The organism is Sphingomonas elodea ATCC 31461 (assembly GCF_000226955.1).
GTDB classification, from domain to species: domain Bacteria; phylum Pseudomonadota; class Alphaproteobacteria; order Sphingomonadales; family Sphingomonadaceae; genus Sphingomonas; species Sphingomonas elodea.
Genome location: NZ_AGFU01000052.1, coordinates 1 through 46365, shown reverse-complemented (window position 1 = coordinate 46365; position 46365 = coordinate 1). Strand labels below are relative to the sequence as shown.

51 protein-coding genes are annotated in these 46365 nt (G+C 68.3%); 18 read left to right on the top strand and 33 right to left on the bottom strand.

Going from position 1 to position 46365, the window contains the following annotated elements; genetic code table 11:
• Positions 1–63: 63 nt before the first annotated feature.
• The 4 genes from KK7_RS0114625 to KK7_RS0114610 form a co-directional block, all read right to left on the bottom strand.
• Positions 64–1350: an MFS transporter gene (locus KK7_RS0114625; RefSeq protein WP_010545392.1), complete on the bottom strand. Its 1287-nt coding sequence runs from the start codon at positions 1348–1350 to the stop codon at positions 64–66.
• A gap of 94 nt (positions 1351–1444) precedes the next feature.
• Entirely contained in the window at positions 1445–2353 is a 909-nt protein-coding gene (locus KK7_RS0114620; protein WP_010545391.1) for a dioxygenase family protein, read from the bottom strand.
• Positions 2354–2429: 76 nt separating this feature from the next.
• Entirely contained in the window at positions 2430–3677 is a 1248-nt protein-coding gene (locus KK7_RS0114615) for a sensor histidine kinase (protein WP_040598712.1), read from the bottom strand.
• A 29-nt stretch (positions 3678–3706) separates the two neighbouring features.
• Positions 3707–4444, bottom strand: a complete 738-nt coding sequence (locus KK7_RS0114610) for a response regulator (protein WP_010545389.1) — start codon at positions 4442–4444, stop codon at positions 3707–3709.
• A 221-nt stretch (positions 4445–4665) separates the two neighbouring features.
• On the opposite strand from KK7_RS0114610, the gene rpsU reads away from it, so the two are divergent.
• On the top strand, positions 4666–4872 hold the full coding sequence (gene rpsU / locus KK7_RS0114605) for a 30S ribosomal protein S21 (RefSeq protein ID WP_010545388.1): 207 nt from the start codon (positions 4666–4668) through the stop codon (positions 4870–4872).
• A gap of 84 nt (positions 4873–4956) precedes the next feature.
• Positions 4957–5526 carry an FKBP-type peptidyl-prolyl cis-trans isomerase gene (locus KK7_RS0114600; protein WP_010545387.1) on the top strand — a complete coding sequence of 190 codons (570 nt, stop codon included), beginning with the start codon at positions 4957–4959 and terminating at the stop codon, positions 5524–5526.
• A gap of 63 nt (positions 5527–5589) precedes the next feature.
• On the opposite strand, the gene KK7_RS0114595 is transcribed toward KK7_RS0114600, so the two are convergent.
• The 3 genes from KK7_RS0114595 to wecB form a co-directional block, all read right to left on the bottom strand.
• Complete coding sequence (locus tag KK7_RS0114595; RefSeq protein ID WP_029623307.1) at positions 5590–6342, bottom strand: metallophosphoesterase family protein; 753 nt, start codon at positions 6340–6342, stop codon at positions 5590–5592.
• A gap of 3 nt (positions 6343–6345) precedes the next feature.
• Complete coding sequence (gene wecC / locus KK7_RS0114590; RefSeq protein WP_010545385.1) at positions 6346–7644, bottom strand: UDP-N-acetyl-D-mannosamine dehydrogenase; 1299 nt, start codon at positions 7642–7644, stop codon at positions 6346–6348.
• A 67-nt stretch (positions 7645–7711) separates the two neighbouring features.
• Positions 7712–8851, bottom strand: coding sequence for a non-hydrolyzing UDP-N-acetylglucosamine 2-epimerase (gene wecB, locus KK7_RS0114585; protein ID WP_010545384.1), 1140 nt, complete (start codon positions 8849–8851; stop codon positions 7712–7714).
• A 116-nt stretch (positions 8852–8967) separates the two neighbouring features.
• Here wecB and galU point away from each other — a divergent pair, with 116 nt between their 5' ends.
• On the top strand, positions 8968–9837 hold the full coding sequence (gene galU / locus KK7_RS0114580; RefSeq protein WP_010545383.1) for a UTP--glucose-1-phosphate uridylyltransferase GalU: 870 nt from the start codon (positions 8968–8970) through the stop codon (positions 9835–9837).
• Between the two features lie 38 nt (positions 9838–9875).
• Here the strand turns inward: galU and KK7_RS0114575 are convergent, their stop codons facing one another.
• The 10 genes from KK7_RS0114575 to ubiE all read right to left on the bottom strand — a co-directional run bounded on the left by KK7_RS0114575 (position 9876) and on the right by ubiE (position 19415).
• Positions 9876–11222: a nucleotide sugar dehydrogenase gene (locus tag KK7_RS0114575; protein ID WP_010545382.1), complete on the bottom strand. Its 1347-nt coding sequence runs from the start codon at positions 11220–11222 to the stop codon at positions 9876–9878.
• 46 nt (positions 11223–11268) lie between these two features.
• Complete coding sequence (locus KK7_RS0114570; protein WP_010545381.1) at positions 11269–12288, bottom strand: NAD-dependent epimerase/dehydratase family protein; 1020 nt, start codon at positions 12286–12288, stop codon at positions 11269–11271.
• Positions 12289–12335: 47 nt separating this feature from the next.
• Positions 12336–13100 (bottom strand): HesA/MoeB/ThiF family protein, encoded by a 765-nt coding sequence (locus KK7_RS0114565; protein ID WP_010545380.1) that lies wholly within the window; start codon positions 13098–13100, stop codon positions 12336–12338.
• Complete coding sequence (locus tag KK7_RS0114560) at positions 13097–13477, bottom strand: hypothetical protein (protein WP_010545379.1); 381 nt, start codon at positions 13475–13477, stop codon at positions 13097–13099. The genes KK7_RS0114565 and KK7_RS0114560 overlap by 4 nt, the downstream gene beginning before the upstream one ends.
• The gene (gene dut / locus KK7_RS0114555) at positions 13474–13920 is read right to left on the bottom strand and encodes a dUTP diphosphatase (protein ID WP_010545378.1); all 447 of its coding nucleotides are present in this window, start codon (positions 13918–13920) and stop codon (positions 13474–13476) included. Before dut ends, KK7_RS0114560 begins: the two co-directional genes overlap by 4 nt.
• Before the next feature lie 2 nt (positions 13921–13922).
• Complete coding sequence (locus tag KK7_RS20805; RefSeq protein WP_237709226.1) at positions 13923–14747, bottom strand: alpha/beta hydrolase; 825 nt, start codon at positions 14745–14747, stop codon at positions 13923–13925.
• Complete coding sequence (gene coaBC, locus KK7_RS0114545) at positions 14737–15909, bottom strand: bifunctional phosphopantothenoylcysteine decarboxylase/phosphopantothenate--cysteine ligase CoaBC (protein ID WP_010545376.1); 1173 nt, start codon at positions 15907–15909, stop codon at positions 14737–14739. Before coaBC ends, KK7_RS20805 begins: the two co-directional genes overlap by 11 nt.
• Complete coding sequence (locus KK7_RS0114540; protein ID WP_010545375.1) at positions 15906–17024, bottom strand: hypothetical protein; 1119 nt, start codon at positions 17022–17024, stop codon at positions 15906–15908. The genes coaBC and KK7_RS0114540 overlap by 4 nt, the downstream gene beginning before the upstream one ends.
• Positions 17021–18553, bottom strand: coding sequence for a 2-polyprenylphenol 6-hydroxylase (gene ubiB / locus KK7_RS0114535; protein ID WP_010545374.1), 1533 nt, complete (start codon positions 18551–18553; stop codon positions 17021–17023). The genes KK7_RS0114540 and ubiB overlap by 4 nt, the downstream gene beginning before the upstream one ends.
• 130 nt (positions 18554–18683) lie before the next feature.
• Positions 18684–19415 (bottom strand): bifunctional demethylmenaquinone methyltransferase/2-methoxy-6-polyprenyl-1,4-benzoquinol methylase UbiE, encoded by a 732-nt coding sequence (gene ubiE / locus KK7_RS0114530; protein ID WP_010545373.1) that lies wholly within the window; start codon positions 19413–19415, stop codon positions 18684–18686.
• 88 nt (positions 19416–19503) lie between these two features.
• Between ubiE and mutM the strand changes: the two genes are divergently transcribed.
• The 6 genes from mutM (at position 19504) to KK7_RS0114495 (ending at position 23895) form a co-directional block, all read left to right on the top strand.
• Complete coding sequence (mutM, locus tag KK7_RS0114525) at positions 19504–20313, top strand: bifunctional DNA-formamidopyrimidine glycosylase/DNA-(apurinic or apyrimidinic site) lyase (protein WP_010545372.1); 810 nt, start codon at positions 19504–19506, stop codon at positions 20311–20313.
• A 97-nt stretch (positions 20314–20410) separates the two neighbouring features.
• Positions 20411–20674: a 30S ribosomal protein S20 gene (rpsT, locus tag KK7_RS0114520; protein WP_010545371.1), complete on the top strand. Its 264-nt coding sequence runs from the start codon at positions 20411–20413 to the stop codon at positions 20672–20674.
• A gap of 434 nt (positions 20675–21108) precedes the next feature.
• Positions 21109–22500 (top strand): chromosomal replication initiator protein DnaA, encoded by a 1392-nt coding sequence (dnaA, locus tag KK7_RS0114515; RefSeq protein ID WP_010545370.1) that lies wholly within the window; start codon positions 21109–21111, stop codon positions 22498–22500.
• Positions 22497–22985, top strand: a complete 489-nt coding sequence (locus KK7_RS0114510; protein ID WP_010545369.1) for a GNAT family N-acetyltransferase — start codon at positions 22497–22499, stop codon at positions 22983–22985. Before dnaA ends, KK7_RS0114510 begins: the two co-directional genes overlap by 4 nt.
• 118 nt (positions 22986–23103) lie before the next feature.
• Entirely contained in the window at positions 23104–23295 is a 192-nt protein-coding gene (locus KK7_RS20800) for a hypothetical protein (RefSeq protein ID WP_010545368.1), read from the top strand.
• Positions 23296–23403: 108 nt separating this feature from the next.
• The gene (locus tag KK7_RS0114495; RefSeq protein WP_010545367.1) at positions 23404–23895 is read left to right on the top strand and encodes a nucleoside deaminase; all 492 of its coding nucleotides are present in this window, start codon (positions 23404–23406) and stop codon (positions 23893–23895) included.
• Positions 23896–23904: 9 nt separating this feature from the next.
• Here KK7_RS0114495 and KK7_RS0114490 read toward each other — a convergent pair whose 3' ends face one another.
• From KK7_RS0114490 to flgC, 9 genes are all read right to left on the bottom strand, one after another.
• Complete coding sequence (locus KK7_RS0114490; protein WP_010545366.1) at positions 23905–24222, bottom strand: DUF3325 family protein; 318 nt, start codon at positions 24220–24222, stop codon at positions 23905–23907.
• Positions 24219–25709 (bottom strand): PepSY-associated TM helix domain-containing protein, encoded by a 1491-nt coding sequence (locus tag KK7_RS0114485; RefSeq protein WP_010545365.1) that lies wholly within the window; start codon positions 25707–25709, stop codon positions 24219–24221. Before KK7_RS0114485 ends, KK7_RS0114490 begins: the two co-directional genes overlap by 4 nt.
• Positions 25706–26005: a hypothetical protein gene (locus KK7_RS0114480; RefSeq protein ID WP_010545364.1), complete on the bottom strand. Its 300-nt coding sequence runs from the start codon at positions 26003–26005 to the stop codon at positions 25706–25708. Before KK7_RS0114480 ends, KK7_RS0114485 begins: the two co-directional genes overlap by 4 nt.
• A gap of 8 nt (positions 26006–26013) precedes the next feature.
• Positions 26014–28104 carry a TonB-dependent siderophore receptor gene (locus tag KK7_RS0114475; RefSeq protein ID WP_010545363.1) on the bottom strand — a complete coding sequence of 697 codons (2091 nt, stop codon included), beginning with the start codon at positions 28102–28104 and terminating at the stop codon, positions 26014–26016.
• Positions 28105–28201: 97 nt separating this feature from the next.
• Positions 28202–29278, bottom strand: a complete 1077-nt coding sequence (gene flhB, locus KK7_RS0114470) for a flagellar biosynthesis protein FlhB (protein ID WP_010545362.1) — start codon at positions 29276–29278, stop codon at positions 28202–28204.
• The gene (gene fliR, locus KK7_RS0114465) at positions 29278–30036 is read right to left on the bottom strand and encodes a flagellar biosynthetic protein FliR (protein ID WP_010545361.1); all 759 of its coding nucleotides are present in this window, start codon (positions 30034–30036) and stop codon (positions 29278–29280) included. The genes flhB and fliR overlap by 1 nt, the downstream gene beginning before the upstream one ends.
• Positions 30033–30296: a flagellar biosynthetic protein FliQ gene (locus tag KK7_RS0114460; protein ID WP_010545360.1), complete on the bottom strand. Its 264-nt coding sequence runs from the start codon at positions 30294–30296 to the stop codon at positions 30033–30035. The genes fliR and KK7_RS0114460 overlap by 4 nt, the downstream gene beginning before the upstream one ends.
• Positions 30297–30314: 18 nt before the next feature.
• A complete protein-coding gene (gene fliE / locus KK7_RS0114455; RefSeq protein WP_029623304.1) occupies positions 30315–30638 on the bottom strand; it encodes a flagellar hook-basal body complex protein FliE in 324 nt (107 codons plus the stop codon).
• Between the two features lie 12 nt (positions 30639–30650).
• Entirely contained in the window at positions 30651–31058 is a 408-nt protein-coding gene (flgC, locus tag KK7_RS0114450; protein WP_010545358.1) for a flagellar basal body rod protein FlgC, read from the bottom strand.
• Positions 31059–31175: 117 nt separating this feature from the next.
• Between flgC and KK7_RS0114445 the strand changes: the two genes are divergently transcribed.
• The 3 genes from KK7_RS0114445 to fliP are packed head-to-tail and all read left to right on the top strand — an operon-like array spanning position 31176 to position 32819.
• On the top strand, positions 31176–31412 hold the full coding sequence (locus KK7_RS0114445) for a FliM/FliN family flagellar motor switch protein (RefSeq protein ID WP_010545357.1): 237 nt from the start codon (positions 31176–31178) through the stop codon (positions 31410–31412).
• A 14-nt stretch (positions 31413–31426) separates the two neighbouring features.
• The gene (locus tag KK7_RS23270) at positions 31427–32062 is read left to right on the top strand and encodes a FliO/MopB family protein (RefSeq protein ID WP_237709224.1); all 636 of its coding nucleotides are present in this window, start codon (positions 31427–31429) and stop codon (positions 32060–32062) included.
• A complete protein-coding gene (gene fliP / locus KK7_RS0114435; protein WP_010545355.1) occupies positions 32055–32819 on the top strand; it encodes a flagellar type III secretion system pore protein FliP in 765 nt (254 codons plus the stop codon). The genes KK7_RS23270 and fliP overlap by 8 nt, the downstream gene beginning before the upstream one ends.
• Positions 32820–33011: 192 nt before the next feature.
• On the opposite strand, the gene trpS is transcribed toward fliP, so the two are convergent.
• The 3 genes from trpS to secB form a co-directional block, all read right to left on the bottom strand.
• Positions 33012–34001, bottom strand: a complete 990-nt coding sequence (gene trpS / locus KK7_RS0114430; protein WP_010545354.1) for a tryptophan--tRNA ligase — start codon at positions 33999–34001, stop codon at positions 33012–33014.
• Between the two features lie 107 nt (positions 34002–34108).
• Positions 34109–35677 (bottom strand): murein biosynthesis integral membrane protein MurJ, encoded by a 1569-nt coding sequence (gene murJ / locus KK7_RS0114425; RefSeq protein WP_010545353.1) that lies wholly within the window; start codon positions 35675–35677, stop codon positions 34109–34111.
• 79 nt (positions 35678–35756) lie between these two features.
• On the bottom strand, positions 35757–36266 hold the full coding sequence (gene secB / locus KK7_RS0114420) for a protein-export chaperone SecB (protein WP_010545352.1): 510 nt from the start codon (positions 36264–36266) through the stop codon (positions 35757–35759).
• 162 nt (positions 36267–36428) lie between these two features.
• Between secB and KK7_RS0114415 the strand changes: the two genes are divergently transcribed.
• The 4 genes from KK7_RS0114415 to KK7_RS0114400 all read left to right on the top strand — a co-directional run bounded on the left by KK7_RS0114415 (position 36429) and on the right by KK7_RS0114400 (position 40789).
• Entirely contained in the window at positions 36429–37073 is a 645-nt protein-coding gene (locus tag KK7_RS0114415) for a Tim44/TimA family putative adaptor protein (RefSeq protein ID WP_010545351.1), read from the top strand.
• Positions 37074–37081: 8 nt separating this feature from the next.
• Positions 37082–38416, top strand: coding sequence for a murein transglycosylase A (gene mltA / locus KK7_RS20790; protein ID WP_029623303.1), 1335 nt, complete (start codon positions 37082–37084; stop codon positions 38414–38416).
• Positions 38413–39027 carry a Smr/MutS family protein gene (locus KK7_RS0114405; protein WP_010545349.1) on the top strand — a complete coding sequence of 205 codons (615 nt, stop codon included), beginning with the start codon at positions 38413–38415 and terminating at the stop codon, positions 39025–39027. The genes mltA and KK7_RS0114405 overlap by 4 nt, the downstream gene beginning before the upstream one ends.
• 118 nt (positions 39028–39145) lie before the next feature.
• Positions 39146–40789, top strand: coding sequence for a putative bifunctional diguanylate cyclase/phosphodiesterase (locus tag KK7_RS0114400; protein WP_010545348.1), 1644 nt, complete (start codon positions 39146–39148; stop codon positions 40787–40789).
• A gap of 7 nt (positions 40790–40796) precedes the next feature.
• On the opposite strand, the gene dapE is transcribed toward KK7_RS0114400, so the two are convergent.
• Positions 40797–41909 carry a succinyl-diaminopimelate desuccinylase gene (gene dapE / locus KK7_RS0114395; protein ID WP_010545347.1) on the bottom strand — a complete coding sequence of 371 codons (1113 nt, stop codon included), beginning with the start codon at positions 41907–41909 and terminating at the stop codon, positions 40797–40799.
• 28 nt (positions 41910–41937) lie between these two features.
• Between dapE and KK7_RS0114390 the strand changes: the two genes are divergently transcribed.
• Positions 41938–42399: a cupin domain-containing protein gene (locus KK7_RS0114390; RefSeq protein WP_010545346.1), complete on the top strand. Its 462-nt coding sequence runs from the start codon at positions 41938–41940 to the stop codon at positions 42397–42399.
• A gap of 135 nt (positions 42400–42534) precedes the next feature.
• On the opposite strand, the gene KK7_RS0114385 is transcribed toward KK7_RS0114390, so the two are convergent.
• On the bottom strand, positions 42535–43197 hold the full coding sequence (locus KK7_RS0114385) for a glutathione S-transferase family protein (protein WP_010545345.1): 663 nt from the start codon (positions 43195–43197) through the stop codon (positions 42535–42537).
• A gap of 128 nt (positions 43198–43325) precedes the next feature.
• On the opposite strand from KK7_RS0114385, the gene KK7_RS0114380 reads away from it, so the two are divergent.
• Positions 43326–45290 (top strand): alpha/beta hydrolase family protein, encoded by a 1965-nt coding sequence (locus KK7_RS0114380; protein ID WP_010545344.1) that lies wholly within the window; start codon positions 43326–43328, stop codon positions 45288–45290.
• Here KK7_RS0114380 and KK7_RS0114375 read toward each other — a convergent pair whose 3' ends face one another.
• Both KK7_RS0114375 and yihA read right to left on the bottom strand, forming a co-directional pair.
• Positions 45291–45617 carry a gamma-glutamylcyclotransferase family protein gene (locus KK7_RS0114375; protein ID WP_010545343.1) on the bottom strand — a complete coding sequence of 109 codons (327 nt, stop codon included), beginning with the start codon at positions 45615–45617 and terminating at the stop codon, positions 45291–45293.
• A gap of 9 nt (positions 45618–45626) precedes the next feature.
• The gene (yihA, locus tag KK7_RS0114370; protein WP_010545342.1) at positions 45627–46262 is read right to left on the bottom strand and encodes a ribosome biogenesis GTP-binding protein YihA/YsxC; all 636 of its coding nucleotides are present in this window, start codon (positions 46260–46262) and stop codon (positions 45627–45629) included.
• Between the last annotated feature and the right edge of the window lie 103 nt (positions 46263–46365).

The window sequence follows — 46365 nt, the reverse complement described above, 5'->3', positions numbered from 1 at the left end:
GACGCGCTGTTCGATGCGATCGGCCGGGTGCTCGCCCGGCGCGGCGGCGCGATCCTCGCCTGATCAATCCTCGGCGATGCGGCTTTCGCGGGCGGTGTCGCGCATCGTCGCATAAGTGACGAGCGAGATGCCGATCATCGCGGTGACGTACCAGTAGAAGCCGCGCTCCCACCCTTCCTGCTTGAACCACAGCGCCACCGATGGCGCGGTGCCGCCGAAGATGGCGTTGGCCAGCGCATAGGGAAGCGCCACGCCGAGCGTTCGGATGTGCGCGGGGAACAGCTCCGCCTTCACCACTGCGTTGATCGCCGTGTAACCGGTCACGATCAGCAGCGCGGCGGTCATCAGCAGGAAGGCCGAACGTCCGTCGCGCACGCCCTCCAGCGCGACGAAGATCGGATAGGTGAACAGCAGGCCGAGTACGCCGAACGCGATCATCAGCGGCTTGCGGCCGATCCGGTCGGACAGCGCGCCGGCGAGCGGCTGGACCAGCATGAACACGAACAGCGCCGCCGCATTCACCTGCGTCGCCGCCGCGTCGGAGAAGCCTGCGGTCTTTTTGAGGAAGGTGATCGGGTAGATGGTATAGGCGTAGAAGGCGAGCGTGCCGCCGGCGGTAAGCAGCAGCACCAGCAGCGCCTCGCGCGGGTGCTGGCGGAACAGCGCGAAGGCGCCCGATGCGGCGTTGCGGTCGCGCCTGGCGAAGCTCTCCGTCTCGGCAAGGCGGCGGCGCAGCCAGTAGACCAGCAGGGCCAGCGCGCCCCCCAGCGCAAAGGGCAGGCGCCAGCCCCAGGCGCGCAGTTCGGGCTCGGCCATCACCGCCTGCAGCGCGATCAGCGCGACGAGCGCGGTCAGCTGGCCCGAGATCAGTGTGACATATTGGAAGCTGGAGAAGAAGCCGCGGTGCCGGCGGCCGGCCATCTCCGAAAGATAGGTGGCGCTGGCGCCATATTCGCCGCCCAGCGACAGGCCCTGGAGCAGTCTTGCCACGACCAGTGCCGCCGTCGCCCAGCCGCCGATCGTGGCATAGCCCGGCGTCAGGGCGATGATCAGCGAGCCCGCGCACATCAGGGTCACCGACAGGCTCAGCCCGGCCTTGCGCCCGTGACGGTCGCCATAGACGCCCATCAGCCAGCCGCCGATCGGCCGCATGAAGAAGCCGATGGCGAAGACGATCCAGGCGTTCAGATCCTGCGCGGTACCCGGCGCGAAGAAGTGCGGCGCGAGATAGCTGGCAAGCGCCGCATAGGCATACCAGTCATACCATTCGACCAGATTGCCGGCCGATCCGCCGAGGATCGAGCGCAGTCGCGTGCCGCGGTCCAGCGCGGGTTCGGAAGCAGGGGCCATGGCCCCGTCTATAGCAGAGCGCCGCCCGCCGGAAAGGCACGTGCAGGGGGATCGTTCCCCTCGGCGGGCGACGTCGATCGCGCGAGGCCGGGGCTCAGCGCGCGATTCCGATCACCGCGGTCGCGGTGTACCCCGCATCGACGCTGCCGCTCATCGTCGGCGTCTGCTGGGCGATCTGCGCGGCGCTGTTGTCGCCGAAGACGTTGTCCCGCGCGATCGAGACGCCGCCCAGATTGGACAGGCTGGTACTGTAACCGCTCGCGCTGCCATACACCGCGCTGCACACGGCAGCGGGCATCGCCAGCTGGGAAATCAGCGTGGCATAGCGCCCGCTGGTCGCGGTCGCGAGGCTGGAGAAGACCTCGAAATGGATATGGGGCCAGCGGCCCGCATAACAGCCCGGAAAGATGGTGGTGAAGCTGACCCGGCCGTTCGCATCGGTGACGCCCACGCCGCGCAGATAGCTTTCGTTCGGCAGGTCGTAGAGCGAATACTTCCCGTCGCGGTCGCAATGCCAGATATAGATCGCATAGCCCGCGAGCGGTGCGCAGCCGGTGTTCACATCGACCACCGTCAGGGTGAGGGTGAGTTGAACGCCGGCTGCTACCGTAGCAGCACTGCCGATGAAGCTCGGCCGGATGTCGCTGCGAACCACATTGGTGGCAAGCAGCGCGTTCGAGGTCAGTCCCGACGAACTGTTGGTCCCGTCCGCGGGGTAGGGCCCGTTCGTCTCGGTAGGATCGACCACGCAGCCGCCGCTTGTCGTCGCCGTGGCGGCGGGAGTCGGGCTGGGCGTGGGGGTGCTGCTCGGCGTCGGGGTCGGGGTGGCGCTTGCCGTGCCGGCAGCGGCGCTTGTCGCGCTCGATCCGCCGTCGCAGGCGGCAAGAAGTGCGGCAGTGCCGGCGCCGGTGAACCAGCGCAGCGCATGGCGGCGGTCGGCAAGGGCGGACATCGCCCGCAGGTCCTGGATCAGGCCGTGATCGTGGTCGTTGGATTCGTGCAAGGCTGCCCTCCTGTGATGAAGCCAGGATGAAGCGGCCGTGTCACACGCCGATGTCGGCGCGTGGCAGAACATTGCGTCAGGTTGCGAGCGGCACCCGCACCCGTACCCGCCCGCCGGTGCGATCGGGGTGGTTCTCCAGCATCACCTCTCCGCCGTGCAACTCCGCGATCGAGCGCACGATCGCGAGGCCGAGGCCGGTGCCGCCGGTCGCGCGGTTGCGCGAGCTTTCGCCGCGGACGAAGGGGGCGAACAGCCGGTCCGCATGGGTCAGGTCGAAGCCGGGGCCCGCATCGTCGACCAGGATCTCGCCATGGCCGGCTTCCACGGTCCAGTGGATCTCGGCGCTGCGGCCATAGCGGATCGCATTCTCCACCAGGTTGCCGAACAGCCGGCGCAGCGCCGGGGCATCGCCGGTCACGACCATGCGGGGCCCTGCCTCCACCGTGACCGGCTGGCCCGCCGCGGCAAGGTCGTCCGCCAGGCTTTCGATGACGCTGCCGAGGTCGAGCCGCACCATCTCGCCATGCGCACGGTCGTCGCGGGTGAAGCGCAGCGTCGCCGCCAGCATGGCGCGCATCTCGTCGATATCCGCCACCGCACGGTCGCGCGCGGACTCGGGCAACTGCTCGATCCAGAAGGCGAGGCGAGAGAGAGGCGTTCCGAGATCATGCGCCATCGCGCCCAGCATCACGGTGCGATTCTCGGCCTGCTGCAGGATGCGGGTCTGCATCGCCTCCATCGCCTTGCCGAGCTCGCGTATCTCGCGCGGGCCCTGGAGCGGAATGGCTTCCGGCGCACCCAGCCGCGCACGCTTCGCTGCTTCGGCCAGTCGGCGGATCGGTCGCGAGATGCGGCGGGCGGCCGCCCATGCGAGCAGCGACAGGATCACCAGCGTCAGCAGCATCGACTGGAGGATCGCCACGCGCCAGCGAGCCAGCGCCGGCGCCCGGCGCACCGAGGCGACCAGCCAGCCCCGGTCGGTCCGCCGCCCGATGCTGAAGCTGCCATGGATGTCCTGATCGGGGTCGCGCACCGGCCATTCATAATAGCCGCGGACCTGATCGGCGGGGGCGGGGATCAGCGCGGCGATCGCCCGGTCGCGCTCGGCCGAGGCACGCTCGTCCCCGCGGCCGAAGCGATCGTCGGCGGCGAAGGCGAGCGTCAGGCGCTGACCCTGCGGCCCGCTCGGCGCGCGGCCGGTGCGCAGCGCCTCCGCCACGCGGGCGATCGGCACCGGGCTGAACCCGGGGGGAGGACCGCGAAACACCACCGCGAACTGCACCAGCATCACCACCGCCGCCGAGGTGATGGCGAAGACCATCATCGGCACCACGATGGAAACCGGCCGGCGGATCACTTTGCCGTGACTTCGGCGACGAACATATAGCCTTCGTTGCGGATGGTGCGGATCAGCTCGTCGGCGCCGGCGCGCGCCAGCTTCTTGCGCAGGCGGCTCATCTGCACGTCGATCGCGCGATCGAAATGCTCGGCATGGGTGCCGCGCGAATAGTCGAGCAGCGCGTCGCGGGTGAGTACCCGGCGCGGGCGCTCCACCAGGGCGAGCAGCAGGCGAAACTCCCCGTCCGAAAGGTTGATCAGCACGTTTTCCGGATCGTAGAGTTGCCGCCCGACGGAATCGAGCCGCCAGCCCGCAAAGCGCAGGAAGCTGCGCTCCGGCACGGCGGTGGCGGCCGGCGCGGAGGCGAAGCGCCGCAGGACCGATCGGATGCGGGCAAGCAGTTCGCGCGGGTTGGCCGGTTTCGCGACATAATCGTCCGCGCCCATTTCCAGCCCGACGATGCGGTCGATGTCCTCGCTCAACACCGAATGGAAGATCACCGCCGGCCCCGCCTTCCGGTCCATCGTCCGCAGGATCGACAGGCCGTCCTCGCCCGGCATCATCAGGTCGAGCACGACGAGCGCATAGCTGTTGGCGGCCAGCGCAGCGCGCATCGTCGTCGCGTCCTCGGCGGTGTCGACGACATAGCCGTGCTGCGTCAGGAATGCGGCGGTGAGCTCGCGGATTCCGGGATCGTCATCGACAATCAGAAGGCGGGTTTCGAAATCCACGGCGTGGGCTAGCTGCATCATGAAGTGGGTATTGAGCGCCGAATCTATCCGGCAGGTTGCAACCCTGCAATCTGGTGTAATCTGATCGGGCGTGGCTTTCGCGCAACATCGGCGTCGTGCGGCCGGCGATGCACGCTTTTGCTTGAAGAATCGTCTGGGCGCTGATAGGAGGCCCGTTCGACGCCGCAACTATGGTTTCGGCGGCCCTTTGCTATTGAGTTTGATCGGAGCTGTACGACTTTATGCAAATCATCGTTCGCGACAACAACGTCGACCAGGCGCTGCGGGCGCTCAAGAAGAAGCTGCAGCGTGAAGGCGTCTATCGCGAGATGAAGCTGCGCCGTCACTACGAGAAGCCCAGCGAGAAGCGCGCTCGCGAGCGTGCGGCGGCCGTCCGTCGTGCCCGCAAGCTGGAGCGCAAGCGCATGGAGCGCGACAGCGCCCGTTAAGGCCTGCCCGGCGCGCGCCAGCGGTGCGCGCCGCATTCTCTTTTCTTTCATAACGGGGATGCGAGTCCCCGCCGGAGTCCGATCATGTCGGTTACCGCCGTTCCGCTCCAGCCCGTCAAGGGCAGCTACAAGCTCTGGATCTGGTTGGGGGTGCTGGCGGCGGCCGCCATTGCGCTCGCCCTGGCCTGGGGCGGCACCCGTGCGCCGGTTTCGTCGCACCTCGACGCAGACGGGTTCATGGCCTGGCACAAGAACCAGCCTGGCATCCAGACCACCCCGTCGGGCCTTCAGTATCAGGTGATCGAAGCCGGCAGCGGCGCGACCCCGGCCGAACAGGACGGCGTCGTCCTCGAGATCCGCGGCACGCTGCGAGACGGCAAGGAATTCCAGCCGAAGACGCCGATGCGCTTCCAGATCGGCCAGCCGATGATCCCGGGTTTCACCGAGGGCGTGAAGCTGATGAAGAAGGGCTCGCGCTACCGCTTCTGGCTCCCGCCGAAGCTCGGCTACGGCGCAGAGGGCGGCCAGCAGAACGAGCTGTCCGACCAGGTGCTGATCTTCGACGTGACCATGCAAGAGCTGGTGCCGGCCGCTGCCATCCGTCAGATGATGCAGATGCAGCAGCAGGGCGCCGGCGAACCCGCCGGCCAGTAAGCAGCTTCCGAGCAGCATTTTCGAAAAGCCCGCGAGCGATCCTCGCGGGCTTTTTCGTGCGCCTCAGCCGCCGGTGGCGAGGAAACGTCGCTCGGCACCGTCCAGGCAGAGCGCGGTCAGGCACCCGGTCGCGCTGGCGCCGGTATCGATGGCGATGCGATTCGCATGGATTTCCGGCGCGCCGACGACGGTATGGCCGTGGACCACCAGCACGCCGTGATCGGCGGTGCTGCGCAGGAAGGGCAGGCGGATCCAGCGCAGGTCCTGCGGATCCTGCGCGTCGATCGGCACGCCGGGCCGGATCCCGGCATGGACGAACAGCACGTCGCCCACCCGGTGCGCACCGGGCAGGGCGCGCAGGAGCGCCTGGTGGGCCGGCGGAATGGCGGCGCGGAGGCGGTCGGCCGCGCGGTCCGGTTCGGCAAGCAGTGCGATGGGATCGAGGCCGTAGCTGGCCGCACATTCCTCGCCCCCGAAATGCAGCCAGGATTCCAGATGCCACATGTCGCCCTCGAGCAAGGTGACCAGCATGGCTTCGTGGTTGCCGCCCAGGATCGTGAGGCTGGGGTCCACGGCCCGCCGCGCCAGCACCAGATCGAGTACCCCGCGCGAATCGGGGCCGCGATCGATCAGGTCGCCCAGCAGGACCAGATGTTCGCACGGCCGCGGATCGGCGGCACGCTCCGCATCGATGCGGGCGAAGAGCATTTCCAGCAGATCGCGCCGGCCATGGACATCGCCGATCGCATAGGCGCGCGTGTCCGCCGGCAGCGCATAGACGGGCGGGTCGGCCCGCCGGAAGAGCGCACGCAACACGGCCTAGCCGGCGAGGCGCAGGCCGCCGGTGACGGTTTCCGGTGCAGGCTGGTCCGGCCAGATGCCGCGCGTGTCGTACACCAGCTTGCCCGAGCGCTCGTCGAGCGGGACCGACTTGAACAGGTCGTGATCGACCAGCACGAGGAAGATCGGGCAGCTTTCGATCGCGCTGTCGATGTCGGTCAGCGTCGCGCCCGTCGCAGCCAGTGCAGGGGGCAGCGCCTGCGCATAGGGCTCGACGATGCGGACGCGGGCGCCGTGGCGTTCGGCGATCGCCTGCGCGACCTTGAGCGCCGGGCTCTCCCGGAAATCGTCGATATTCGCCTTGAAGGCCAGGCCCAGGCACGCGATCGGCGCAGCCGGCAGCCGGGCGATCAGCGCCTCCGCGCGCGCGATCGTATGCGCGACCTTGCCGTCATTCACCTCGCGCGCCGTGCGAATCAGCGGGCTCTGCTCGGGGTTGGAGTGGACGAGGAACCAGGGGTCGACCGCGATGCAGTGGCCGCCCACGCCCGGGCCGGGCGAGAGGATGTTGACGCGCGGATGGCGGTTGGCGAGGCGGATCACCTCCCACACATCCACCCCCATGCCCTCGGCCAGGATCGAAAGCTCGTTTGCGAAGGCGATGTTCACGTCGCGAAAGGCGTTTTCGGTCAGCTTGGTCATCTCCGCCGCGCGGGCGGTGGTGGTGACGCAGGCACCGCGCACGAAGCGGCGGTAGAAATGCAGCGCCTTGCGGGCGCAGCGCGGGGTGATGCCGCCGATCACCCGGTCGTTCTCGATCAGCTCGACGAGGATGCGGCCTGGCAGCACGCGCTCCGGGCAATAGGCGATGGCGATATCCGCGCTGCCGCTGCTGTGGCCCGGTACCTTCAGATCCGGGCGCAGCTGCGACAGCAGTTCCGCCACCTTCTCGGTGGTGCCGACGGGGGAGGTCGATTCGAGGATCACCACGTTGCCGGCCTTCAGCACCGTCGCGATCGTCGTGGCGGCTTGCAGGACATAGCCGATGTCCGGCGCATGGTTGGCGCCGAAGGGGGTGGGCACTGCGATGACGAACACGTCCGCCGGCTCGATCGCCAGCGAGGCGCGGAGATTGCCGCGGGCGACCACGCCGGAGACGAGGCCGTCCAGATCGATCTCCTCGATATGGACGCGGCCGGAGTTCACCGTCTCGACGACATGCGCATCGACATCGATGCCGAGCACCTGCGCGCCGGTGCGGGCGATCACCGCCGCCGTGGGCAGGCCGATATAGCCGAGGCCGAGCACCGCAACCTTCGGCTCCGTCGTCACAAGCATCGCAAACTCCGCGCGAATTCAGGAGCGGCGACCCTGGCAGACAGGCGTTAAAATATCGGAAGACGGCTCAACCGGGATCGAAGCCGGCGCGAATGATGTCGGCGATGCGGGTCGCGGCATGGCCGTCGCCGAACGGATTGTGCGCGCGCGCCATCGCCGCATAGGCGTCCCCGTCATCCAGCAGGCGGCCGACCTCGCGCACGATACGCTCCGCATCGGTGCCGACCAGCCGCGCGGTGCCGGCGGCGATGCCCTCGGGCCGCTCCGTCGTCTCGCGCATCACCAGCACCGGCTTGCCGAGCGCGGGCGCCTCTTCCTGCACGCCGCCCGAATCGCTCAGCACCAGATGGGCGAGCCCGAGCGCGCGGATGAAGTGCGGATAGTCGAGCGGGTCGATGCGGGCGATGTTCGGCTGGTCGCCCAGGGCCGCATCCATGACGCTCACCACATTGGGATTGGGATGCACCGGAAACAGGATCGCCACATCGGGCCGCGCGGCGATCCGGCGCAGCGCGTCGGCGATGGCGCTCATGCCGCCGCCGAAATTCTCGCGACGATGGGTGGTGACCAGCACGATCCGCTTGCCGGCAAAGCGGTGGGCGATCGAATCCAGCCCCGCGGCCAGCGAAGGGTCCGCGGCGATGCGCTCGCGCGTGGCGAGCAGCGCGTCGATCACCGTGTTGCCGGTTACGTGGATGCTGGCAGGCGGGATGTTCTCCGCGCGCAGCGCCTCCGCCGCGGTGTCGGTCGGCGCGAAATGCTGGTCGGCGATGGGGGCGACGATGCGACGGTTCACCTCCTCCGGCCAGGGCTGGTAGATATCGCCGGAGCGCAGCCCCGCCTCGACATGGCTGATGGGGATCTTGCGGTAATAGGCCGCCAGCGCGCCGACCATCGCGGTGGCGGTGTCGCCCTGCACGATCACCCGGTCCGGTCGCGCTGAATCCAGGGCGCTACCGATGCCGGTCAGCAGGCGGGCGGTCAGCGCATCGAGCGACTGGCCGGGAGTCATCAGGTCGAGATCGATGTCGGGCGTCAGTCCCGCGATCGCCAGCACCTGGTCCAGCAGGCCGCGATGCTGCGCAGTAACGCAGGTTGTGACTGCCAGTCCCGGTGTCGAGGAGAGCGCCCGAACCACAGGAAAAAGCTTGATAGCTTCGGGTCGTGTGCCGAAGACGACGAACAGCTTTTTGCGGATCTGTGTCATGACCTTCGCATAGCCCGATCCTCCTCACCGAACCATTACCTTGGCAGCGCGTTTGCCACATGCCCGGTGTGACGCTATGCCGCACTGCACCAGTTTTCTACGTCACGAGGGGGGTTATGACGATCAAGCCGCTGCGTAAGGCCGTGTTCCCGGTTGCGGGACTCGGCACCCGGTTCCTGCCCGCCACCAAGGCGATGCCGAAGGAGATGCTCCCGGTCGTCGACCGCCCGCTGATCCAGTACGCGGTCGACGAGGCGGTGGAAGCCGGCATCGAGCAGATGATCTTCGTCACCGGTCGCGGCAAGTCCGCGCTCGAGGACCATTTCGATATCGCCTATGAGCTGGAAGCGACCATGGCCGCGCGCGGCAAGTCGCTCGACGTGCTGGACGGCACCCGGCTGAAGCCCGGCAACATCGCCTATGTCCGCCAGCAGGAGCCGATGGGCCTGGGCCACGCCGTGTGGTGCGCGCGCGACATCGTCGGCGACGAGCCGTTCGCGGTGCTGCTGCCGGACGACTTCATGTTCGGCCAGCCGGGCTGCCTGAAGCAGATGGTCGACGCCTATAACAAGGTCGGCGGCAACCTGATCTGCGCCGAGGAAGTGCCGGACGACCAGACCCACCGCTACGGCATCATCACGCCGGGGACGCAGGACGGTGTGCTGACGGAAGTGAAGGGCCTGGTCGAGAAGCCGGCGCCCGGCACCGCGCCGTCGAACCTGTCGGTCATCGGTCGCTACATCCTGCAGCCCGAGGTGATGCGCATCCTGGAAAATCAGGGCAAGGGCGCCGGCGGCGAGATCCAGCTGACCGACGCGATGCAGCGCATGATCGGCGATCAGCCGTTCCACGGGGTGACCTTCCAGGGCACCCGCTATGACTGCGGTGACAAGGCCGGCTTCATCCAGGCCAATCTGGCGGTCGCGCTGTCGCGGCCGGATCTGGAGCCGGCCGTTCGCGCCTTCGCGGTGAAGGCGCTCGGCTGAGGCGATGGAGCGATGCGCCGGGCTGCCGGCGCATCGCCTCAGGCGCGGGCGATATTGGCGCCGGTCACCCCTGCCTTGCCGCAGGCGTTGCGCGTGTCGATCACCAGCTTCGCCGAGGCCGCCAGCGCGGCATAGTCCACCGCGTCGTGATCGGTCGCAATCAGCACCGCGTCGTATCCGGCGATCGTGGCTTCGTCCCAAGCGATGCCGTGGCGGAAGTTGAGCGTCGGATGTTCGCGCGTGCCGTTGATCTGGGCGACGTGCGGATCGTGGAAATCGGCGGTCGCGCCGCGCGCCTCGATCATCTCCATCAGGCGGAGCGACGGGCTTTCGCGGATGTCGTCGACATTCTTCTTGTAGGCGACCCCCAGCACCAGCACCCGCGCGCCGCGCAGGCCCCGGCCGAAGCGGGCATCCAGCGTATCCGCCAGCACGCGGATCACATGCTGCGGCATATCGGCATTGATCTGGCCGGCCAGCTCGATGAAGCGGGTATGCTGGTTATACTCCCGCGCCTTCCAGGTGAGGTAGAAGGGGTCGATCGGGATGCAGTGCCCGCCCAGGCCCGGGCCGGGATAGAAGGGCATGAAGCCGAACGGCTTGGACTTGGCCGCGTCGATCACTTCCCACACGTCGATGTCCATCGCGGTGAAGATCAGCTTGAGCTCGTTGACCAGCGCGATGTTGACCGCGCGGAACACGTTCTCGGTGATCTTCACGGCTTCGGCCGTCGCCGCGGACGAGACCTGGATCGCCTGGGGCACGATGTGGCGATAGAGCGCCATCGCCAGCCCCGCCGACGCCGGATCGTCGGCACCGACGACCTTGGGGATCTTGGTGGTGGAGAAGGTCGGGTTGCCGGGATCCTCGCGCTCGGGCGAATAGGCGAGGAAGAAGTCGCGTCCGGCGACCAGCCCCTCTTCCTCCAGGATCGGCTGCATCACCTCGCGGGTGGTGCCGGGATAGGTGGTCGATTCGAGGATCACCAGCTGGCCCTTGCGCAAGCTCCGCGCGATCGCGCGGGTGGTGTGCTCGACATATTTCAGATCGGGTTCGAGATGGCGGGTCAGCGGCGTCGGCACGCAGATCAGCAGCACGTCCACTTCGCCCAGCCGGTCGAGATCGGCGGTCGCGGTGATGCGCTGCTCGGCGACCAGCGGGGCGATGCGGTCGCCCGGAATATGCTTGATATAGCTCTCGCCCTGGTTGAGCGCGACGACCTTCTCGGGATCGAGATCGAAGCCGAGGACGGAGCATCCCGCCTCGCCGAAGGCCACTGCCAGCGGCAGGCCGACATAGCCCATGCCGATCACGCCGATCGTCGCCGTGCGGCTTTCAATCCGGGCTTGCAGCGTCAGTCCGTGCGCCGGCCATTCAAAGGTCATCAGGTCCGCTCCATTCGGGAGCGGCCCTTCTGCATCAGCGCCGGTTTCAGCTTTGATAATGCTCCAGATACCAGCGCACGAACTTGGCCACCCCCTCTTCCGGCGTGGTGGAGGGGGCATAGCCGGTGAGGCGGCGGAGCAGGTCCGACGAAGCCTCCGTAGCGGGCACGTCGCCGGCCTGCATCGGCAGGAAGTTCTTGATCGCGGTGCGACCCAGCGCCTTCTCCGCCGCGCCGATATAGTCCATCAGCGGCGTCGGGCGGCCGGCGCCGATATTGACGATGCGGAAGGGCGCGGCGGGCGACAGGCTGTCGCCTTCCACCGGCACATCCCCCGGCACGGCATCGACCAGGCGCACGATCGATTCGGCGAGATCGTCGATGAAGGTGAAGTCCCGCACCATCTCGCCATTATTGTACACGTCGATCGGCTCGCCGGCGAGGATCGCGCGGGTGAACTTGAACAGCGCCATGTCCGGCCGGCCCCAGGGGCCGTAGACCGTGAAGAAGCGGAAGAAGGTCATCGGCGTGCGGAAGAGGTGCGCATAGCTGTGGCCCATCAGCTCGGTCGCGCCCTTGGTGGCGGCGTAGAGGCTCATCGGCGTGGCGGTGCGCTGGGTCTCGCCGAACGGCATGTCGGTATTGGCGCCGTAGACCGAGCTGGTGGACGCCGCGAGGAAGTGGCGCACCGGGTGGTGGCGGGCGAGTTCCAGCAGGTTGAACGTGCCGATCACGTTGGCGCCGATATAGCTGGCCGGCTGCTCGATGCTGAACCGGACGCCTGCCTGGGCGGCGAGGTGGATCACCACGTCCGGCTTGAACGCGGTCCAGGCCGCGCCGAGCGCCGACTGGTCCTCGATCGAGAGCCGCGCCACCCGGAAGTTCGGGTGATTCGACAGCATGTCGTTGCGCGCTTCCTTGAGCGCGACGTCATAGTAATCCGAGAAATTGTCCACGCCGAGCACGGTGGCCCCCGCCTGGAGCAGGCGGCTTGCGGTGTGGAAGCCGATGAACCCGGCCGATCCGGTGACGAGCACGCGCGGGGCTTGGACGGTCGGTTCGGGCATGATGGTTCCTGTCGGTTGCTGGCGAAGGCTTCCTAGTCCGGCGCTCCTTACCGGAGCGTTCCCGCGCCGCAAGCCGGGCAGCCGGGGTCCTTGGGCAGCTGGAGCGTCCGGAAGCGCAGGGCCAGCGCGTCGACCAGCAGGAGTTTGCCCGCACTATCGTCGCCAAAGGGGGTGATGGCACGGATCACCTCCAGCGCAGCGAGGCTGCCGAGTATGCCGGTCAGCGCGCCCAGCACGCCCTGTTCGGAGCAGCTGACGCCCTCCCGCTCGGGATCCTGGCCGACGAAGCAGCGATAGCAGGGCTTGTCCGCCTCCCAGCCGCGGAAGGTGCCGAGCTGGCCCTCGAACTCGGCGACGGCGGAAGAGACGAGCGGCACGCGCGCGACGAGCGCGGCATCGGCGACCGCGAGGCGGGTGGCGAAATTGTCGGTGCCGTCCAGTACGACATCGTGCCCAGCGATCAGCGCGGGAGCGTCTGCGGCGGCGAGGCGGCGGGCCTCTACCCGCACGGCCACGTTCGGATTGATCGCGGCCACCCGCGCGGCAGCGGTTTCCGCCTTGCCCGCGCCGATATCGGCGGTGGCGAACAGCACCTGGCGCTGGAGGTTGGAGCGATCGACCGCGTCGTCGTCGACGATCGTCAGCGCCCCGACGCCCGCTGCCGCCAGATACTGGATCGCCGGGGCGCCGATTCCGCCCGCGCCGATCACGAGCACCCGTGCGGCCTTCAGCTTCGCCTGGCCGGCGCCGCCCACCTCGCGCAGGATGATGTGGCGGGCATAGCGTTCCAGCTCCTCGTCGGAAAGCGTCATTTCGGCCAGGTGAAGGTGACGGTCGCGCGGTACCATTGGTCGGACGTCGCCATGCGGGGCAGCAGGTTGCCGCGGGCGGCGCCCGCCACCATTGCGGCGGCATATTGTTCTACCGACGCGCACTGGATTGCGCGCGGCACGGTGGTGCGGATATTGTCCTGCGCATCGACCAGCACGGCCACGTCGACGCTAAGCGTCAGCCCCGGCCCGATCGCCAGCGGGCATTTGCGGGCCACCACTTCGTTCGCGACGAAGGCAAGCATGTCCGGCGTGATCTGCGGTTCGCTGCGATAGGGCAGCGGTGCGAGCGACGGCCAGTCGATCACGCGCGGCGGGCTCGCCTGCAGCGCGAGCCAAAGGGCTAGGCTTGCGATCATCGGCCGGTGGAGCCGAAGCCGCCCGAACCCCGCGTGGTTTCGTCCAGGTGCGGCACCTCGTCCAGGTCGGCGCGCTGCACGGGGGCGGGTACGAGCTGGGCGATCCGGTCGCCGCGGGCGATGACGAAGTCCTCGCTGCCGAGATTGGCGAGGATCACCTTCACTTCGCCGCGATAGTCGCTGTCGATCGTGCCGGGCGTGTTGAGGCAGGTGATGCCGTGCTTGAGCGCCAAGCCGGAGCGCGGGCGCACCTGCACCTCATAGCCGGCGGGGATCGCCATGGCGAAGCCGGTGGCGACGGCGTGGCGCGCGCCGGGCGCGAGCGTCAGCGCCTCGGCGGCAACGACATCCATGCCCGCGGCGCCCTCCGTGGCGTAACGGGGGAGGGGCAGGTTCTCGCCATGGGGCAGGCGCTGGATCGCGATGCGGATCGGCGGCAGCAAGGTCAGCCTTTCGTGGGAAGTGTCGCCGCCAGCCGGGTGGTGGCCGCCAACACTTCGGGATCGTTGAGCAAATCATGTCCCCGGCCGGGGATGATCCGCAGATCGGTAGCGATGCCGCGCAGCGCAAGGGCCTCGGCATAGGCGCGTGACAGCGGGGGCGGCGTGATCTTGTCGTCGGCGCCGACCAGCACCGCCGCGCGCAGGCTGGGCATGACCCCGCCCGCGGTCTTCAGCGGATCGAGGCTCGCCACCGGCGTCGCCCAGGCGGCGCCGTGCCGCTGCTTCTGCATGCCCTTGCGCCATTCGGGCAGCGCACAGGGGCAGCCGACCAGCACCATCGCATCGACCAGATCGGGGCGCATGCCGGCGATGTCGGCGGCGATCGCCGCCCCACCCGAATCGCCGACCAGGATCAGCCGCGCCGTCGCGAAACGGCGGCGAAGGATGCCGATCGACTGGGCGATCGCGTCGATCCGCTCCTGCGTATAGTCGTCGCCATAGCCCAGACCCTGCTGTCCGGGAGAGCGGTTGCCGGCGGCGTCGCCATAGCCCGGGCGCAGCAGCGCAACGGCGGCGCTGTCGGGGATGCTCCGGGTGGCCGCCTCGGCGAAGCGATAATGGTCGCTGCGGCTCTCGGGCCCGCCATCGCCGTGCAGGACGACGACCAGCGTGCGGACGCCGGCAGTCGCTGCCGGGCCGAAATTGCGGGCGTGCAGGTTCAGCGCGGGCTCGGACCTGGTCGCGCTGCGCGGCGCGACGGTGGACGTCGTGGCACAACCGGCGAGCAGCGCGAGCGTGGCGAGGCTGGCGATCGACCTAGAGCGCATCGGCGATCCGATCGGCGAGACGGCGCGCGACATCGGCCTTGGACGCGCGCTCCCAGGAATCGACGCCGGAGGCGGAGACGAGATGGACGGCATTGGCTTCACCCCCCATCACATCGCCCGAAACATCGTTGGCGACAATCCAGTCGGCGCTCTTGCGCGTTCGTTTCGCGACGGCATGTTCGATCACCCGCTCGGTCTCCGCCGCAAAGCCCACCACGAGCCGCGGCCGGCGCGGACTCTGCGCCAGTCCGGCGAGGATATCAGGATTCTGTGTCAGATGCAGGATGGGGGCGGCATCGCCCTTTTTGAGCTTCTGGTCGGCCGCCTCGACATGCCAGTCGGCCACCGCGGCGACCATCACGGCGGCGTCGGCGGGCAGAGCGGCGTCGACGGCGGCCGCCATCGCGCGCGCGGTCTCCACGTCGATGCGCGTGACGCCGGGTGGCGTGGGCAGCGTGACCGGTCCGGCGACCAGCGTCACCCGCGCACCGAGCGCGGCAAGGGCGCCGGCGATGGCGAAGCCCTGCTTCCCCGAAGAGCGGTTCGCGATATAGCGCACCGGATCGATCGGCTCGTGCGTCGGCCCGGCGGTGACGAGGATGTGCTTGCCGGCGAGCCGCTGCTCCACCGGCGAGAGCGCCTGCTGGATCGCCGCCAGGATCGCCTCCGGCTCGGGCAGGCGACCGGGGCCATACTCGCCGCAGGCCATCGCGCCCTCGTCGGGTTCCAGCACCGTCACCCCGTCAGCGCGAAGCTGGGCCACGTTGCGACGGGTGGCGGCATGGGTCCACATCCGCACGTTCATCGCGGGTGCCGCGAGCACCGGCTTGTCGGTGGCGAGCAGCAGCGTGGTCGCCAGGTCGCTGGCGATGCCGCCGGCCATGCGCGCGAGCAGATCCGCGGTGGCGGGCGCGACGACGACCAGATCGGCCTGGCGGCTGAGCTGGATATGGCCCATCTCCGCCTCGTCCTTCAGATCCCACAAGGTGGTATAGACCTGGTTCTCGGACAGCGCCGCCAGTGTCATGGGCGTCACGAAATGCGCGCCCCCCTCGGTCAGCACGCAAGTGACGCCGATCCCGGCCTTGCGGCACAGGCGGACGAGTTCGCACGCCTTGTAGGCGGCGATGCCGCCGCCGACGATGAGCAGGATGCGCTTCATGGCGTCACCGTTGTAACCGTGATCCGCCGCCTGTCGAGCGCACGGTGCCACAGGTCCGACAGCGCATCGGGCACGAACACCAGCCCGACCAGCGCGGCGGGGGCGACCATCAGCGCCCAGTAGAAATTGTCGAGCCGCGCGAACAGCGACATCGCGGTGCCATAGGCGATCAGCAGCGCGAACATCCGCAGGCCGAGCGCATCGTTCCAGCTCGCCCAGCCGACCAGCGCGAGCCCGACGAGCAGCGCACCCAGCACGATTGGCAGCGCCTGGAGCGCGGTGGCGGTGGCGAGTGCGCGGATGAAGAAGCCGGGGCCGTTGAACGCCGCCCAGCCGGCAGACTGCGGATCGAGCGGGCCGGTGACGCCGGCCACAGCATGGGCATGCAAGCCCAGCACGCCGGCGAACAGCAGCAGCGCGATACCCCAGCCCAGCGCCTCGCCGCGCCGCTCCTCGCGCCAGGCGAAGAAAAGCATCACGATCGCATAGAGCGCCGCCGTCTCCCGGATCAGCATCGCGGCGAGCCCCAGCGCGATCGCTTCCAGCGCGCGGCCGGGCCTGCGCAGCGCCAGCGAGAGCGCGACCAGCAACCCGGCCCAGACTTCGTGGAACAGCACCAGCCCCGGCTGGAAAAAGGCGAGCATCGAGGTGGCGATCAGCAGCACCAGCACCGCACGGGGGAACAGGCCGGTCAGTGCGGCGCCCACCCGCGATGCCCAGGCGACCGCGGTCAGCGCCGCCAGCGCCAGCAGCAGGGCGACGCTCGTCCAGCCCGGCAGCAGTGCCTCCAGCGCTGCCAGCGCGGGCAGCCGCATCGTCAGGAAGGGGTGCAGCGGGTAGCCACCCGCCCGCATCGCGTCGCTCGCCGCGACATAATAGGGGTCGCCGCCCTTCATGCTCGCGACCACGCGCTCGTACAGGCCGAGATCGGTCATCCGATCGGCTGTGCGGGCGGCGACATCGCCGTCGCCGGTCAGCGCGGGCACCGCAAGGGCCGTCAGCGACGCCAGAACCAACAGCAGCACCGCCACCCAGGCCAGCCGCGCGCGGCCCCGCGTAAGGGCAGCGAAGCGGCTCGGTTGCAGGGTCCAGACGCGGCGCGTGCGCGCGGTCATTTCAGCAGCAGCGTTCCGGCCACGCCGGCCAGTGCGGCAACGATGCTGACCAGCGCATAGCGCCAGCCGCCACCGACGCGCACCACCTGGATCTCGCGCAGGGGCGGCTCGGGCGGGGCACCGCCAGGGGCGGGGAAGCGACGCTCGATGTTGCGCACCAGCTCGGGCAGGCGGGCGAGCGTGCGGAGGTCCTCGATCAGGCGATCGGCGACCTTGGCTTCCGGCCCCAGCTCGGTACGGATCCATTCGCGCACGAACGGCGCCGAGACTTCCCACAGGTTGATGTCCGGATCGAGCCCGCGCGCGACGCCTTCCACCATCACCATCGTCTTCTGGAGCAGCAGCAGGTGCGGCTGCGTCATCATGTCGAAGTCGCGGGTGATCGAGAACAGGCCGTCGAGCATGCCGCCGATCGACATCTCCTTCACCGGCAGCCCGCGCATCGGCTCGCCTACCGCACGCAGCGCCGTCGCGAACTCGGCGACATTGTGGTGGGCGGGGACATAGCCGGCCTCGAAATGGATCTCGGCCACGCGCTTATAGTCGCCGGTGATCAGGCCGTAGAGGATCTCGGCCAGCCACACCCGGGCGCGGCGATCGATGCGGCCCATGATGCCGAAGTCGATCGCGGCGATGCGGCCGTCGGGCAGGGCGAACAGATTGCCCTGGTGCATGTCCGCATGGAAGAAGCCCTCGGCGATCGCCTGGCGGAGAAAGGCCTTGATCAGCTTGCCGGCCAGGCCCGGCATGTCGTGCCCGGCGCGGACCAGCGCGTCGCGGTCGCTCAGCTTGATGCCGTCGATCCACTCCAGCGTCAGCACCTTGCCGGTGGTGCGCTGCCAGTCGATCTGGGGGACCATGAAGTCCGGTTCGGCGGTCATGCCCTCGGCGAGTTCGGAGGCCGAGGCGGCCTCGCGGCGGAAATCGAGTTCGCGCGCGGTCCAGCGCTTGAAGCTCTCGATCACCAGGCGCGGGCGCAGGCGGCGGGCCTCGCCGCCATAGGCCTCGAGCTGGGCGGCGGCCCATTCATAGGTGTCGATCGCGCGGGCGAAATCGCTCTCGATGCCCGGGCGCAGCACCTTCACCGCAACGCGGCGGCCGTCGGTGGTCACCGCGCGGTGGACCTGCGCGATCGAGGCGGCGCCGATCGGGCGCTCTTCCACTTCCGCGAACAGCGCCGAGAGCGGGCGGCCATAGCTGGTCTCGATCCGTTCGCGGATGATGTCGAAGGGGACGGGGGGCAGCGCGTCCTGCAGGCGGAGCAGGTCGTGCGCGGCTTCCTCGCCGACGAGATCGGGGCGCGTCGCGAGCGTCTGGCCGAGCTTGATCGCGGCGGGGCCGATCGCCTGGAAGGCATCGGCATAGGAAGGTACTGCCGGTAAACGCGCACCAATTCGCAGCACGCGCACGAAGCGGCGTACGGGTCGCGGCGTGTTGGCGTCGCGCTCGATGCCGCGCAGTGCGCCGTGGCGGGCGAGAATACGGCCCCATTTGAATAGGCGCCAGAGATGAACGGCGGGCGCGGTCATAGCTCTAGCCCCTCCTCCTTGGAGGAGGGGATGGGGGTGGAGGGATTCCGGAACGCCTCTTGGTCTCGGTGAGACACAGCCCCACCCCAAACCCCTCCCCTGAAGGGGAGGGGCTTACGTGCGCGCACCATCAAATCTTCCAGCCGCTGTGGATCGCGACCAGCCCGCCGAGCAGCGGCTCGACCTTGGTCTGCTGGAAACCCGCCTCGGCGATCATTCGCTCGAAGCTCGGCATGTCGGGGAAGCGGCGGATCGATTCGATCAGGTAGCGATAGCTGTCCTCGTCCTGCGCGAGCAGCTTGCCGAGCTTGGGCACCAGCTTGTGCGAATAGGCGTCGTAGATTTCGGCGAAGCCCGGCCACTGGGTGGTCGAGAACTCCAGCACGAAGAAGCGGCCGCCGCGCTTGAGCACGCGGTGCGCCTCGCGGAGCGCCTTGGGGATATCGGTCACGTTCCGGATGCCGAACGCGATCGTATAGGCATCGAAGAAGCGATCGGGGAATTGCAGCGTCTCGGCGTTCGCTTCGGTCCACACCAGCCCGTCGATGCCGCGCTGGGCGGCGCGCTCGACGCCGACGGCGAGCATTTCCGGATTGATGTCGGCCACGGTGATCGCGGCGCCGCTCTCGGCCATGCGGAAGGCGATGTCGCCGGTGCCGCCGGCCATGTCGAGGATATGCTCGCCGGCGCGCGGCTTCACCCGGCGGACGAAGCGGTCCTTCCACAGCCGGTGCATGCCGCCCGACATGGCGTCGTTCATCAGGTCGTATTTGCGGGCGACATTCGAGAACACCTCGCCGACGCGGCGGGTCTTGTCCTCGGGGGCGACGTCTTCGTAACCGAAGGAGACGGTATCGGGCATGGGGGTGCCTTAGCGATACGCGACGGCCAAACCAAGGGGGCTGAGGGGCAGGTGACATCGCCGCCCGTAATCCCTAGCTACAGGGCAGATGCCCGAGCTTCCCGAAGTAGAAACCACCGTCCGCGGCCTCGCCCCCGTGCTGGAGGGGCAGCGGATCGAACGCGTGCTGCTGAATCGCGCCGATCTGCGGCGGCCGTTTCCGGTCGATCTCGGCCAGCGGCTCACGGGTGCGACCGTCACCGGCCTGTCCCGCCGCGCGAAATACGGCCTGGTGCACACGGACCAGGACGACACGCTGGTCTTCCACCTCGGCATGTCCGGGCGCTGGCGGATCGATCCGTCGGACCTCGGCAAGCACGACCATGTCGTGATCGAGACGGCGCGCCACCGGCTGGCGCTCAACGACCCCCGCCGTTTCGGCTCGATGGATCTGGTGCCGACCGCCGGGCTGGCCGACTGGCCCGCGTTCAGGGCGCTGGGGCCGGAGCCGCTGGGCCCGGAGTTCAACGCTGCGCACCTTGTAGAAGCGTTCGCCGATCGAATCGCGCCGGTGAAGGCGCTGCTGCTCGACCAGCGAATCGTCGCCGGCCTCGGCAATATATATGTGTGCGAGGCGCTGTTCCTGGCCGGCATCGCGCCAACCAAACCGGCGGGCTCGATCGGCAGGGCCAGGCTCGAGAAGCTCGTCGCGGCGATCCGCGAGGTGCTGGAGGCGGCGATTCGCGCCGGCGGCTCCACCCTGCGCGATTATGCCCGGCCGGACGGCGAGCTCGGTTACTTCGCCAAGGAGTGGCGCGTCTATGGGCGGGAAGGGGAGCCCTGTGCTTGCGGCCACCTCGTGCAACGGCGCGTGGATTCGGGGCGTTCGACCTTCTATTGTGGCAAATGCCAGCGCTGAAAAGGTTGACCCGAATCGCTGGAGCCGGTAAGGGGCCCATCTTTCCGGCGTGGGCTCGCTTCCGCGCCTCACCCATTTCGAGCAGGAACAAGACCGAATGGCGAATACGCCGCAAGCGAAGAAGCGCATCCGTCGCAACGACCGCCGCGCCGAGATCAACGGTGCACGCGTCGGCCGCATCCGTACCTTCGTCAAGAAGGTCGAAGCTGCGCTGACCGCCGGCGACAAGGCCGCTGCCACCGAAGCGCTCGCCGCTGCGCAGCCGGAAATCGCACGTGGCGTCGCCAAGGGCGTGCTCCACAAGAACACTGCGGCGCGCAAGTTCTCGCGCCTCAACAAGCGTCTCCAGGCGCTCGCCTAACACCATCACCGAACGGTAATCAAAAGCCCTGCCGGACCCGTCCGGCGGGGCTTTTTGCGCATCTGCGCTGCAACAATTGGTTAACAAACCTGCCTGCGAAGCGAATCGCGCGAATCCACGAGTCGTGCCGATTCGGACGGCGTGCCCACCGCTTCATCACGGTTAAAAGACTGAAATAGTTCGCCAATTTATCCGCCTCCGCAGAATTCCTAGGGTTCGCGCTGTCAACAAAACTATTTCAGAAAGTTTACATGGCAGGCCCTTGCTCGACTCAGTTCGAGCTTCCTACAACGACACTCCCGGCCACGATGCTGGCCGGGAACAGCGAGCACATCGCGCGTCTCCGGGGGCATGACCGGCTGCGATGAGCCTCACATTGATATTGGTTTTTGCACGCGGGAATCGTGGTTCCCGCGAAGGAAGGGTGCGTCGTAGTGACTCAGGTTCAACCGCTGGATCGTGAGGAAGGCCAGGACGTCGCGAAGGCTTGGGCGCATGTGCGCACCAACCTGCGCCGCTCGGCCGGCCAGCGGCTGTTCGACCAGTGGCTGAAGCCGGTGGTCCTGATCGACGGCAGCGATTCGCATGCCGTGCGCCTGGGCCTGCCGTCTCCGTTCCTCACCCAGTGGGTGAAGAATCACTATGCCGAGCGCCTGCTGCTCGAATTCCGTGCCGTGCTGCCGGGCGTCCGCAGCGTGACGCTGGAGACGATGCAGGATTCGGAGCAGCGCGTGCTCAGCGCCGAGCCGGCGCCCGCGCCGGTGGCGGCCCCCCGCACCGAGTCGGTCGTCGAGCCGGCCGAGCGCCCGACCTTCGATCCGCGCTTCACCTTCGATCGCTTCGTGGTGAGCGGCACGAATCGCGTCGCCTTCAATGCCGCGCGTACCGTCGCGCAGCCGGGCGTGCCGATGTTCAGCCCGCTATACCTCCACGCGGGTACCGGCCAGGGCAAGACGCACCTGATGCACGCGATCGGCCACGCCTTCCTCGAGGCGAATCCGGGCGCGACCGCGATCTATTCGACCGGCGAACGATTCATGTTCGAGTTCGTGCAGGCGCTGCGCAACAAGGACACGCTGGCGTTCAAGAAGCGCCTCCGCTCGGTCGACCTGCTGATGATCGACGATCTTCAGTTCATCGGCGGCAAGGACGCGACCCAGGAAGAGTTCTTCCACACGGTCAACGAGTTCATGAGCGCCGGCAAGCGGCTGGTGATCGCCGCCGACCGTGCGCCCCAGGCGCTGGAAGGCTTCGAGCCGCGCCTGGTCGGCCGTCTCGGCGCGGGTCTGGTTGCGGACATCAAGCCCGCCGAGCTGGATCTTCGCCGCGCGATCGTCGAGCGCAAGCTGAAGGACATGCCCGCCGTCGACATGCCGGCGGAGGTGGCCGACCTGCTGGCTGCGCGAATCACCACCAACGTCCGCGAGCTGGAAGGCGCGCTCAATCGCCTGGTCGCCTATGCCAGCCTGTCGAACGAAGCGATCACCATCGACTTCGCGACCAGCGTGCTCGGCGAGGTGCTGCGCACCAGCCAGCGCCGCATCACCATCGACGAGATCCAGCGTGCGGTCTCGGCCCATTTCGAGGTGAAGCAGCTCGACCTGATCTCGGCCCGCCGCGCGGTCGCGATCGCCCGCCCGCGCCAGATCGCCATGTATCTGGCCAAGCGCCTCACCACCCGCTCGCTGCCCGAGATCGGCCGCAAGTTCGGCAACCGCGATCACTCGACGGTGATCCATGCGGTGAAGCGGATCGAGGATCTGCGCGCCAAGGACGTCGAGATCGACGGCGCGGTCCGCGCGCTGATGCGCACCCTGGAGGGGTGAGCCTGCTGATTCGTCCGGCCGCCCCCCAGGATGGCGGGGCGCTCTGGGCGATCCTGGAGCCGGTGATCCGCGCCGGCGAAACCTACGCGCTGGATCGCGACATGACGCGCGAGGCGGCCCTGGCCTATTGGCTGGGCGCCGACCGCGCGACCTTTGTCGCCGAGGTCGAGGGCCGCATCCTCGGCAGCTATTATCTGCGTGCGAATCAGGCCGGCGGCGGCGCTCATGTCGCCAATTGCGGCTATGCGACGCACGAAGCCGCGCGGGGGCGGGGCATCGCGCGCGCCATGGCCGAACACAGCTTCGCCGAAGCGCGGACCCGGGGCTTTCGCGCGATGCAGTTCAATTTCGTGGTGAGCAGCAATGCGATCGCCTTGCGGCTGTGGCACGCACTCGGGTTCGACACGGTCGGGCGGCTGCCGGAGGCGTTCGATCATCCCGCGCTGGGGCCGGTCGACGCGGTGGTGCTTTATCGGCGCCTGTGAGCGGCGCGCGTGCCGAATCGATACGAATCTGAAACGAAAATCATTTTTCTGCAACTAGTTGCCTGATTGCGGCGACATGGCATGCTGCCCCTTCAACGCATAGCAGAAGAGGTTCGCCATGTTCCGCCTACCCCCCGTTGCCGCTGCAATCGCCTTGCTCGCCACGCCCGCCCTTGCCGCCGCGCCGTGCAAGGATGCCAAGGGCAAGTTCGTCAAATGCCCTGCGGCGGCCGCTGTCACCAAGGACGCCAAGGGCAAGTGCCGGGTCGCCAGCGGGCCGAAGAAGGGGCAGTTCACCGCCTGCACGTGAGGGTGTCCGCGACGGCGTCGCTCCGGCGGGTGCCGTCGCGCTTCCCCTAAGGGCTGGCGGCCAAATAGCGCCTCCGGGCGTTGCACCTCCCGAATTGGGAGAGTGGCGATGACCGACGGCGACGAACAATGGATGCGGATGGCGATCGAGGTGGCGCGATCGAAGGGATCGGATCCCTCCACCTCGCCGCTGGGCTGCGTCATCGTCCTCGACGGCAAGGTCATCGCGGCCGAGCGCAACCAGACCCAGGAACTGCCCGACGCCACCGCCCATGCCGAGATGATGGCGATCCGCCGGGCCTGCGAGGGCATCGGGGAACTAGAGCTCCGCGGTGCGACACTCTACTCGACGCTGCAGCCTTGCGGAATGTGCACCATGGCCTCGATCTGGTCGAAGGTCGGGCGGGTCGTGTTCGGCGCCGGCCGGGACGATGTCCACGCCATGTATTTCGAGGCGCGGCACGTCGACACGCTGGGCTTCATCGCGGATGCGTACCGCGACGACATCGTCATCGAAGGCGGCTGCCTGAAGGCGGAATGCGCAGCGCTCTATTATCCGCCCGGTGCCGATCTGCCGGTGGAGGAACAGGCCAATCTCTGACGGGCGCCGTCAGAGAAGAAGCCCACCGACCACCGCCAGCGCGCCGAGCGCCGCGGCCGCGCGAGCCAGCCGCACGTCGTAGGTAAGGCCGAGCAGGACCAGCGCAGCGGCAAGCGGCAACATCCCGGCCCAGCGTACCAGTGCGAGCGGCCAGTCGGGCTCGAGGAGCGCGGCGAGGAACGCGGCGCAGAGCAGGCCCGCGCCCGCCCGGCGCAGCTGTCCGGGCCGCACCCGCGGCAGGGCATTGCCGAGCAGTGCCGGGGCATGGCGCGGCATCGCGGCGGCGAGTGCGAAGAAGCCCATCAGGGTCAAACCGGCGGCGATCATGCCAGCTGCGCCCGCGTGCGGCGGCGCGGCGTGGGGGCAGGGCGGCGCCACTGCCGCCATGCCAGCCAGCCGCTGGCCCCGGCAGCGACGAGCAGCGCACCGCTGACGCCCGCCTGCACGCCGTCGGCGAACGCGCCTCCGGGCAGACCCGCCGCCGCGCACTCCAGCGCAAGGGTTCCGAGCAGGACGGCCCAGGCGTGGCGCGGGGGCAGCAGCGTGCCCAGCAGCACCGCAGCCCCTGCGCTCCACAGGGCAATCGACACCTCCGTCTCGGCACGGGCGGGCAGCCCCAGCGGCACCAGCCGGTTGGCGAGCAGGAAGGCGACGCATCCGATCGGTACCCCGGCGAGCACGCCGGCATTCAGCCGCTCGACGATGCGGTTGCCCCGGCTGAGGGGGCCTCGCTCGCGGCGCTTGACCACCCACAGCACCATGCCGCTCGCCACGGCGAGGGTGAGCATCGCCCCGCAGAGGAAATAGAGCCAGCGCGTCGCCAGCGGGGCGAAGCGCGCGAGGTGCAGGCCATAGGCCACGCCATAGGTCTGGAGTGCCGGTCGGGCCTCGGTATAATCGGCAAGTACCCGGCCGGTGATGCCGTCAAAGCTTACGGCGCCCGCGGCATAGGCGATCTGCCGGGCATCGTCGCGGAACATGGTGACGACGGCAGCGGCATCGCCGGGGTGCTCCACGGTAACCCGCCCGACCGGCCGGCCCAGCCGCCGCTCGGCCTCGCGCAGCATCGGTGCCAGCGGGGCGAGGGAGCCGGGCCTGCCCGCTGCGGGGCGGTCGACATGGCCGGGCTGGAAGGCCTGGAACATCGCGGCCATGTCCTTCCCGTAATTGGCGCTGATCGCCCAGGGCATGGTCAGGGTGGCCAGGGTCAGCAGCCCGGTGAAGCTGATCATCAGGTGGAAGGGCAGGGCCAGCACGCCCAGCGCATTATGCCCGTCCAGCCAGGAGCGCTGGCCCTTGGCGGGGCGGAAGGTGAAGAAGTCCTTGAAGATGCGGCGGTGGGCGATGATTCCGGTGATCAGCCCCAGAAGGAGTATTGCCGCCGCCAGCGAGGCGAGCAGGCGCCCCCAGGGGAAGGGCATCTGCAGCTCGAAATGCAGCCGGTAGAAGAATTCGCCGCCCAGCGTCTCCCGCGGCACGGGCGCGCCGGAGACGGGATCGAGCGCCCGATAGACGAAGCCGGTGCCGGGATCGTAGGTCGCCTCGACCGTGTTCATGCGATCGTTGGGCAGGGTGAGATACCAGCCGAACGAGTTGGGCGCATTCTTCGAGAGCCAGCCGGTGGCGGCGGTGAGCGCGGTTGCGCGATCGGCGGTCGCGATGGTTTCGGGTCGCATCCAGCGGCCGATCTCGGGCTTGAACACGCTGAGCGTGCCGGCCAGGCACATCACGAACAATACCCAGCCGAGCAGCAGCCCGGTCCAGCCGTGCAGCCACGCCATCACCTGGCGGGCGCCGTCGCGGACCGCGCTCATGCCGCCGGCATCCCGGCGGCCCAGGCGACCCCGGCCAGCAGCGCGGCCGAGCCGAGCACGCCTGCCAGCGCCCGCAGCGGCCCGGGCGCGAGGAACGCCCAGATCGTGACCCCGGGGGCGACGAGGAAGGCGAGCATGGTCGCGGGCACGATCGCATCCAGGCGGTTCATCGGCAGGGTGCGTGCCGCCGCCGCGGCAAAGCAGGCCGCCACCAGATAGGCGCCGATGCTGCCGGCCACCGCGCGCGTCGCGATGTTCGCCCGGTAGCCCCAGCCTCTGCGGAGATGCGCCCCCATGGCCGGCCTCAGTAGCTGAAGCTGATGCTGCCGAGCACGCTGCGCGGCGGCGCGTAGAAGGCCTGGCCCCACATCAGGCTGCCCAGATAGCTGCTGTCGGTCACGTTGCGGACGTTGATCGCGGCGCGGACGTGATCGACCAGCCGGATGCTCGCCATCAGGTCGAGCACGGCATAGTCGTCTTGCGTGACGGTGAAGTCCGGGCTGCGGATGGTGTTCTGCCAGCGAAGCTGGGCGCCCATCTTGAGGTCGCGCAGATCCGGCACCGTGTAGGTGGTGGCGAGCTTGAGGCTCTTGGTGGGGATGAACACGCGGGCGGCCTTGCCGGCATCGTCCTCGATCTCCAGGCCGGTATAGCCGCCGCTGATCGTCCAGTTGTCGGTCACCTTGCCGGTCAGCTCGATCTCGAAGCCGCGCGAGGTGGTGTCGAGGCCGCTATAGTAGCTGCCGCCCGGCTGGCCGGGGTCGCCCGGGCCGAAGGTGCCGGCGAAGGTCGCGAGGTTCTTCTGCTTGGCGCGGAACAGCGAGGCGGTGGCGTAGAGCCGGCCGCCGAACCAGTCTGTCTTGAGCCCGCCCTCGATGCTGGTGCCGGTCACCGGATCGAGCCGGCGGCCGGTCCGGTCCACTTCGATCTGCGGATTGAAGATGTCGGTATAGCTCGCGTAGACCGATACGTTCCTGGTCAGGTCGTAGGTCAGCCCGGCATAGGGGCTGACGCGGCTGTTCTTGCGATACTGGTCGGCGCCGTAGGAGTATCCGCTCGACTTGAGCCAGGTCGCGCTGCCGCCGACCACTGCCTTCAGCCGATCGGTGACGTTGAGGTGCGCGGCACCATAGGCGCGGGTCACCTCGGTGCGGCTGTCGGCCTCCAGCGTGATCGGCCCGGTGCCGGGATCGGCAACCACCGCGCTCGAAAGGTTGGGCACGGCGGGATAGACGACATAGTTGTTGCCGACGCCTTGCCACTGGCGATTGTCGAGCCGGCCCGTCGAGACGCCGAGCGCCAGCTGGTGCTCGCGCCCGAACAGGTGGAGCGGACCGGATGCGGTGAAATCGCCGAGATACTGGTCGGTCTCGGACGGATAGGCGCCGACCTGGCCGGAGATGCCCAGCCCGGTCGTCTTGTCCGGCGCGCCGAAGGCATAGAGGAGGCGGGCCTGCTGCTGGTTGTTGGCGTAGGTGAACACGCCCTTGGCCTGCCAGCCCTTGCCCAGATCATAGGCGAGTTCACCGAAGGCGCGCTGGTCGGTGGTGTCCCAAAAGGTCCAGGGCGCCGAGGTGGTCGCCGAGCGCGCATAGGGGATGCGGCTGCCGTCCTTGTAGGTGAGCGGCAGCGCGCCCCACAGCACGCCGTCGGCGTTATTGTCCTGACGGCTGTAGCCGATCGTGGCGGTGAGTTGCGGCGTGACCTTCCAATCGGCGATCAGGCCGTACACGTTGCGATTGACGCGGTTGTAGTCGAGATAGCTGTCGCGCTGCTCGTGCGCATAGACGGCGCGGACGCCGACCGTATCGGTGACCGGCACCGAAATATCGGCCTCGCCGCGCCAGCGGTTCCACGAGCCCGCCTGCGCGGTGGCGGTCGCCTGCAGCGTGCCGGTGGGGCGCTTGCGGACATAGTTGATCGTGGCCGACGGATTGCCGACCCCGGTCATCAGCGCATTGGCGCCGCGGATCGCCTCCACCCGCTCGAACAGCGCGGTGTCGAGGTCGCCATATTGGATGCCATAGGGAAGCGGCAGGCCGATCCCGTCGACCTGGAAGCTGTTAATGTCGAAGCCGCGCGAGTTGTAATAGGTCCGGTCGCTCTCGACGCGCTCGACATTGATGCCGACGGTCTGGTCGAGCAGGTCGTTGATGTTGGTGAGCTGGAAATCCTGGATCCGCGCCTGGTCGATGATGGTGATCGACTGCGGAGTCTCGCGCGGCGTGAGCGTGAGACCGGTGGCGCTACGCGAAGGCTGGGTGGCCGCGCCCGTGACGACGATCTGGCTCTGCTGATCGTCGTTGTCCGGCGCGCCATCTCGGCCAGCGAACGCGGTGCCGGGCAGTGCAAGCAGCGCGGAGGTGAGCAGGGCGGTACGCAGCGACAGAGGCATGATCCAGCTTTTCCCTTTGGGTCTCGGTGTGTGGGCGAGCCTTTAGAGACACTGAATATTGCGAGTCAATCGCATTATCAAAATTATGGGAGACGGGTCAGCGGCGGCTCTTGGCAATCCGCATCACGTAGCTGATCACCTCGGCGACGGCGGCATAGTGCTCGACCGGGATCGGCTTATCGAGGTCAGCGCTGGCATAGAGCGCACGGGCGAGCGGGCGGTTCTCGACCAGCGGGATGTTGTGCTCGGTCGCGATCTCGCGGATCTTGAGCGCCAGCGCGTCGACGCCCTTGGCCACCACGATCGGCGCGGCCATGGCGCCGTGATCATATTGAAGCGCGATCGCATAGTGGGTCGGGTTGGTGATGACCACGCTCGCCTTGGGGACGTTCGCCATCATCCGGCTCTTGGCGCGCTGCATCTGGAGCTGGCGGATCTTGCCCTTGATCTTCGGGTCGCCCTCGCTCTCCTTATACTCGTCCTTCACTTCCTGCAGGCTCATCCGCATGCGCTTGGTGTAGGACAGGCGCTGCCAGACGAAGTCGAACAGCGCGAGCGCGCCGACCAGCATCGCGATCGGGCGCAGCATCGCATGGACGATGTCGCTCGCAGCGGTCCCCGCATCGACCAGATCGGCGCCGACCAGTCGGTCGATGGTCGCGGCATGCGGCCAGGCGATCGCCGCGGCGATGCCGGCGACCAGGCAGAGCTTGGCGAAGGTCTTGAAGAACTCGACCAGCGCCTGCTTGCCGAACATGCGTTTGGCGCCGTGGAAGGGGTTGAGCTTGTTCCACTTGGGCTTGATGCGCGACCAGGCGATCATCGGCCGTCCCTGCAGTACGCCGCCCAGAACCGCGAAGCCGAACAGCGCGGCGAGGATCGGCATCAGCGCGGTGCCCATGGCGGCGAACAGGCCGGTGGCGAAGTTCTGCGCGCCGTCCGGCTCCATGCGGAAATCGTCGGCGCCGCCCCACAGGCGGACGAACAGGTTGCCGCATTGCTGGACCGTATAGGTGCCGAGGCCGCCCATCACGACCAGCGCCGCGACGAACATCGCGGCATGGCGCATCTCCGGCGCCATCGGCACGTCGCCGCGTTTTCGCGCGTCTTCGAGCTTCTTGTCGGTTGGTTCCTGAGTCTTGTCGTCGGACTCCCCGCCGCCGCCGCCGGCCATTACCAGCCCTTTTGCAGCGCGTCACCCATGGCCTGGGTGAAGAAGGTCAGCATGGTGCCCATCGTCGTGATCGCCAGCGCAATGCCGAGCAGCAGGTTGAGCGGCTGGGCGATGAAGAACACCTGGATCGCCGGCGCCACCCGCGCGGCAAGGCCCAGTGCGACGTTGAACACGATGCCATAGACAAGGAACGGCGCGGCCAGGCTGATCCCCAGCGTCATCGACCGGCCGATTGCCTGCACTGCCAGTTCGGCGAAGTCGTGCATCGGCGGCATGCCCCCGATCGGGAAGGTCTGGTAGCTGTGGATGATCGCGCCCAGCCACAGGTGATGCACCTGCGTGCCCATGCACACCAGGGCGGCCACCAGGCCGACCAGCTTGGACAGGATGGGCGCCTGGCTCGCCTGCGCGGGATCGAACATCACCGCGGCGGAAAGGCCGATCTGCGTGCTCATGATCGAGCCTGCCATCGAGATCGAGAAGAACAGGATCTTGACGATCATGCCCATGGCAAGCCCGGTGATCAGCTCGGTCACCAGGATCGCGGGCAGCACCGCGCCGGCCTGCACCGCGCCACGGGCCGGTTCGCCGATCATGCCGTAGAAGGCGAACGACATGGCGAAGGCGATGAACAGCCGGATGCGGCCGGGAATGGCGTCTTCCCCGAACACCGGCAGCAGCATCAGCACCGCGCCTACCCGTGCGAACACGATGAAGAAGGCGGATACCTGCAGTGCGAGATCGGGGGGGACGATCATCCGTGGATGATCATGTCGCTGATCTTGGCCATGAACTGGCCAAGCGCCTGGCCCATGGTGGGCAGCATCAGCAGGAACACGACGCCCATCGCCAGCAGCTTGGGCACGAAGGTGAGGGTGGTTTCCTGGATCTGGGTCAGCGCCTGGAGCAGGCCGATGAACACGCCGACGATCAGCGAGGTAAGCAGCAGCGGTCCGGCGACGGTGAGAATGAGCATCAGCGCGGATTCGGTGAGGCTGATCAGCTGCGCGGGGGTCATCGGTTCAGGTTCCCGCCGTCAGATCTGCATGCGCATGATTTCGCTGTACGCGCCGACGACGCGGTCGCGTACCGCCACCATGGTGTCGAGCGCGGTCTCGGCCGCGCCGATCGCGGTGACGACGTCGATCAGGTCGCCCTTGCCGGCCACCTGCTTGGCCGAGGCGGTTTCGGCCGCGCGCAGCTTGTCGGCGGTGCCGCCGACCAGATTCTCTACCATCGCGCCGAAGCCCGAGTTCTCGCCGCTGCCGATTTCGCCGCCGCCGGCGGCCTTGCCCAGCCCGCCGCCGAGCGAGGCGACGCGGCCATAGGCCTTGCTGGCGTCCAATGCTCCGATAGACATTCGTGCTACCCCTTATTTGAGCAGATCAATGGTGCGCATCGTCAGGCTCTTGGCCGCTTCGATGGCGTTGAGATTGGCTTCGTAGCTGCGCTGCGCCGCCTTCATGTCGGCGCTTTCGATCAGCCCGCTGACGTTGGGCCGGAGGACATAGCCCTGCGCATCCGCTGCCGGATGACCGGGCTGGTACACGCGGGTGAAATTCGACTGGTCGCCCTGGATCGACTTGACCTTCACGCCGGTGGCGCCGGTCGCGCGATCGACCGCCGCCTGGAAGCTCACCACCTTGCGGCGATAGGGATCGCCGCCCGGCGTATCGGAAACCGAATCCTGGTTCGCGAGGTTTTCCGCAATGACGCGCATCCGCAGCGATTGCGCGCGCAGACCCGAGGCGGAAACGCCCAGCGAAGCATCCAAATCCATCGTTGATCCTCCACGGCCTCGAAATCGGCCCATGCGGTCATTGTAGGCAATTTTTGCCGGGCCGGGCGCCGGGGGCGGAAAAAAGGTTCCTATAACTCTCTTGGGAAAGGGAGTTGCATGTCCGTACTCGATGGAATCATGATCGAAATGTCGGTGGTGCTCGGCTCGACCGAAGTGCCGGTCCGGCAGATCCTGCAGATGAGCCGCGGCGCGATGATCCCGCTGGACTGCGGCCAGGACGACCCCAGCATGGTCTATGTGAATGGCGAGCTGGTGGCCCTTGGGCGCATCCTGGTCGACGGCGAGGTCATGTCGCTCGAGATTTCCGAACTCGTGAAGAAGTCGCGTAACTGATGGATCTCTTGTCGATGTTGCGTACGCTGGGCGCGCTGAGCCTGGTGTTGGGGATGCTGGCGACGGCCCTGTGGGTCGTGCGTCGCTATGATCTGAAACTGCCGGGCCGCGTGACCGGCGGGGGGCGCAAGCGGGTGGAGCTGGTCGAGCGGCTGGCGGTGGACGCCAAGCGCTCGGTCGCGCTGATCCGGCGCGACGGCTGCGAACATCTCATCCTGATCGGCCCCGAAGGCCATGCCACGATCGAGACGGGCATCACCCCGCCGGCCGCGCCGGTGGTGGAGACTGCCGCCGCGCCGGAGACTCCGGCCAAGATCGAGGACGATCTCGCCAATCTGAAGGCAGGTGTCGCCAAGCTGGCCGGCAAGCTCGACTTCAAGGGCATGGTCGACAAGCTGCGGCCGGACGCGGCGCCCGCACCTGCGGACGCCGCCGAAGACGTAGCTGCGCCGGTGGATTCGGCGGTCGTCGCGGAGGATGTGGCGCCGACCCCGCCCCAGGCCGCCAACGACGCCGAGCCTGCCACGCGCGAAGACGCAGCGAAGCCGGCCCCGCGTTCGCGCACCCGCAAAACTCCGACCCGTACCCGCATCGCCCGCGACACCACGCGCTGGAACAAGCGTGCGGTGCGCGAGGCACTGAATGCGTAAACTATTCGCCGCGGCCGCACTGCTGATCGTGCTGCCGGTCGCGGCGCACGCGCAAGCAGTTGCGCCTGCTGCCCAGGCGGCGCAGGCAGCCGCGCAGGGCGCGACTATCACCATCGGCGGCGAAGGCCCGCTGTCGGCCAAGGCCATCCAGCTGGTGCTGATGCTCACCGTGCTCAGCCTGGCCCCGGGCCTGCTGATGACGGTGACCAGCTTCACCCGCATGGTGGTGGCGCTCTCGCTGCTGCGCACCGGCATCGGCACGCCTGGCGTGCCGCCCAATCCGGTGATCATCAGCCTCGCGCTGTTCCTCAGCTTCTTCGTGATGGCGCCGACCTTCGAGAAGGCATGGAGCGAGGGCGTCGAGCCCTATACCAAGGGCAAGCTCACCGAGGTCGCGGCGTTCGAGAAGACGACCGAGCCCTTCCGACAGTTCATGCTGGGCCAGGTGCGCGACAGCGACCTCAAGCTGTTCGCCGACCTCGCCAACAAGAAGATCGCGACCCGGGCCGAAACGCCGCTGACCACGCTGGCGCCGGCCTTCATGATCTCCGAACTGCGCCGCGCGTTCGAGATCGGCTTCATGCTGCTGCTGCCGTTCCTGGTGATCGACCTGGCGGTGTCCGCCGTGCTGATGGCGATGGGCATGATGATGCTGCCGCCACCGACGATATCGCTGCCGATGAAGATCATCTTCTTCGTGCTGGTCGATGGCTGGGCGCTGGTCGCGGGCTCGCTGGTGAAAAGTTTCACCCATTGAGGTTCTTCCTCCCGACGGGGGAGGGCCGTCGAAACGGAAGCGTGGGTACCGCGCCGTTCGCCACGCTGCCGTCATCCCGGCGAAAGCCGGGATCCATTCGCCTCCAGATTTCAGCAAGAGCGGGTACGGAGAGGCCAATGGATTCCGGCTTTCGCCGGAATGACGGTCGATCGCGTGGTCAAGGAAACGCCATCACACCTGCAACCCCACCGCCGCTTGCGCCGCCTTGAGCGTCGGCGCCGCCAGCGCGCTGGCCCGCGCGGCCCCCTGGGCGAGCTTGGCGCCCACTTCGGCGCGATCGTCGAGCAGCGCGGTCAGCCGCTCGCGGATCGGGCCGAGCACCGAGACGGTCAGGTCGGCCAGCGCCGGCTTGAACGCGCCGAAGCCTTGCCCGGCATATTCCTCCCCCACCGATTGCGGATCGCGATCGGCAAGTGCTGCGAAGATCGTCACCAGGTTGCGCGCCTCGGGCCGGTCGACCAGCGCGTCGAAGCTGTCGGGCAGCGGCTCGGGATCGGTCTTGGCCTTGCGGCACTTGGCGGCGATCGTGTCGTTGTCGTCGATCAGGTTGATGCGGCTCAGGTCCGATGGATCGGACTTGGACATCTTCGCATTGCCGTCGCGTAAGGACATGATCCGAGGTGCTGCCTTGCTGATCAGCGGCTCGGGCAGCGGGAACAGCTCTACACCGAAGTCCTGGTTGAACTTCGTCGCGATGTCGCGGGTCAGCTCCAGATGCTGTTTCTGGTCCTCGCCGACGGGCACGTGCGTCGCCTGGTAGACGAGGATGTCGGCCGCCTGGAGAACCGGATAGGTGAACAGCCCGACGCTGGCGCCGTCGCGGTTCTTGCCTGCCTTGTCCTTCCACTGGGTCATGCGGTTGAGCCAGCCCATCCGCGCGGTGCCCTGGAGGATCCAGCACAGCTCGGCATGGGCGGGAACGCGCGCCTGGTTGAACAGGATCGAGCGGTCGTCGATGCCGGCGGCGAACAGCGTCGCGGCCATCTCGATCGTGGAGTTGGCGAGCTCCTGCGGGGTCACCGTGCCGGTGAGCGCGTGGAGATCGGCGAGGAAGAACAGGCACTCGCCCTGATCCTGCATCGCGACCCACTGCTTGATGGCGCCCAGATAGTTGCCGAGGTGAAGATTGCCGGTGGTCTGGATGCCCGAGACGACGCGCATGGGATAATCACTCCGCACCCGGTTGACCGTTCGGCCGTTGGACCGGCCGCGGGTCCATGGGCGGCGGGGGTGCTTGAGGCCGCGCGAATTGCCAGGACGCGGGCGCTCTAGCGCGCGGCGCGGCGGCGGACCAGCGCCTTGATGTCCGATATCAGGAAGGCGCGGGTGGCGAAGCTGGCAGCGACGTAGATGGCGCAGCCCGCGCCGACCAGCAGCACCAGCCCCGTATAGCGCTCCCAGATCCGGCCGTTCAGCCACGGATCGAGCAGGCTGGCCCCCGCCCAGAGCGCCACGCCCATCAGGATCGCGGCCAGCGCCAGGCGCGGTACCCGGCGGGCGAGCTGCGCGTCGACGACGAAGTGCCCGCGCTTGCGCAGCGTAAGGTACAGCATCGTCACGTTGACGGTGGAGGACAGCGCGGTCGCAAGCGGCGGACCCAGATGCGCGATCAGCGGAATCAGCGCGAAATTGGCGGCGATGTTCACTGCCACCGCAACCATGGCGAGGCGCACCGGCGTCCGGGTATCCTGCCGCGCGTAGAAGCCGGGGGTGAGCACCTTGACGATGATGTAGGAGGGCAGGCCGATCGAGAAGCCGGCCAGCGCCCAGGCGCACTTCACCGTGTCCTCGGGCGTGAAATGGCCGTACTGGAACAGTCCGCGGACGATCGGTTCGGCGGCGACGATCAGCGCCACCATCGCGGGCAGGGTGAGGAATAGCGCCAGCTCCATGCCGCGATTCTGTGTCTCCATCGCCTCGGCGTCCTTGCCGGCGCCGAGCAGGCGGGAGATGGTGGGCAGCAGGATCGTGCCCAGGCCGATGCCGATCAGCCCCAGCGGCAGCTGGTTCAGCCGATCCGCATAATAGATGTACGAGATCGATCCTTCGCCGAGCAGCTTGCCCGACAGCGAGGTGGAAATGACCAGGTTGAGCTGCGTCACGCCCGCGCCGACCGCGGCCGGCAGGATCAGCGTCATCAGCCGGCGCACATCGGCGTCGATCCGCGGCAGGCGCGGGCGCAGCGACACGCCCGAGGCGCGGCAGGCCAGCGCCAGCCAGCCGAGCTGGAGCAGACCGCCGATCGGCACCGAGATCGCCTGCACCCGTGCGGTTTCCTCCGGGGTGCCGTGGAAGAAGTAGAGGCCGCCCACCATCGCGACGTTGAGCAGGATCGGCGCGGCGGCGTTGACCCAGAACTTGTCGAGCGAATTGAGGATGCCGCCGAGCAGCGAGGCGAGGCAGATCAGCATCAGATAGGGAATGGTGATCCGTGACAGCTGCACCGCGAAGGCGAACTGTTCCGGCGTCGGATGCTGCTTCTCGAAGCCGCCCGATAGCAACGCGGTCAGCGGCCATGCCGCCGCCAGCGCGATCAGCGTCATCGCCAGCAGCACCGCGAACAGCATGGAGAGCGTGCGCTCCGCAAAATCATAGGCCGCGCCGCGCTCGCCGTTCACGCCCAGCTTCTGGTTGAACATCGGGATGAACACCGATGCGAAGGCGCCCTCGGCGAAAAAGGCGCGGAACATGTTGGGCAGGCGGAAGGCGACGAGGAAGGCGTCCGACGCGAAGTTCGCGCCGACATAGCGCGCCTGGAGCGAATCGCGGACCAGCGCGAGGATGCGGCTGGCGAGCGTGAGGCCGCCCACCGAACCCAGGCTGCGCACGAGCTTCATCGTAAGTTCGCCGTCCTAGAAGGAAAAGGGGGCGCCACCGACGTGCGGCGCGCCCCCGAAATCAGGCTGGTGCCCGGGTTCAGGCGTGGCCGGCTTCTTCGAAGCCGATCGCGCCTTCCTGCTGGGCGCGCTGCTGCAGGTAGATGCCGGCGAAGTCGATCGGCTCCAGCATCAGCGGCGGGAAGCCGCCGTCGCGGACCTGATCTGCCAGCACGCGGCGCGCGAACGGGAAGAGGATGCGCGGCGCTTCGCCGAGCAGGAACGGATCCAGCGCTTCCTGCGGGATGTTGCGGAGCGCGAACAGGCCCGCATAGGTGAGGTCGACGATGAACGCGACCTGCTCGCCGGCCTGGGCGCGGACTTCGATCTTCAGCGCAACCTCGTACACGTCGTCGCCGACCTTGTTCGAGCCGATGTTGAACTGCACGTCGATCGCCGGCGCGGTCTGCTGCTGGTAGATGGCCGGCGCGTTCGGGTTCTCGAACGAGAGGTCCTTCACATATTGCGACAGCACGCCCGCCTGGGGCGCATCGTCGGCGCCATTGCCAGCGGCATCGCCGAATTCGGCGAAGGTGTCGTTCTCGGCCATCCAACTTTCCTCTTTAGATCAGGAGATTTTCGCGCTCCAGGCGCGTTACGGGGCATGCGACTAGCAGGCGTGTGCCGGTGGTGCAATCGCACGACCCATCGTACGGTTTGAATCCAGCGGCGCGAAGGCCTATGTACTAGAGACGGAGGCTTTGGAGGGCCAGTGTTCTACGTCATTCTGTTCGCGATGGTGGCCGGTTTCCTGGCGCTGCGGCTCTATGCGGTACTCGGCAAGCGTACCGGGCATGAGCAGCCCCTGCCGAAACCCGCCGAGGAGCGCGTCGCCGTGCCGCCCGTGACGCGGACGGTCGAGGCGTTGCCGGAGGTGCGCGACTCGGCCAATCGCTCGATCGAGTCGGGCGCGGAAGCCGGTTTGCGCGCCGTGGTGTCGGCCGATCCGAGCTTCGATGTCGCCAAGTTCCTGGAAGGCGCCAAGTCCGCTTATCGCATGGTGCTCGAAGCCTTTTGGAAGGGCGACGAGGAAACGCTGCGCTTCCTGGTGGATGACGATGTGCGCGCCGCGTTCGAGCAGGCGATTGCCGATCGCAAGGCAAGTGGTGAAGTGCTCGACAATCGCCTGATCGCGATCGAACGGGCCACCATTGCCGCGGCCGGCGTGGAGAACAAGCTCGCGCAGGTGACCGTGCGCTTCGATGCGGACATCGTTGCGGTGACCCGGGATGCCGAGGGCAATGTGATCGCCGGCTCGCTGAGCGACGCCGTGACCACGCACGACGTATGGACCTTCGCCCGCAAGCTGCGCAGCGACGATCCGAACTGGAAGCTCGTCGAAACCGACGAAGCCTGAGGGACGGTATGCGGATCTGGGGGGGATTGGCGCTCGCGGGGCTGCTCGGCGCTTGTTCGAGCGGGATCGTTCCTCCCGAAACCGCGTCCCGGCCCGCGCCGGTTCCCCCTGCACCCGCGCGGCCTGCCCCCACCCGCCCACAGCCGGTGCCGTCGCGACCGCAGCCGGGCGTCGTGCTGCCGGAAACCCCTGCGAACCTCCCCGCGCGCCAGCCGACCGGCGCAACGCCGCTGCCCGCGATGCCGGCCACGCCGGTTGCGGGTGCCGCGACGGCGGCCGCCGCCGGACTGGTCGCAGGTCCGCCGATCGAGACGCTGCCGATCGCTGCGGACAATGCCCAGCGGGCGCTGGCGGCCTTCAAGCTGAGCTGCCCCGGCCTGCTTCGCCGCACCGATGCATCGGGCCTTACCCGTGGCAGCGACTGGGCGGACGCCTGCGCTGCGGCGGCTGCCTGGTCTGGCGATGCGAAAGGCTTTTTCGCCCAGTGGTTCGAAGCGGTGCAGGTTGGCGACGGCGCGGCCTTCGCCACCGGCTATTACGAACCGGAGATCGCCGGCGTTCGCGAACGCCGCGCGGGCTATGACGTGCCGGTCTACGGCATGCCGGACAATCTGATCGAGGTGGATCTCGGCCAGTTCTCGGAGGCGCTGAAGGGCAAGCGCATCCGAGGGCGGGTCGATGGTCGCCAGTTCGTGCCTTATTACGACCGCACCCAGATCGAGCAGGGCGCGCTGGAAGGCCATGCCCCCGTCGTCGCCTGGGCCGCCGATCCGATCGAGATGTTCTTCCTGCAGGTGCAGGGCTCGGGCCGGCTGAAGGGGCCGGACGGGCAGGTGGTCCGCATCGGCTATGCCGGGCAGAACGGCCGCGACTATACCGGCATCGGCAAGCTGATGAAGGATCGCGGGCTGCTCGGCCCCGGCCAGACCTCGATGCAGGGCATCGTCGCCTGGTTGCGCGAACATCCGGACGAGGGCCGCGCGATCATGCGCGAGAACAAGAGCTTCGTGTTCTTCAAGGAACTGACCGGGGCAGGGCCGCTGGGAGCGATGGGCTATCCCGTCGCCGGCTGGACCAGCGTCGCCGCCGACCCGAAGTTCATTCCGCTGGGTGCGCCGCTGTTCCTGTCGATGGACCGCACCGATGCCACCGGGTTGTGGGTCGCGCAGGATACCGGCGGCGCGATCAAGGGGCCGAACCGCATCGATACCTTCTGGGGGGCGGGCGACGACGCCCGTGCCATCGCCGGCGGCATGTCGGCGCGGGGAGTCGCGTGGCTGCTGCTGCCCAAGGGCACGCTGGCCCGTGTCGGCGCGGCCAAGCCGGCGATACCCCAGCCATGAGCGGGCGCGGGCGCCGCAACCTGGCGCCCGAGGAAGCGGCGTTGTGGCAGAAGGTGATCCAGAGCGTGACGCCCCTGCACGGCCGGGCGGCGCCCAGGACCCTGCCGCCCGAACCCCTGCCGGCACCGTCGCCGTCGCCGTCGCCACAGCCACGCCCGGCGCCGCGCAGGCTGGAGGTGCCGACCGGCAAGCTGGTGCCGACCCGTCCGGCCCGTCCGGCGATCACCCTGTCGACCCCGCTGCCCGATACGCATGAGCGCCGCACGCTGGACGCCAGCTGGGACCGGCGCCTGTCGCGGGGACTGGTCGCACCGGAAAGTGCCATCGATCTGCACGGGCACAGTCTCCACGCTGCCTATGACCGGCTCGATGCGGGGCTCGCGCAGGCGATCGCGCGCGGTGACCGGGTACTGCTGCTGGTCACCGGCAAGCCGCCCCGCCCGGAATCGGAGCGGCCCCACGCACGCGGCGCGATCCGGGCCGCGGTCGGCGACTGGCTGGCCGCTTCGCGGCATGCCGACCGCATCGCCGCCGTCCGCCAGGCGCATCCGCGGCACGGCGGGGCAGGGGCGCTGTACATCGTCCTCCGGCGGCCGCGCGCACAGGGCTGAGGCCGAAGTTTCTTAACGATTTCATGCGAAGGTCTGCTGCGTGCGGACAATGGCTCCGTGCGTCGGGGGATTCTTGAAACAACATTCGCCAACACGCTGGGGGGAGCGAAACGGGGCAATGGCCGTGCCGATCGCGGCGCTGCTTGCCGCCATGTTGCTCGCCTTCGGGGCGTTGCTTTGCGGCATTGCGCCGGCACAGCTTCTTCTTGCCGCGGGACTTGCGCTGCCGCTTTCCGTTCTTCTGGCGATGGCTGCCGGGCGGGTTGCCCGCCCGCGGCATCTGGCGGCGCTTGCAGCTGCGGTCGACCGGCTCGATGCGGCGGCGCTCGGCGATCTGGAAAGTCCGTTGCCGCCGGCGCTCGCCCGGGGCGCGCCGCGCCTGGCCCAGTCGATCGGCGACCTGTTCCACAAACTGCACGGCAATCTGGAGAGTGTCCACCGGCTCGCCATGTTCGATACGGTGACCGGCCTCGCCAACCGCCCGCATTTCCGGCGCAGCGCCGAGCGCATGCTGGAGGAAGCCCGCGAGGACAGCCGCGCCGTGCTGTTCTTCATCGATCTCGATCGCTTCAAGGCGGTCAACGACACGCTCGGCCACGCGGTGGGCGACGTGCTGCTCGGCCTGGTCGCCAACCGGCTGCGCGCGGTGGGCGATCAGTGCGCGATCTACACCCATGGCGAAACCCCGCTGATCGGCCGGCTCGCCGGGGACGAGTTCACCCTGTTCTTCCCCCACCTGCCGGATCCCGACATGCGCGCACTGGTCGGAAACAAGGTGCTGGAGGCGCTTTCCGCGCCGTTCGAGCTCGCCGGGCAGCAGGTGTCGATCGGCGCCTCGATCGGTCTCGCGCTGCATCCGGACCACGGCCACACGCTGCACGACCTGATGGGCGCGGCCGATGCGGCCATGTACCAGGCGAAGACCCAGGGGCGCGGCCGGGTGGAGACGTTCAGCGACGGGCTCGCCGCCCAGATGATCGCGCGCGCGCGGCTGGAGACCGAGTTGCGTGCGGCGATCGAGCATGATCAATTCTCGCTCGTCTTCCAGCCGCAGGTGTCGGCCGACGACGGCGCGATCGTCGGCGCCGAGGCGCTGCTGCGCTGGGACCATCCGGAGGGCACCAAATTGCCCGCGGCTTTCCTCGCGCGTGCCGAGGAAACCGGCCTGATCGTCGAGATCGGCGATTGGGTGGTGACGAAGGTGGCAAATACGATCGCCCGTTGGGGCCGCCTCGGCCTGGATCAGCGGCTGGCGGTCAATGTCAGCCAGCGCCAGATCGATCATGCCAGCTTCTTCCGCCATCTCCGCGCCGCGATGCTGGCTGCCAGGGCACCCGCGCGGCTGCTCGAGCTGGAGATCAGCGAAACGCTGGCCATGCATTGCTCCGAGGACGTGTTGCGCGCCATCGCTGCGTTGCGGGCGGCGGGGGCAACGGTCGCGGTCGACGACTTCGGGACCGGCTATTCCAACCTCGCCCGGCTTCGGCGGCTGCCGATCGACCGAGTGAAGCTGGATCGCAGCGTGATCGAGCATGTCGCCACCAGCACCGATGCGCGCTCGATCGCCCAGGCGGTGATCGGCCTGGTGCATGGCCTTGGCTGCGAGGCGGTGGCCGAGGGCATCGAGAGCGAGGCGCAGGCGGCGGTGCTGCGCGTGCTCGGTTGCGACGTGCTGCAGGGCTATGCGATCGCCACGCCGATGGGCGAGGCGGACTTCCTCGCCTGGGTGAAGGGCATGACGCCCCGCCGGGTTACCGCCTGAGCGTTGCTCAGACCCGCCGCAGTATCTCCGCATAGACCCGCGTCAGCGCACGCAGATCGTCGAGCGCCACCGCTTCGTCCAGCTTGTGCATCGTCGCGTTGAGCAGGCCGAACTCCACCACCGGGCATATCCGCGACAGGAAGCGCGCGTCGGAGGTGCCGCCGGTGGTCGACAACTCCGCCTCGACGCCGAGTACGTCGCGGATCGCGCCGCTCACCAGGTCCGAAAGCGGGCCCGGCTGGGTGAGGAACGCCTCGCCATAGACGCAGCCAGTGACATCGGCATGCGGGGCATGGCGGGCGACGATCTCGCGGATGCGTTCGATCAGATCGGGGCCGCGCTGCTGATCGTTGAAGCGGATGCTGATCCGGGCGGCGGCGCGGCCGGGGATCACGTTGGTCGCCTTGTTGCCGACGGCCAGGTCGATGACCTCGATGTTCGACGGCTGAAACCAGGCATTGCCGGCGTCCAGCGTGATCGCGTCGATCTCGGCCAGCGCGCGGACCAGGCGTGGCACCGGATTGTCGGCGAGGTGCGGATAGGCGACATGGCCCTGGCGGCCGATCACCGCGATGTCGATCACCGTCGAGCCACGCCGCCCGATCTTGATCGTGTCGCCCAGCCGGTGCGCCGAGGTGGGTTCGCCCACCACGCAGCAATCGGGCGTCAGGCCGCGCTCCGCCATCCGTTCGATCAGCCTGGGCGTGCCGAAGGTGGCCGGGCCTTCTTCGTCGCCGGTGATGATCAGGCTGGTGGTGCCGCGCTCGGGCACCTCCGCGGCGGCCGCGACAAAGGCAGCGATCGCGCCCTTCATATCCACCGCACCGCGCCCGTAGAGCAGGTCGCCGCGGATCTCCGGGGTGAAGGCACCGCTGGTCCAGCCCTCGCCGGGCGGTACCACATCCAGATGCCCGGCAAAGGCGAGGTGCGGACCGCCGCTGCCGCGCACCGCGAGCAGGTTCTCCACCGGTCCGTCGGGCGCCGCGCCCTCGACGAAGCGCTCGACGCGGAAGCCCAGCGGCGTGACGGCGGCTTCGAGCACGTCGAACACGCTGCCGCGCGCCGGGGTGACGCTTTCGGCACCGATCAGGGCCTTGGTGAGTTCGACGACGTCCTGCACACTACCTCCCACAACTGAGGAGGCGACATTGCCCAAGCTGGACCTGGATACAATCCCGCAGACCAACGCCACCGGCTATCCGGCGCCGTTCGACGGGGCGGTGGCGGCGCGCTGGTACCGTCGGCTGGCGCCCGCATCGGGGCTCACCGCCATGGGGGCCAGCCACGTGGTGCTGAAGCCCGGCGCCTGGTCGTCGCAGCGGCACTGGCACGATAGCGAGGACGAACTCGTCGTGATGCTGTCAGGCGAGGCGGTGCTGGTGGAAGAGGGCGGGGAGACACTGCTGCGTGCAGGCGATTGTGCGGCATTCCCCGCCGGTGTGAAGAACGGACACCATCTGCAGAACCGGTCGGGAGAGGACGTGGTGTTCCTCGCGATCAGCGCGGGGCCAAGGGGAAGCGGCGACTATCCCGACATCGACATGGTGTTCACGCCCGAGGGGTATTTCCGCAAGGACGGCACGCGCTACGAGACCGAGCGGTTGCGGTGACAATTCTTCTTAAGCCCCTCCTCCCTGGAGGAGGGGTTGGGGGTGGAGGGATTCCAGAACGCCTGTTGTGCTCGGTGAGACACCGCCCCACCCCAACCCCTCCCCTGAAGGGGAGGGGCTCAAGAAGGTAAGGCTTCACGCCACCGGCAGCTCGAACTTCTCGATCACCCATTCCTCTTCCTGCGCGCCGGCGATCCAGTCCTGCAGGAAGGGATGCTGGAGCACCGCGAGCATATAGCCCTGTGCGAAACGCGGCACCGGCAGCGAGTAGGTGACGATCCGCGTTACCACCGGCGCGAACATGATGTCGGCCGCCCCGAAGGCGCCGAACAAAAACGGCTCCGCGCCGCCGTAGCGCGCGCGCGCCTGTGCCCAGAGCTCCATGATCCGCGACAGGTCTGCCGCGACATCCTCGTCCACCGGCGCGGGCGGGTAGACCTGACGGATGTTCATGCTGTGCTTGCGGCGCAGGGCCGCGAAGCTCGAATGCATTTCCGCCGCCATCGATCGCGCCATGGCGCGGGCAGCGGGCTCCTCGGGCCAGAACTTGGTGTTGCCGGTCTTGTCGTTCAGATACTCGACGATGGCCAGGCTGTCCCACACCACCGCCTCGCCGTCCCACAGGATCGGCACCTTGCCCGAGGAGGGGGCGAATTCGTCGCCCTCGCGGCGCCGGTCCCAGTCCTGGTCGTAGAGCGGCACCACCGTTTCCTCGAAGGGCAGGCCCGACAGCTTGCAGGCGAGCCAGCCGCGCAGGGACCAGGAGGAATAGGCCTTGTTGCCGATGATGAGCTTCATGCCCCCGGAATAGACGGGGGCGGCGAGCGCAGCAACCGGGCGTTGGCAAAACCGTTGCGAAGGCGCGTCAACATTTCCAGAGTGCGCCCCTGGCGGCAGGGGGCCGCGACTCGGGGGACGACAAGACGATGCTGAAGAAGTGGTGCCTGTTCGCGGCGGCCGCGGCCGTGGCGGTGGCGGCGACGTGCCCGCCGGTAGGGGCACAGGAGAAGGCGTCGGCCGCCAGCGCCACGCCCGCGCCCGTCGCGCCGGGCAAGATCGACACGGCGGTGTTCGCGGAACTGCCGATGCTCGAATCGCCGGAGGTCTCGCCCGACGGCAAGCGCTTTGCCGGCCAGCTGGCGGTGCAGGGCAAGCAGTATTTCGCGGTCGTCTCCTTCGACGGACAGTCGAAGCAGCTGATCGCCACCGGCGAGACCGACCTGAACTGGTGGCGCTGGGTCAATGACGAGTGGCTGGTGATCGGCATCGGCCGGACGATGCCGGTCGAGGGCGACGAGTGGTACATCACCCGCGCGGTGGGCGTGAACGCCAATACCGGCAAGACGGTGATGCTCAACACGCCCGATACCGGGCAGAACGGCGCGCGCCTGATATGGACCGCGCAGGACGGCACGCCGCGCATCCTGCTGGCGGCGCAGACCTCCATCTATTCGAACGAGCCCGGCTTCTGGCCGAAGGTGGACCAGGTGGACGTGTCGACCGGCAAGCACCGGCGGCTGCTCGACGGCCGTGAAGGCGTGATGGACTGGTATGCCGATGCCGCCGGCACGGTGCGCATGGGCATCGGCCGCAGCGAGGACGGCCGCAACCGCCGTCTGCTGTACCGCCCCGACGCGCGCAGCGACTTCCGCGTCGTCGATCGCGCGCGCGGCATCCATGACAGCCTGCTGGTGCCATCGCTGTTCCTGCCCGATCCCGGCAAGGCGCTGGTGGTGCAGGATGACGACAAGGGCTTCTCCGCACTGTGGGAGTTCGATCTTGCGACGATGCAGACCGGCAAGCAGATCTTCGCCGCGCCGGGCTATGACATCAGCGGCCCGGTGGTCGATCCGGTGCGCTCCACCCTGCTGGGCGTCGAGGTGACGGAGAACCGTTCCACGACGCACTGGACCGATCCGGCGATGGCGGCGCTGCAGAAGAATCTGAGCGCCAAGGTGCAGGCCGCACAGGTGGAGATCACCAGCTTCAACACCGATCATTCGGTGGCGATCGTGCGGGTGGGCGATGCGACCGCGCCCGGCGCCTATTTCGTCTATCGCGCCGCCGACGATACGCTCGATCCGCTGGCGATGAACAACCAGACGCTGAAGCTGCGGCGTCTCCACCCGGTGAAGACGATCCACTACAAGGCGCGCGACGGGCTGGACATCGCCGCGGTGCTGACGCTGCCGCGCGGCAGTGCCGGCAAGAATCTGCCGCTGATCCTGATGCCGCATGGCGGCCCCTCGGCACGCGACGAGGAGGAATGGGACTGGTGGTCGCAGTTTCTCGCCGATCGCGGCTATGCGGTGATCAAGCCCAACTATCGCGGCTCGACCGGCTTCGGCACGCCCTTCCTGCAAAAGGCCGAGGGGCAATGGGGTCTGGCGATGCAGGACGACCTGAACGATGCGGTGAAGGCGCTGGCCGACCAGGGCATCGCCGATCCGAAGCGGGTGTGCATCGTCGGCGGTTCCTATGGCGGCTATGCGGCGTTTCGCGCCGCCCAGCGCGACGGCAAGCTGTTCCGCTGCGCGGTATCGTTCGCCGGCGTGTCCGATCTCGGCCGGATGGTCGCCTATGACTCGCAGTTCCTCGGCGGCGGCGCCGGCAAGGACTGGATGAAGGCGCAGGCGCCGGACTTCAAGGCGGTGTCGCCGCTCTACCATCCGGAGGAGTTCTCGACGCCGATCCTGATCGTCCACGGCAAGAAGGATCGCCGCGTGCCGTTCAAGCAGAGCAAGCTGATGGCGGAGCGGCTCCAGGCGGCGGGCAAACCGTTCGAGTTCATCGAGCAGCCCGAGGGCGACCACCACTTCACCCGCGGCGAGGACCGGCTGAGCTTCCTCAAGGCGCTGGAGGCGTTCCTGGCGAAGTACAACCCGGCCTGATCAGGCCTTCACATAGACCCAGGCATGGGTGCCCGAGGCGAGGGGCACCCATGCCCGGACATAATTCTCGCTTTCATAGACGTCCGCTGCGGCCAGCTCCTGCGCCGTCAGCTGGAACACCTTGCCCGCGATCGGCGGACCGTTGCCGGGGACCAGCGCGAGGTGGGTCTCGATGCCGCTCGCGTCGAGCACGGCGGGATCGCGGATCTGGATTTCGGTGACGAGGAAGCCGTGGAGCACGTCGTCGGTGCCTTCCAGCAGCCGTCCGAACTGGCTAAGCTGCACCTGGTCGAGCTGGAGCGTGCCGTAGGAGAAGAGCGGCTCCATGGGCCCTTCTCAGCCGATCGCTTCGAGCACCGCGGCGCGAAGTTCCGGCAGGCCCATGCCCTTGTCGCTCGACGTCGCCAGGATCTCGGGATGGGCGGCGGCGCGCTTGCGGGCCTCTTCCACCGTGCGGGCGGTCACCTCGGCCAGTTCGCTCGCCTTGATCTTGTCGGTCTTGGTGAGCACCAGGCGATAGCTGACGGCGGCGGCGTCGAGCATCTCGAGGATCTCGCGATCGACATCCTTGATGCCGTGGCGCGAATCGATCAGCACCAGCGCGCGCTTCAGCTCCTGCCGGCCGCGCAGATAGTCGTTCACCAGATAGCGCCACTTGCGCACCATGTCCTTGGGCGCCTTGGCAAAGCCATAGCCGGGCATGTCGACAAGGCGGAAGCGCAGCGGCTCGCCCACGTCGAAGAAGTTGAGCTCCTGCGTCCGGCCCGGCGTGACCGAGGTGCGGGCGAGGCTGTTGCGGTTGGTCAGCGCGTTGATCAGCGACGACTTGCCGACGTTCGAGCGGCCCGCGAATGCGATCTCCGGCACGGTCGGCTGGGGCAGATGCTCGAGCGCCGGCGCGGACTTGAGGAAGGTGATGGGGCCGGCGAACAGCTTGCGCGCGGATTCGATCTGATCGGGGTCGAAGGGCATTTTAGTTCACACGCCTTGCTGCGGGAAATTCCTCCCCGGAACGGGGAGGGGGACCATTCGCGCCAGCGAATGGTGGAGGGGCCGCCGCGTCAGCGGCGGGGGG

What these genes read in the sequence shown, in the direction of transcription:
- KK7_RS0114570 (WP_010545381.1), bottom strand. Translation starts at nt 12,288, where the DNA reads ATGCCCGAACCGACCGTCCAAGCCCCGCGCGTGCTCGTCACCGGATCG.
- rpsT (WP_010545371.1), top strand. Translation starts at nt 20,411, where the DNA reads ATGGCGAATACGCCGCAAGCGAAGAAGCGCATCCGTCGCAACGACCGC.
- secB (WP_010545352.1), bottom strand. Translation starts at nt 36,266, where the DNA reads ATGGCCGAGAACGACACCTTCGCCGAATTCGGCGATGCCGCTGGCAAT.
- KK7_RS20800 (WP_010545368.1), top strand. Translation starts at nt 23,104, where the DNA reads ATGTTCCGCCTACCCCCCGTTGCCGCTGCAATCGCCTTGCTCGCCACG.
- KK7_RS0114625 (WP_010545392.1), bottom strand. Translation starts at nt 1,350, where the DNA reads ATGGCCCCTGCTTCCGAACCCGCGCTGGACCGCGGCACGCGACTGCGC.
- KK7_RS0114400 (WP_010545348.1), top strand. Translation starts at nt 39,146, where the DNA reads ATGGCCGTGCCGATCGCGGCGCTGCTTGCCGCCATGTTGCTCGCCTTC.
- ubiB (WP_010545374.1), bottom strand. Translation starts at nt 18,553, where the DNA reads ATGACCGCGCCCGCCGTTCATCTCTGGCGCCTATTCAAATGGGGCCGT.
- KK7_RS0114375 (WP_010545343.1), bottom strand. Translation starts at nt 45,617, where the DNA reads ATGGAGCCGCTCTTCTCCTACGGCACGCTCCAGCTCGACCAGGTGCAG.
- wecC (WP_010545385.1), bottom strand. Translation starts at nt 7,644, where the DNA reads ATGCTTGTGACGACGGAGCCGAAGGTTGCGGTGCTCGGCCTCGGCTAT.
- flhB (WP_010545362.1), bottom strand. Translation starts at nt 29,278, where the DNA reads ATGGCCGGCGGCGGCGGCGGGGAGTCCGACGACAAGACTCAGGAACCA.
- KK7_RS0114600 (WP_010545387.1), top strand. Translation starts at nt 4,957, where the DNA reads ATGTCGGTTACCGCCGTTCCGCTCCAGCCCGTCAAGGGCAGCTACAAG.
- rpsU (WP_010545388.1), top strand. Translation starts at nt 4,666, where the DNA reads ATGCAAATCATCGTTCGCGACAACAACGTCGACCAGGCGCTGCGGGCG.
- KK7_RS0114475 (WP_010545363.1), bottom strand. Translation starts at nt 28,104, where the DNA reads ATGCCTCTGTCGCTGCGTACCGCCCTGCTCACCTCCGCGCTGCTTGCA.
- fliE (WP_029623304.1), bottom strand. Translation starts at nt 30,638, where the DNA reads ATGTCTATCGGAGCATTGGACGCCAGCAAGGCCTATGGCCGCGTCGCC.
- KK7_RS0114610 (WP_010545389.1), bottom strand. Translation starts at nt 4,444, where the DNA reads ATGATGCAGCTAGCCCACGCCGTGGATTTCGAAACCCGCCTTCTGATT.
- KK7_RS0114615 (WP_040598712.1), bottom strand. Translation starts at nt 3,677, where the DNA reads ATGATGGTCTTCGCCATCACCTCGGCGGCGGTGGTGATGCTGGTGCAG.
- KK7_RS0114565 (WP_010545380.1), bottom strand. Translation starts at nt 13,100, where the DNA reads ATGACGCTTTCCGACGAGGAGCTGGAACGCTATGCCCGCCACATCATC.
- KK7_RS0114480 (WP_010545364.1), bottom strand. Translation starts at nt 26,005, where the DNA reads ATGGGGGCGCATCTCCGCAGAGGCTGGGGCTACCGGGCGAACATCGCG.
- KK7_RS0114540 (WP_010545375.1), bottom strand. Translation starts at nt 17,024, where the DNA reads ATGACCGCGCGCACGCGCCGCGTCTGGACCCTGCAACCGAGCCGCTTC.
- mltA (WP_029623303.1), top strand. Translation starts at nt 37,082, where the DNA reads ATGCGGATCTGGGGGGGATTGGCGCTCGCGGGGCTGCTCGGCGCTTGT.
- KK7_RS0114380 (WP_010545344.1), top strand. Translation starts at nt 43,326, where the DNA reads ATGCTGAAGAAGTGGTGCCTGTTCGCGGCGGCCGCGGCCGTGGCGGTG.
- coaBC (WP_010545376.1), bottom strand. Translation starts at nt 15,909, where the DNA reads ATGAAGCGCATCCTGCTCATCGTCGGCGGCGGCATCGCCGCCTACAAG.
- wecB (WP_010545384.1), bottom strand. Translation starts at nt 8,851, where the DNA reads ATGACACAGATCCGCAAAAAGCTGTTCGTCGTCTTCGGCACACGACCC.
- fliP (WP_010545355.1), top strand. Translation starts at nt 32,055, where the DNA reads ATGCGTAAACTATTCGCCGCGGCCGCACTGCTGATCGTGCTGCCGGTC.
- mutM (WP_010545372.1), top strand. Translation starts at nt 19,504, where the DNA reads ATGCCCGAGCTTCCCGAAGTAGAAACCACCGTCCGCGGCCTCGCCCCC.
- KK7_RS0114575 (WP_010545382.1), bottom strand. Translation starts at nt 11,222, where the DNA reads ATGACCTTTGAATGGCCGGCGCACGGACTGACGCTGCAAGCCCGGATT.
- yihA (WP_010545342.1), bottom strand. Translation starts at nt 46,262, where the DNA reads ATGCCCTTCGACCCCGATCAGATCGAATCCGCGCGCAAGCTGTTCGCC.
- KK7_RS0114495 (WP_010545367.1), top strand. Translation starts at nt 23,404, where the DNA reads ATGACCGACGGCGACGAACAATGGATGCGGATGGCGATCGAGGTGGCG.
- fliR (WP_010545361.1), bottom strand. Translation starts at nt 30,036, where the DNA reads ATGATCGTCCCCCCCGATCTCGCACTGCAGGTATCCGCCTTCTTCATC.
- KK7_RS20805 (WP_237709226.1), bottom strand. Translation starts at nt 14,747, where the DNA reads ATGCGCTCTAGGTCGATCGCCAGCCTCGCCACGCTCGCGCTGCTCGCC.
- KK7_RS0114485 (WP_010545365.1), bottom strand. Translation starts at nt 25,709, where the DNA reads ATGAGCGCGGTCCGCGACGGCGCCCGCCAGGTGATGGCGTGGCTGCAC.
- KK7_RS0114490 (WP_010545366.1), bottom strand. Translation starts at nt 24,222, where the DNA reads ATGATCGCCGCCGGTTTGACCCTGATGGGCTTCTTCGCACTCGCCGCC.
- KK7_RS0114560 (WP_010545379.1), bottom strand. Translation starts at nt 13,477, where the DNA reads ATGATCGCAAGCCTAGCCCTTTGGCTCGCGCTGCAGGCGAGCCCGCCG.
- KK7_RS0114385 (WP_010545345.1), bottom strand. Translation starts at nt 43,197, where the DNA reads ATGAAGCTCATCATCGGCAACAAGGCCTATTCCTCCTGGTCCCTGCGC.
- murJ (WP_010545353.1), bottom strand. Translation starts at nt 35,677, where the DNA reads ATGAAGCTCGTGCGCAGCCTGGGTTCGGTGGGCGGCCTCACGCTCGCC.
- galU (WP_010545383.1), top strand. Translation starts at nt 8,968, where the DNA reads ATGACGATCAAGCCGCTGCGTAAGGCCGTGTTCCCGGTTGCGGGACTC.
- flgC (WP_010545358.1), bottom strand. Translation starts at nt 31,058, where the DNA reads ATGGATTTGGATGCTTCGCTGGGCGTTTCCGCCTCGGGTCTGCGCGCG.
- ubiE (WP_010545373.1), bottom strand. Translation starts at nt 19,415, where the DNA reads ATGCCCGATACCGTCTCCTTCGGTTACGAAGACGTCGCCCCCGAGGAC.
- KK7_RS23270 (WP_237709224.1), top strand. Translation starts at nt 31,427, where the DNA reads ATGTTGCGTACGCTGGGCGCGCTGAGCCTGGTGTTGGGGATGCTGGCG.
- KK7_RS0114460 (WP_010545360.1), bottom strand. Translation starts at nt 30,296, where the DNA reads ATGACCCCCGCGCAGCTGATCAGCCTCACCGAATCCGCGCTGATGCTC.
- trpS (WP_010545354.1), bottom strand. Translation starts at nt 34,001, where the DNA reads ATGCGCGTCGTCTCGGGCATCCAGACCACCGGCAATCTTCACCTCGGC.
- KK7_RS0114445 (WP_010545357.1), top strand. Translation starts at nt 31,176, where the DNA reads ATGTCCGTACTCGATGGAATCATGATCGAAATGTCGGTGGTGCTCGGC.
- KK7_RS0114405 (WP_010545349.1), top strand. Translation starts at nt 38,413, where the DNA reads ATGAGCGGGCGCGGGCGCCGCAACCTGGCGCCCGAGGAAGCGGCGTTG.